This is a genomic window from Pseudomonas sp. SJZ077 (assembly GCF_007993905.1).
Lineage (GTDB): Bacteria > Pseudomonadota > Gammaproteobacteria > Pseudomonadales > Pseudomonadaceae > Aquipseudomonas > Aquipseudomonas mandelii.
Genome location: NZ_VIUJ01000033.1, coordinates 1 through 46,427, shown reverse-complemented (window position 1 = coordinate 46,427; position 46,427 = coordinate 1). Strand labels below are relative to the sequence as shown.

44 protein-coding genes and 2 pseudogenes are annotated in these 46,427 nt (G+C 60.9%); 15 read left to right on the top strand and 31 right to left on the bottom strand.

From position 1 onward, the window contains the following. Positions 1 to 335 precede the first annotated feature (335 nt). Positions 336 to 675: pseudogene (locus FBY01_RS30495) on the top strand (DUF6124 family protein); the annotation flags it as partial. Between the two features lie 98 nt (positions 676 to 773). Here the strand turns inward: FBY01_RS30495 and FBY01_RS30490 are convergent. Genes FBY01_RS30490 through cpaB form a run of 8 tightly spaced genes read right to left on the bottom strand, consistent with a single transcriptional unit; the run spans position 774 to position 8,249 of the window. Continuing rightward, complete coding sequence (locus FBY01_RS30490) at positions 774 to 1,043, bottom strand: DUF3613 domain-containing protein (RefSeq protein ID WP_145310935.1); 270 nt, start codon at positions 1,041 to 1,043, stop codon at positions 774 to 776. Between the two features lie 10 nt (positions 1,044 to 1,053). Continuing rightward, entirely contained in the window at positions 1,054 to 1,767 is a 714-nt protein-coding gene (locus FBY01_RS30485; protein ID WP_083375129.1) for a tetratricopeptide repeat protein, read from the bottom strand. Between the two features lie 10 nt (positions 1,768 to 1,777). After that, on the bottom strand, positions 1,778 to 2,668 hold the full coding sequence (locus FBY01_RS30480) for a type II secretion system F family protein (protein ID WP_102595838.1): 891 nt from the start codon (positions 2,666 to 2,668) through the stop codon (positions 1,778 to 1,780). Further along, complete coding sequence (locus tag FBY01_RS30475; RefSeq protein ID WP_102595839.1) at positions 2,665 to 3,549, bottom strand: type II secretion system F family protein; 885 nt, start codon at positions 3,547 to 3,549, stop codon at positions 2,665 to 2,667. The genes FBY01_RS30480 and FBY01_RS30475 overlap by 4 nt, the downstream gene beginning before the upstream one ends. 10 nt (positions 3,550 to 3,559) lie before the next feature. Next, a complete protein-coding gene (locus tag FBY01_RS30470) occupies positions 3,560 to 4,840 on the bottom strand; it encodes a CpaF family protein (RefSeq protein ID WP_145310933.1) in 1,281 nt (426 codons plus the stop codon). Beyond that, positions 4,837 to 6,027, bottom strand: a complete 1,191-nt coding sequence (locus FBY01_RS30465; RefSeq protein ID WP_145310932.1) for a pilus assembly protein — start codon at positions 6,025 to 6,027, stop codon at positions 4,837 to 4,839. The genes FBY01_RS30470 and FBY01_RS30465 overlap by 4 nt, the downstream gene beginning before the upstream one ends. Then, positions 6,024 to 7,286, bottom strand: a complete 1,263-nt coding sequence (locus tag FBY01_RS30460; protein WP_010463830.1) for a type II and III secretion system protein family protein — start codon at positions 7,284 to 7,286, stop codon at positions 6,024 to 6,026. Before FBY01_RS30460 ends, FBY01_RS30465 begins: the two co-directional genes overlap by 4 nt. 21 nt (positions 7,287 to 7,307) lie before the next feature. Continuing rightward, positions 7,308 to 8,249 (bottom strand): Flp pilus assembly protein CpaB, encoded by a 942-nt coding sequence (gene cpaB / locus FBY01_RS30455; RefSeq protein WP_145310930.1) that lies wholly within the window; start codon positions 8,247 to 8,249, stop codon positions 7,308 to 7,310. A gap of 326 nt (positions 8,250 to 8,575) precedes the next feature. On the opposite strand from cpaB, the gene FBY01_RS30450 reads away from it, so the two are divergent. Next, the gene (locus FBY01_RS30450) at positions 8,576 to 8,788 is read left to right on the top strand and encodes a Flp family type IVb pilin (RefSeq protein WP_010463828.1); all 213 of its coding nucleotides are present in this window, start codon (positions 8,576 to 8,578) and stop codon (positions 8,786 to 8,788) included. 68 nt (positions 8,789 to 8,856) lie between these two features. Beyond that, positions 8,857 to 9,267 (top strand): response regulator, encoded by a 411-nt coding sequence (locus FBY01_RS30445; RefSeq protein ID WP_010463827.1) that lies wholly within the window; start codon positions 8,857 to 8,859, stop codon positions 9,265 to 9,267. A gap of 107 nt (positions 9,268 to 9,374) precedes the next feature. On the opposite strand, the gene FBY01_RS30440 is transcribed toward FBY01_RS30445, so the two are convergent. Then, complete coding sequence (locus FBY01_RS30440; RefSeq protein WP_077750225.1) at positions 9,375 to 10,229, bottom strand: MaoC family dehydratase; 855 nt, start codon at positions 10,227 to 10,229, stop codon at positions 9,375 to 9,377. A gap of 2 nt (positions 10,230 to 10,231) precedes the next feature. Continuing rightward, on the bottom strand, positions 10,232 to 11,584 hold the full coding sequence (locus FBY01_RS30435) for a 3-oxoacyl-ACP reductase (RefSeq protein ID WP_145310928.1): 1,353 nt from the start codon (positions 11,582 to 11,584) through the stop codon (positions 10,232 to 10,234). Between the two features lie 222 nt (positions 11,585 to 11,806). Between FBY01_RS30435 and FBY01_RS30430 the strand changes: the two genes are divergently transcribed. After that, positions 11,807 to 13,084 carry an acetyl-CoA C-acetyltransferase gene (locus FBY01_RS30430; RefSeq protein ID WP_145310926.1) on the top strand — a complete coding sequence of 426 codons (1,278 nt, stop codon included), beginning with the start codon at positions 11,807 to 11,809 and terminating at the stop codon, positions 13,082 to 13,084. On the opposite strand, the gene FBY01_RS30425 is transcribed toward FBY01_RS30430, so the two are convergent. Beyond that, complete coding sequence (locus FBY01_RS30425) at positions 13,071 to 14,099, bottom strand: bile acid:sodium symporter family protein (RefSeq protein WP_145310923.1); 1,029 nt, start codon at positions 14,097 to 14,099, stop codon at positions 13,071 to 13,073. The genes FBY01_RS30430 and FBY01_RS30425 overlap by 14 nt on opposite strands. Before the next feature lie 84 nt (positions 14,100 to 14,183). Between FBY01_RS30425 and FBY01_RS30420 the strand changes: the two genes are divergently transcribed. After that, complete coding sequence (locus tag FBY01_RS30420) at positions 14,184 to 14,975, top strand: helix-turn-helix transcriptional regulator (protein ID WP_145310921.1); 792 nt, start codon at positions 14,184 to 14,186, stop codon at positions 14,973 to 14,975. Positions 14,976 to 15,140: 165 nt separating this feature from the next. Here FBY01_RS30420 and FBY01_RS32410 read toward each other — a convergent pair whose 3' ends face one another. After that, positions 15,141 to 15,869 (bottom strand): methyl-accepting chemotaxis protein, encoded by a 729-nt coding sequence (locus FBY01_RS32410; protein ID WP_370654461.1) that lies wholly within the window; start codon positions 15,867 to 15,869, stop codon positions 15,141 to 15,143. 129 nt (positions 15,870 to 15,998) lie between these two features. Further along, positions 15,999 to 17,087, bottom strand: a pseudogene (locus FBY01_RS32405) (cache domain-containing protein); the annotation flags it as partial. A 447-nt stretch (positions 17,088 to 17,534) separates the two neighbouring features. Between FBY01_RS32405 and FBY01_RS30410 the strand changes: the two are divergent. After that, positions 17,535 to 18,428 (top strand): PA4780 family RIO1-like protein kinase, encoded by an 894-nt coding sequence (locus FBY01_RS30410; RefSeq protein ID WP_010463815.1) that lies wholly within the window; start codon positions 17,535 to 17,537, stop codon positions 18,426 to 18,428. A gap of 137 nt (positions 18,429 to 18,565) precedes the next feature. Further along, positions 18,566 to 19,783: an MFS transporter gene (locus FBY01_RS30405; protein WP_145310919.1), complete on the top strand. Its 1,218-nt coding sequence runs from the start codon at positions 18,566 to 18,568 to the stop codon at positions 19,781 to 19,783. Here the strand turns inward: FBY01_RS30405 and cueR are convergent. The 3 genes from cueR to FBY01_RS30390 all read right to left on the bottom strand — a co-directional run bounded on the left by cueR (position 19,737) and on the right by FBY01_RS30390 (position 23,138). Beyond that, positions 19,737 to 20,150 carry a Cu(I)-responsive transcriptional regulator gene (gene cueR / locus FBY01_RS30400; RefSeq protein WP_010463810.1) on the bottom strand — a complete coding sequence of 138 codons (414 nt, stop codon included), beginning with the start codon at positions 20,148 to 20,150 and terminating at the stop codon, positions 19,737 to 19,739. The genes FBY01_RS30405 and cueR overlap by 47 nt on opposite strands. Then, positions 20,147 to 22,540 carry a heavy metal translocating P-type ATPase gene (locus tag FBY01_RS30395; protein WP_145310917.1) on the bottom strand — a complete coding sequence of 798 codons (2,394 nt, stop codon included), beginning with the start codon at positions 22,538 to 22,540 and terminating at the stop codon, positions 20,147 to 20,149. Before FBY01_RS30395 ends, cueR begins: the two co-directional genes overlap by 4 nt. 214 nt (positions 22,541 to 22,754) lie before the next feature. Beyond that, positions 22,755 to 23,138: a hypothetical protein gene (locus FBY01_RS30390; protein WP_145310915.1), complete on the bottom strand. Its 384-nt coding sequence runs from the start codon at positions 23,136 to 23,138 to the stop codon at positions 22,755 to 22,757. 147 nt (positions 23,139 to 23,285) lie between these two features. Here FBY01_RS30390 and FBY01_RS30385 point away from each other — a divergent pair, with 147 nt between their 5' ends. Next, positions 23,286 to 23,483, top strand: coding sequence for a cation transporter (locus tag FBY01_RS30385; RefSeq protein ID WP_010463804.1), 198 nt, complete (start codon positions 23,286 to 23,288; stop codon positions 23,481 to 23,483). 219 nt (positions 23,484 to 23,702) lie between these two features. After that, on the top strand, positions 23,703 to 24,899 hold the full coding sequence (locus tag FBY01_RS30375) for a multidrug effflux MFS transporter (protein WP_077750216.1): 1,197 nt from the start codon (positions 23,703 to 23,705) through the stop codon (positions 24,897 to 24,899). An 8-nt stretch (positions 24,900 to 24,907) separates the two neighbouring features. Here FBY01_RS30375 and FBY01_RS31640 read toward each other — a convergent pair whose 3' ends face one another. The 3 genes from FBY01_RS31640 to FBY01_RS30365 form a co-directional block, all read right to left on the bottom strand. Continuing rightward, positions 24,908 to 25,081 (bottom strand): hypothetical protein, encoded by a 174-nt coding sequence (locus FBY01_RS31640; protein WP_167362270.1) that lies wholly within the window; start codon positions 25,079 to 25,081, stop codon positions 24,908 to 24,910. Between the two features lie 150 nt (positions 25,082 to 25,231). Next, complete coding sequence (locus FBY01_RS30370) at positions 25,232 to 26,245, bottom strand: zinc-binding alcohol dehydrogenase family protein (protein ID WP_077750217.1); 1,014 nt, start codon at positions 26,243 to 26,245, stop codon at positions 25,232 to 25,234. A gap of 32 nt (positions 26,246 to 26,277) precedes the next feature. After that, complete coding sequence (locus FBY01_RS30365) at positions 26,278 to 26,571, bottom strand: putative quinol monooxygenase (protein ID WP_010463795.1); 294 nt, start codon at positions 26,569 to 26,571, stop codon at positions 26,278 to 26,280. Between the two features lie 117 nt (positions 26,572 to 26,688). On the opposite strand from FBY01_RS30365, the gene FBY01_RS30360 reads away from it, so the two are divergent. Then, a complete protein-coding gene (locus FBY01_RS30360) occupies positions 26,689 to 27,618 on the top strand; it encodes a LysR family transcriptional regulator (protein ID WP_010463794.1) in 930 nt (309 codons plus the stop codon). A 297-nt stretch (positions 27,619 to 27,915) separates the two neighbouring features. After that, positions 27,916 to 28,650, top strand: a complete 735-nt coding sequence (locus FBY01_RS30355) for a helix-turn-helix transcriptional regulator (protein WP_145310913.1) — start codon at positions 27,916 to 27,918, stop codon at positions 28,648 to 28,650. 97 nt (positions 28,651 to 28,747) lie between these two features. Here FBY01_RS30355 and FBY01_RS30350 read toward each other — a convergent pair whose 3' ends face one another. The 3 genes from FBY01_RS30350 to FBY01_RS30335 form a co-directional block, all read right to left on the bottom strand. After that, positions 28,748 to 29,701: an adenosine deaminase gene (locus tag FBY01_RS30350; RefSeq protein WP_010463790.1), complete on the bottom strand. Its 954-nt coding sequence runs from the start codon at positions 29,699 to 29,701 to the stop codon at positions 28,748 to 28,750. 82 nt (positions 29,702 to 29,783) lie between these two features. After that, positions 29,784 to 30,749 (bottom strand): isopenicillin N synthase family oxygenase, encoded by a 966-nt coding sequence (locus tag FBY01_RS30345; RefSeq protein WP_145310911.1) that lies wholly within the window; start codon positions 30,747 to 30,749, stop codon positions 29,784 to 29,786. Between the two features lie 143 nt (positions 30,750 to 30,892). Next, positions 30,893 to 31,975, bottom strand: a complete 1,083-nt coding sequence (locus tag FBY01_RS30335) for a BMP family ABC transporter substrate-binding protein (protein ID WP_010463786.1) — start codon at positions 31,973 to 31,975, stop codon at positions 30,893 to 30,895. A 298-nt stretch (positions 31,976 to 32,273) separates the two neighbouring features. Here FBY01_RS30335 and FBY01_RS30330 point away from each other — a divergent pair, with 298 nt between their 5' ends. After that, positions 32,274 to 33,362 carry a calcium:proton antiporter gene (locus FBY01_RS30330; protein WP_010463784.1) on the top strand — a complete coding sequence of 363 codons (1,089 nt, stop codon included), beginning with the start codon at positions 32,274 to 32,276 and terminating at the stop codon, positions 33,360 to 33,362. Between the two features lie 124 nt (positions 33,363 to 33,486). Here FBY01_RS30330 and FBY01_RS30325 read toward each other — a convergent pair whose 3' ends face one another. The 3 genes from FBY01_RS30325 to FBY01_RS30315 form a co-directional block, all read right to left on the bottom strand. Beyond that, positions 33,487 to 34,845: an 8-oxoguanine deaminase gene (locus tag FBY01_RS30325; protein ID WP_145310909.1), complete on the bottom strand. Its 1,359-nt coding sequence runs from the start codon at positions 34,843 to 34,845 to the stop codon at positions 33,487 to 33,489. Between the two features lie 187 nt (positions 34,846 to 35,032). Further along, entirely contained in the window at positions 35,033 to 35,719 is a 687-nt protein-coding gene (locus tag FBY01_RS30320) for an SDR family oxidoreductase (protein WP_010463780.1), read from the bottom strand. Positions 35,720 to 35,744: 25 nt separating this feature from the next. Continuing rightward, complete coding sequence (locus FBY01_RS30315) at positions 35,745 to 36,095, bottom strand: MerR family transcriptional regulator (protein ID WP_077750226.1); 351 nt, start codon at positions 36,093 to 36,095, stop codon at positions 35,745 to 35,747. 83 nt (positions 36,096 to 36,178) lie between these two features. Between FBY01_RS30315 and FBY01_RS30310 the strand changes: the two genes are divergently transcribed. After that, positions 36,179 to 36,652: a hypothetical protein gene (locus tag FBY01_RS30310; protein ID WP_145310907.1), complete on the top strand. Its 474-nt coding sequence runs from the start codon at positions 36,179 to 36,181 to the stop codon at positions 36,650 to 36,652. A gap of 39 nt (positions 36,653 to 36,691) precedes the next feature. Here the strand turns inward: FBY01_RS30310 and FBY01_RS30305 are convergent, their stop codons facing one another. From FBY01_RS30305 to FBY01_RS30280, 6 genes are all read right to left on the bottom strand, one after another. Next, positions 36,692 to 37,618, bottom strand: a complete 927-nt coding sequence (locus FBY01_RS30305; protein ID WP_077750221.1) for an ABC transporter permease — start codon at positions 37,616 to 37,618, stop codon at positions 36,692 to 36,694. After that, positions 37,618 to 38,724 (bottom strand): ABC transporter permease, encoded by a 1,107-nt coding sequence (locus FBY01_RS30300; protein WP_145310905.1) that lies wholly within the window; start codon positions 38,722 to 38,724, stop codon positions 37,618 to 37,620. The genes FBY01_RS30305 and FBY01_RS30300 overlap by 1 nt, the downstream gene beginning before the upstream one ends. Positions 38,725 to 38,735: 11 nt before the next feature. Then, positions 38,736 to 40,301 carry an ABC transporter ATP-binding protein gene (locus tag FBY01_RS30295; RefSeq protein ID WP_145310903.1) on the bottom strand — a complete coding sequence of 522 codons (1,566 nt, stop codon included), beginning with the start codon at positions 40,299 to 40,301 and terminating at the stop codon, positions 38,736 to 38,738. Positions 40,302 to 40,833: 532 nt separating this feature from the next. Beyond that, complete coding sequence (locus FBY01_RS30290) at positions 40,834 to 41,415, bottom strand: YigZ family protein (protein WP_145310901.1); 582 nt, start codon at positions 41,413 to 41,415, stop codon at positions 40,834 to 40,836. 7 nt (positions 41,416 to 41,422) lie between these two features. Further along, positions 41,423 to 42,073, bottom strand: a complete 651-nt coding sequence (locus FBY01_RS30285) for a TetR/AcrR family transcriptional regulator (RefSeq protein ID WP_010463768.1) — start codon at positions 42,071 to 42,073, stop codon at positions 41,423 to 41,425. Positions 42,074 to 42,280: 207 nt separating this feature from the next. Then, positions 42,281 to 43,201 (bottom strand): LysR family transcriptional regulator, encoded by a 921-nt coding sequence (locus FBY01_RS30280; RefSeq protein WP_010463766.1) that lies wholly within the window; start codon positions 43,199 to 43,201, stop codon positions 42,281 to 42,283. Positions 43,202 to 43,340: 139 nt separating this feature from the next. Here FBY01_RS30280 and FBY01_RS30275 point away from each other — a divergent pair, with 139 nt between their 5' ends. Both FBY01_RS30275 and FBY01_RS30270 read left to right on the top strand, forming a co-directional pair. Then, the gene (locus tag FBY01_RS30275) at positions 43,341 to 44,690 is read left to right on the top strand and encodes an aspartate aminotransferase family protein (protein WP_010463764.1); all 1,350 of its coding nucleotides are present in this window, start codon (positions 43,341 to 43,343) and stop codon (positions 44,688 to 44,690) included. 65 nt (positions 44,691 to 44,755) lie between these two features. After that, complete coding sequence (locus FBY01_RS30270; RefSeq protein ID WP_010463762.1) at positions 44,756 to 46,249, top strand: CoA-acylating methylmalonate-semialdehyde dehydrogenase; 1,494 nt, start codon at positions 44,756 to 44,758, stop codon at positions 46,247 to 46,249. Positions 46,250 to 46,427 lie beyond the last annotated feature (178 nt).

Sequence of the window (46,427 nt, the reverse complement as noted above, 5' to 3'; positions counted from 1 at the left end):
GAGCGAGGCTTGCCCGCGAAGGCGGCCTGACAGCCGACCAATCTCTTGCAGGTACACACATTCCACTGTAGGAGTGAGCCTGCTCGCGATGGCGGCCTGACAGCCGACCATTTTTTTTGCGGATGTACACCAAACCCAGTGGGAGCTGGCCTGCCAGCGATGGCGGAGTGTCAGACGACGTGAATGCAGATGCCGGACCGCAATCGCGAGCAGGCTCGCTCCCACAGGGGGAATGTGTGTGGATTTGAGGGCTGTGTTTAATAGTGTTTAGCGTTACTTCCTGAAAGCTACAGTTTCTTGCTCCTTTGCCTACGACTACGCCAGAATCCGCCGACTTGTGCGCTTTGACCCTGGTCTTTAACGTTTCCCCCTACGATCCGCTCAATCCCAAAAAGCTCAACGAAGCCGCCGGCCGCGCGCTGGATCACTACCTCAATCCGTCTGCCCTCCGTCATCCGCAAGGTCAGCACTATGTTCATCGTCGCCCCCGATATCGATAACGAAAGCCTGTTGGCCCACGCTTGCGAGTCCTTGGCGTCGGCGAGTGTGCTGGCCAGTGAGTTTGCGGGGCATCTGGAGGGGCCGCAGCGGCATACGGCGTTGGCGATCCAGCAGGTCATCATGCTGGCTGAGTTGGCGGTGAATCGAGCGCTGGATAATGTGGATGTGCCGCAAGCGATGTACCGGTTAGACCGCGTCATCGTTCTTCGCGGGCGCGTCGGATCGCTGCACCGCTCACGAAGGCGATGAATCCGATGCAAGAAAGCCTGACGCTACCCCCCCGCCCCACCGTTCACTGCCCCCCCTTCCTCCTGATCGAAAAACATCGGAATCTCATGCTGATAGCTCTTCAGCCAGCGCTGCATGCTCAGCTCTCGTTCGGTCGCGGTTGAGGTCTGTGGGGTGTGTGAGGCAGCCTGGTGGCTGATCTGCAATTTCAACCAGCCTTCGGTTTCCTGTTGTTGTGGTGAGGCGGGGCCGTCGAGGGCGTTGGCGGTGAGTGGCAGGGCCAGCAGGGCGAGGTAAAGGAGGATCGGTTTCATCTGTCTGCTCCTATTGAAGGCCCGGCGTCGCGACGGCGGCGACCTGGTTTGCGGGTGTCGGAATCACCTTGGTCGGGGCCTTGAGTTTTTGTGCGCGTTCCTGGGCTTCGGTGACCTGGGCGGGGCTCAGGCCGACGCGGCTGACGAGTTCGGCGGCGCGGCTCCAGTCGTCCTGGTAGATCAGCAGCGTCACCATATTCAACGCCGCCAGTCGATCGCTTTGCTTGAGCTCCATGGCCGTCAGGAATTCGAAGCGTGCATCGTCGACGCGCCGTTGGTTGAGGTAGACCACGCCGAGGTCGTTGCGGATTTTTTCATCGGTTGGCGCCAGTCGGGCGGCGCGTTGCAGGTGGGCCTGGGCCTGGCCGTTGTCGCCCCTGGCTGCCGCGAGCTGGCCGAGGCCGTGTTCGGCAGCGGCGGCGAGGCAGGTGCCGAGCAGGCTGCGGTAAAGTGGCTCGGCTTCGCTGCGACCCAGCAGCCGGTTTACCTTGGCCCGGCGCAAGCGCACGTCGGCGACGTTGTCGGGCAGGCTTTGCAGGTTGGCGAGGCTCGCGTGCAGTTTGCCGTCGTTGGCCATGTCATCGGCCAGGTTCAATTTCAGCTGTTCATCGGAGCCCAACTTGCTGCAACTGGCGCTTTGGGTCAGGGCGTTCCATGGCGCCTGGCCGTCGGTGGCGCAACCGCTCAACAGGAGCAAACTCAAACCGGCAATCATTGCTTTCATCGCGATCCCTCTATGAACCAATGGCCCGGGCCAGGGCGGTGAAGCCCGGGCCGGCCAGGACGATCAATAACGCCGGGAAGAGAAACAGCATCATCACGACGGACATTTTGGCGGACATCTTGGAGATGTATTCCTGCAAGCGCGTGAGGCGCCGGTCATCGAACAGTTGCTTGAGCGCCAGCAGCGATTTCATCGCACCACCACCCTGGTGGATCAGCTGTTGAAGGATCACGCAGGTGTCCGTGAATTCGTCGACCGCCAACAAGCGGCTGGCCTTGCTCAGCTCTTCGCCCAACTCCAGGCCGGAATCGACACGGGCCAGAACCAGGCGCAGTTCGTGGGTCAATGCGGGCATCAGTTGCTTGCCTTCCTGGCTCAGCACGCGCAGCGATTGCTCGACGGCCATGCCCGATTCAAACAGGATGCGCAGCAGCGGAATGAAGGTCGATATCTCCAGGGCCAACTGTTTTTGCCGGCGTTGAGACGCGGCGGCGAGCAGGCGTTTGGGCAGCAGGTAACCGATGGCTGTGGCGAAGAGCGGGGCGATCCAGTGGTTTTGCACGCTGGGGTAAAACACGCTTTGAATCAGCAATGCCAAGGCCAGCGCCAGCACCGGCACTCCCACCTGGAACGCGGCGAACTGTGAGCGGCGGCGGGCGCTGCGCCAACCCAAGCGGTTGAGCAGGGTTTGGGTTTCGTTGTCCAGATTGACCGAACGCTGACCGATGCGGCTGTTGCCCAGCGCTTGTAGCCAATGACCCATGCGGTCGTGGTCAACGGCTTTGCCGTCCAGCCGTTGAGCCACCTGACGCGCACGCCGGCGCTGGTCCAGCAGGCTGCCGAGCAGCAACAGCGCAGCCGCCATAAACAGCAGGGCACTGATCAGCAGCGGTATTTTCATACGCTGCGCAACATGCGCCAAAGCGCCAGGCTGCCCACCGCCTGCAAGCCAAACGCACTCGCGAGCATCATTTGCCCTGAGCTGTCGTGCCACATTGCAAGCAGGTAAGCGGGGTTGGCGGCCAGGAAATAGGTGGCCAGGCCCAGCGGCAAACTGCCTAGCACCCAGGCCGTCACGCGGGTTTCACCGGTCATGGCGCTGAGCTGGCGGGCGGCCTGTTCGCGTTCACGGATCATCTTGATCAGGTTCTCCAACAATTCGCTGGCATTGCCGCCGTAGCGGTGATTGACCTTCAGGCCGAGGGCAAACAGGCGCAGTTCATCCTTCTCATACAACTCGGCGAAGTCCGACGCGGCATCCGGCAGGCTGACGCCCAACTGCACGTTGCGTTGTACCCGGCCCATGGCCTCTTTGAGGGGATTGTCGGCGGCATGGATAGCGCCCAGCACCGCGTCGGCCAGAGTGCGCCCGGACTTCAGGCTGCGCACGGTGTGATCGAGCAACGTCGGCAGTTGTTCGATCATGCGCTTGAGCCGGCGCTGATAACGCCAGCTTATGAACAGCCGGAACGCGAGTGGCGGTACCAGCAAACACACCACGAGCCCGATCCAGCCACCGGCAGCGAAGCCGATCAACGTACCGAACGCCCACAACAGCATCCAGCGTCCCAGTTGTTCGTTCGGGCGCCCAAGGCCCGCGCGCAGGAACGCCCGTTCCAGGCCTGCCCAAGAGGTTTTTTCCACCACCAACTGCGGTTGCCCCTGGGCCAGGCGATTGAGCACGCGCTCGGTGCCAGTCTGGCGCAAGCCTTTGAGCAGCAGGTGAATCGACACGCCGAGCATGATCAGGCAAACGAGGATGAGCAACGCCGGTTTGAGCATGCCGTGAGCCTCAGTACGGTGATGGCGGGAGCGCCGACTCGCGGCGCAGTTTATCGCCGGCCGGGTTGACGGCCTCGCGCAGAAACCCGAATCCGCTGCGCCGGTCGAGGCGGAACAGCGTATTGGTGACGTAGACATCGTCACGGACGCCCACTACCTCCACCACTTCACTGACGCAGCGTCGACCATCGGGCATGCGCGTCAACTGGATGATCACGTCCAGTGCCGCGCAGATCATTTGCCGCAAGGTCTTTTCGGCAATGACGCGACCGGTCAGGCCGACCAGGGTTTCCAGGCGCAGCAGCGCATCCTGGGCGTTGTTGGCGTGCACGGTGCTCATCGAACCGTCGTGGCCGGTGTTCATGGCGGTGAGCACGTCGAGCACTTCGACACCGCGAATTTCGCCGAGGATGATCCGGTCCGGGCGCATCCGCAGGGCGTTGCGGATCAAGTCGCTGGACTTCACTTCACCGTGGCCCTCGGCATTGGGAGGACGGGTTTCCAGGCGCACGACATGCGGGTGGCCGAGTTGCAATTCGGCGACGTCTTCGATGGTGACCAGCCGCTCGTGTGGGTTGATCAACTGGCTGAGAATATTCAACAGCGTGGTTTTACCGGTGCCGGTGCCGCCGCTGATCAAGACGTTGCAGCGCTTGCCCACGGCTTCCTGGAGGAAATCGAAGATCGGCTGATCGATGGTTTGCATCGCCACCAGGTCGTTGCTCTTGAGCATGTCCTTGCGAAATTTACGAATCGACAGGCAGGGGCCGTCGAGGGCGATCGGTGGAATGATCGCGTTGACCCGGCTGCCATCCGGCAGGCGAGCATCGACCATCGGCGAAGACTCATCGAGCCGCCGACCCAGTGGTGCGAGAATCCGTTGCATGACGCGTTCGACGTGGTGCGCATCAATGAAGCGCAAGTCACTTTGATGCAGCACACCGTCGCGTTCGATGAATACCCGGTGCGGGCCGTTGACCAGGATCTCGGTCACCGCCGGATCGCGCAGCAGCACTTCAAGCGGACCGAAACCGGTGAGTTCGTCGACCAGTTCTTCGGCCAGTCGCTCCATTTCATAGCGGGAAATCGCCAGGTGCAGTCGCGCGATGTACTCAGCCACTTTGTCGGTGACGAATTGCGACAGTACCTGGCGCGAACCCTCCAGCAGGTTTTTTCCGGACTCTTCGATGGCGTCGATGATGAAACGGTGCAACACCAGTTTCAGGCCTTCATGGTCGGCGTTGGCGCTCGAAGCGCGTTGCGGCGCACCGAACAGTTTTTCACTGCTCATTGCGCACCTCGAAGCCGGTTGAGCCAACCGGTCCTGGGTTTGGCCAAGGCTTCGGAGCGCTTGGCCAGACATTCACCGAGGGCCCGCAGGCCTTGGCTCAGGCCTTCGCGAGGGGCCAGTTCGAACAGGCTGACGCCCTGATTCTTGGCGTTGAGCCGCACTTCCGGGCTGTAGGCGAGGGTGGCGATGATCTCCATACCGAAACTTTTACCCAGGGTTTCCGAGTCCGGCGCGACGTGGCGCAAGTAGCGGTCGATGAGCAATCTGGCGTGGTCAAGCTTCATGCCTTTCTCCCGCCACAGATTCAGCACCGCGAGGTTGCGACGACAGTCGAGCACGTTCTGATCGGTGTACCAGAGCAGCTTGTCGCAATGGCTGATAAATGTGCGCAGTGCTTCGCTGTCCGGCTGGCCGGTGAGGTTCACCACAATGTGCTGGAAGTGTTGGCGCAGGGCGCTGAGCAGCATGTACAGCTCGGCGGCGCTGGTGTGTTCCAGCGGTTCGTCGTGACTGGCGTACGCCAGAATCCGCAGTCCGTCACCGTCGCTGGTGAACGCACTGTCGATCAGCGTTGCGTCCAGCCGCCGCAAATGGCGCAGGGCATCGCCGAAGTGAAACGAGCTCTCCAGGCCGAGCAGGGCCAGGCTGTCGCCGCGTGGCAGGCCGAGGTCGAGCAGCAAGGTTTGCTGTCCGCTTTTTTGCACCACCTGCGCCATATGGTTGGCGAGCAGCGCGCCGTCGGCACTGCTTTGCACGCCATATAGCACGGTCAGGCCACCCAGGTGGGTATTTGGAGCCACCGGTGGCAGGCGTTTACTGAGACGCCGCACCAGCCCCGCGACTTCGCTGGAGCGCGAGCCATACGCGACGAAATCCCGGGCGCCGGCCCGCATCGCGTTGAGCACGAGCTGGTTGTCCATGCCGTCGCCCAGCGCGACGATGGCCAGCATCGGTTTGGCTTCAAGTGCACCCTCGATCAGGGTGCTCTGCGCCACCACGTGTTCGCGATCCAGCCCCACGAACACCAGGCTGGCGAAGGTCACGTCGACCAGCGTCAGCAGTTCGTCGAGGCTGCCGCCACCGGCACTGACGACCTGGCCCAACGGGGCGAGGGCGCCTTGCAGCCATTCAAGGTCGGTGGGGTTGCGGGTGATTGCCAGGAAGGTCTGGCTCAGGTTCTGGCTCATTGCGATAACCCGCTGCGTTTATCGAAGTTGCCGTTTTCGAGGAAGTACATGCGATAGAAACCGGGGTCGTAGTTGCGCAGTTGTTCACCGGGCAGCGACGGTAATTTCGCGTTGGCCGCCAACGGCTGCACCAAGTGCGGCGTGACGATCATCAGCAGTTCGCGCTCCTCGCGCTTGATCGATGAACTGCGGAAAAACGCACCGAGTATCGGGATGTCGCCCAGACCGGGAAATTTGTCGACCTGCGAGGCGTTTTGCGTGCTGATCAAACCGCTGATGACGAAACTTTCGCCATCGGCCAGGGAGATGCTGGTGTCAGTGCGGCGGATGGTGAGCGCCGGGACTGTGGTGCCGCCGATGGTGACGCCGTTGTTGTAATCCAGCTCACTGACTTCCGGCGCCACTTTCAGGGCGATGCGTTGGTTGCTGACGACGGTCGGCGTGAGAGTCAGGCGAATGCCGAATTCCTTGTATTCGATCGAGTAGCTGTTGCTGTTGGCGCTGGGCACCGGAATCGGAATTTCACCGCCGGCCAGAAAGCTCGCGCTCTGCCCGCTGATCGCCACCAGGCTCGGCCGCGCCAGGGTGTAGGCGAAGCCGCTGCCTTCCATGGCGTTGATGATGGCGAGGAAATTACCGCCGCCGGCGACGATGTTGTACATGTCGTTGGCCAGCGGAATGCTCGGCACGGCAATGCGTGGATCGATGTTGCGCAGCGGCAGCACACGCGGTGTGACTGCCGTATTGGGCACGGTGCCGGGTGAGCCGAACAGGAAGTTCGAGTTTTTACCGTAGATCGAGGTGCTGGCCTCTTTCAGTTTGGTCCGGCTGACCTCGACGAAGCGAATATCGGTCTGCACTTGCGACGCCAGCATCGGGTCTTCGGAGGGCATCGACGCCGCGCCGGTCATCGCTGCTGTGGCCCGGCCCTGAACGAACACCATGCTTTGGCGCGGTGTGCTGGCGCAGGCGGTCCAGACCATCAGGCTGGTGGCGCCCGGCGCCATGCCGGTGAGCAGAAACGCCTGATTGCCGTTGACGCGCACGTCGGCGATTTTCGGATCGCCCACGGCCAGTCGCGTGATCGCTACCGGCGATTGCAGTTCCTGCTGCAACCCTTCACCGACTTCCAGCACCGCCGGCAGGGGCCCTAATGCAGAGCAATTGCCCGCGGCGGCGAATGTCATGCCGAGCGGTTGAGCGCCCAGCAAGGAGACACAGAGCAGGCCTTGGAACATGGACATGGAACGTCTGCGCATTTAAAGGCGTCCTTGCTCGACTCAGGGGGTTTGTTGGGAGACTTGGTTGCCGCGAATGACTTCCACGCCTGATTTGCGCGGTGCCGTGCTGCCGAGGGTAAGTGCTTTGGGGGGGCCGACGAGGGCCAGTTGGCTGAACTGCACCAGGTCGCGATCAGCCCGGGCAAGGTGGGCGTTTGAATCGTTTTCGCCGGCCCAATATTGCGCCAGGCGTTTCTCTTCGGCACTGCGCACGGCCAGGCGCAGCACCCCGGCCTGGGTCGCCAGCATCAGCCGGCTCAGCAGCGACTCGGGCACGGCGAGCACCACCGAACGGGCGTTGGTGCGCTGTGGCTCCTGCTTGAGTTGTTCTTCGTTGCTGCGCACCGGCTTGGCCGGGCGCCCATCGTTGGTCAGTCCCAGTTGTTCGCCGACGCCGAGCACCCGCAACGCGGGGATGACGACCTGAGCCGACGGCTGAACGTTGTTGGCGTCTGCACGCAGAAACAGCATCACGTCGACATAATCGCCAGGGCTCAGTTGCCCGCCGGCATTGATCACTTCATCCACCGCGACGGCGAGCGCACGTTCATCGGGCCGGATCATTCGCGACAATGCACTGCCGGCTTCGAAGCTTTCAGCGTTGAGCCAGGTGCCTGCGGTCAGTGCGCGCCACGGCGTGCGACCAATGGCCTGATCGAGTCTGGTCAGACTGCCGGCCGGGGCGGTGCGCAGTTTTTCCAGGGTCACGTCGGCGGCGGTGATTTGAACGAAGGGCGCCACGTCGCGCAGCAGCACGACAACGGGTTGGCGGGTGGGATCGTCTACCGGCGCAGGTGCCGGAACAGGTGCGGTGGCGACAGCGTTCGGCGGTGTGACGGGGTCGGGGGCCGGTTGTCGACTCAGTGTCAGCCCCCAATAACCGGCAATGATGGCACCCACCAGAAAAAAACCGGCCAGACCCATGGTGACTCGGCTGTTCATCACGGCTCTCCCTTTCCTGCTGCTTGATGACTCGTAAGGTCCAACGAGATAACTTCGCAATCAGGCAGCTTTGATCTTCTAACTATTTCGCTATTTGACGTTAGCGCAGGTAGATCAAAATGCCATTACTCCTTGGAAAATATCTAACGAAAGTAAGAGGCTATCGTGCCAAACCTGGTTTTTTGGCGTCGATTGGTCGATTAATACTTAGGTATTAATACGTTCTTACAGTTGTTGGTAAGGGAAATGCCGACAATGCTGATGCTGGCACAGGGGAATCATGTTGCGGCCATGCAACACCCGGCACCCTCCAAGGAGAAAACGTCATGTCCCTCACTCAGTTTGTTCAGCGGCTGAAGTCTGAAGTCGTCTTCTACATCAACCTGGCGAAAGACACCGAAGGGGCTTCGGGTATTGAGTACGCCATTATCGCGGGGATGGCGGCGGTCGCACTGGCAGCTTTCATGGAGCCGATCTCGGGTTCGATTACTTCGATCTTCACCAGTATCGAGGCGCTACTGACGGCGGCGGCGCCTTGATCGATGCCGTTTGCCAACGGGCCTGAGTGGTTCTAACGTCAGCGCTTAGTCCAACGCAGGAAAACCCTATGAACGCTCTCGCATTCCCACGCCAACAACTCCTTCTGGTCGATGACGAGGAGGATGCGTTGCTGGAACTGGCGGAGCTGCTTGAGGGCGAGGGCTTCAATTGCTTTACCGCAACCTCGGTCAAACTCGCCCTTAATCATTTGACCCGCCATCCTGATATCGCCCTGGTGATCACCGATCTGCGCATGCCGGAGGAAAGCGGCATGTCGCTGATCAAACGGCTGCGCGAGCACACCTCTCGCCAGCATTTACCCGTGATCGTGACGTCCGGCCATGCAGACATGGAGGATGTCAGCGACATGCTGCGCTTGCAGGTGCTCGACCTGTTCCGCAAGCCGATCTATCACGTGCGGTTGCTGGAGACGCTCAATAACCTGTTTCCGCAGCCAAGCGCGCACTTCAATCACTGAACCAGCCCTTTTCGCGAGCAGGCTCACTGCCTCGGACGACTCGCAGACGCGGTCCCCTGCAGGCGCGAACCTGCTCGCGACGGCGATTTCACAGATGATCAACCGGTTCAGGCAATCGGCCGCCAATGTCCCACCATATGTTCAAGATCCCCCGCCCCCAGCAGCTGAAAGTCCCCACTGGACCCCGCCGCGCTGGCCAGCAACGTCACCTCACTCGGCAACCGCACCGGTTTCCTGAACTGCACCGCCATCTCGACATTCGCCGTAGGCAGATGCTCACTCAACGCTGCCAATGTCCGGGCCTTGTTCCACAACCCATGAGCAATGGCCGTCGGAAAACCAAACAGCTTGGCGCTCGCGGCACTCAGGTGAATCGGGTTGTAGTCCCCGGATACTTTTGCGTACTGCCGGCCGATGTCCGCCGGCGCATTCCAGCGAGCCACTTGCGTCATCTCCAGGGTTGATGCCAACACGTCCTCGACCGGTTCGCCTTCGAGCTTGACCCCGCGGCACAGCATCTGGCTTTCAGCCTCCCACAACGGCCCCAACTGATCGTCAAGCGACGTCACCAGATCGAACGTCGCACCCTTGGCATGGGGTTGCAGGTTCTGCACCTGCACGCTGACCCGAACGCGGTTGACCCCACCCATGGGGCGCAATACACGAATGCGATTGCTCAGGTGAATCAGCCCCAGCAGCGGGAACGGAAAGTCCTTGGCCGTGAGCAATTGCATCTGCAAGGCAAACGCCAGGATGTGTGGATAGGTCGGCGGCAGCAAACCGTTATCGGCAAAACCACAGACCTTGCGATACGCCGCCAGGCGTTTCGGATCGACCTCGAGCCAGCAGCGCAATCCCGTGTCGGGCAGCGTGGTGCCGGTGATTTTGCGCCGTGTTGCCGCCTTCACGTACAGCCCCGTCAGGCTCGGTTCGCGGTTGAGGGTGTGCCAATCGGTGATCATGTTCATGCCCCCAGGACGCTTTGGCCGCAGACTCGCAACGCTTGCCCGGTGAACGCGCCGGTCCCCGGCTGAGCGAGCCACGCGACGGCTTCGGCAACGTCTTGTGGCAGGCCGCCCTGGCCCAAAGAACTCATACGTCGCCCGGCTTCACGGATGCCGAACGGCAGGTGCGCGGTCATCTGGGTTTCGATGAACCCCGGCGCCACCGCATTGATGCTGATGCCGCGTTGACTCAGCAGCGGCGCCCAGGCCTGGGCCAGACCGATCAGCCCGGCCTTGCTCGCCGCGTAATTGGTCTGCCCGCGATTGCCGGCGATGCCGCTGATGGACGCCAACAGAATCACCCGCCCGTTGTCATGCAAGGCGCCGCTGTCGAGCAGGGCCTTGGTCAGCACTTGCGGCGCGTTGAGGTTGACGGCGAGCACCGCGTCCCAGAATTCGGGGGTCATGTTGGCCAGGGTTTTGTCGCGGGTGATGCCGGCATTGTGGACCACGATGTCGACGCCGTCGGGCAGCAATTCGATCAGCTGCGCGGCGGCGTCTTCGGCGCAGATGTCCAGGGTGATGCTGCGCCCGCCGAGGCGCGCAGCGAGTGCATCGAGGTCGGTTTTGGCCACAGGTACGTCAAGCAGGATGACCTCGGCACCGTCACGGGCCAGGGTTTCGGCGATGGAAGCGCCAATGCCGCGCGCGGCACCCGTGACCAGCGCCTTGCGCCCGGCCAGTGGGCGAGTCCAGTCCGACACCTGCGTATTGCAAGCCTTCAAACGAACCACCTGGCCTGACACAAACGCACTTTTGGGCGAGAGGAAAAACCGTAGCGGCCCTTCGAGTTGATCCTCGGCGCCGTCACCGACATAGATCAGCTGCAAGGTGCCGCCGCTGCGCAATTCCTTGGCCAGCGAGCGACTGAAACCTTCCAACGCACGCTGTGCGCTGGCGGCGAACGGGTCGGTCAACGTCTCTGGCGCACGCCCCAGAATCACCAGGTGCGCGCTGTGATCGAGGTTCTTGATCAGCGGCTGGAAGAACTCGCGCAGCTGTTTGAGCTGATCGGTCTGCATCAGGTCACTGGCGTCGAACACCACGGCTTTGAGCTTGGGGCCGTGGCCGGGAATCCACGCGGTGGCCAGCGAGGGGTCAGTGCCGTAGCTGTAGATCGCATCGGTCAGGCGATTGGCAAAAGCGCTGACTTTCTCTGTCAGCGGGCCGCCGCCAATCAACAGCGCCCCTTCGACAGGCCGCAGTCGGCCTGCTTGCCACCGCTCCAGGCGTACCGGAGACGGCAGTCCCATGGCCCCGACCAGACGATGGCCGATGGAGGAATTGGCGAAGTCGATATAACGGTCAGACATGGAACGCACTCCGGCAGCTGGGGTTCAAAGTGTGGACCACGAATGGCAATCAGTCGTTCGATCCACGATATAAGGCCTACGCTTGAACAGTGTAGGAGCGAAGCTTGCTCGCGAAGACGATGTTTCATTCAGAGGAGATATTGAATGTGCCGGCGCCTTCGCGAGCAAGCTTCGCTCCTGCAGGGCCGGTGTTTACATCTGATTTTTTGACAGGAGCTTTTCATGACCCAGCTGCGCCGCGTCGCGATTATTGGCGGTAACCGAATCCCCTTCGCCCGCTCCAACGGGCCTTACGCCTCCGCCAGTAACCAGGCGATGTTCACCGCAGCGCTCGAAGGCCTGATCGAACGCTACAACCTGCATGGCCTGCGGATCGGCGAAGTGGTCGCGGGGGCGGTCCTCAAGTTGTCCCGAGACATGAACCTGACGCGCGAGTGTGTGCTCGGTTCACGGTTGTCCCCCGGCACCCCGGCCTATGACATTCAGCAGGCGTGCGGCACGGGCCTTGAAGCGGCGTTGCTGGTGGCGAACAAGATTGCGCTGGGACAGATCGAGTGCGGCATTGCCGGTGGCGTCGATACCACCTCGGATGCGCCGATCGGCGTCAGTGAAGGTTTGCGCAGGGTGCTGTTGCAAGCCAATCGCGCCAAGACCACCGGCGACAAACTGAAAACCTTTCTGCAGCTGCGTCCCCGGGACTTGATACCGGAGTTCCCGCGCAACGGCGAACCGCGCACCGGTTTGTCCATGGGCCAGCACTGCGAGTTGATGGCCCAAACCTGGAACATCCCCCGCGAAGAACAGGATCAGCTGGCGCTGGAGAGCCATCGGAACCTGGCCGCGTCCTACGCCGAAGGCTGGCACAACGACCTGATGACACCGTTCCTCGGCCTGACCCGCGACAACAACCTGCGCCCGGACCTGACCCTGGAAAAACTCGCCTCGCTGAAACCGGCCTTCGAGAAAAGCGCCAAGGGCACGATGACGGCGGGCAACTCCACGCCGCTCACCGATGGCGCGTCGCTGGTACTGCTGGGCAGTGAAGAATGGGCGAAGGAACGTGGCTTGCCGATCCTCGCCTATTTGCGTGACGGCGAGGCCGCGGCAGTGGATTTCGTCAACGGCGCCGAAGGGCTGTTGATGGCGCCGGTGTACGCGGTGCCCCGTTTGCTGGCGCGCAATGGCCTGACCTTGCAGGACTTCGATTACTACGAAATCCACGAAGCCTTCGCCGCGCAGGTGCTCTGCACGTTGAAGGCCTGGGAAGATCCGGAGTATTGCAAAACCCGTCTCGGCCTCGATGCGCCGCTGGGCTCCATCGACCGCAGCCGCCTCAACGTCAAAGGCAGTTCACTGGCGGCCGGGCATCCGTTTGCCGCAACCGGCGGGCGCATCGTCGCCAACCTGGCGAAGTTGCTCGACGCGGCGGGCAAGGGCCGAGGCTTGATCTCGATCTGCGCCGCTGGCGGCCAAGGGGTGACGGCGATTATCGAGCGCTGATCAGTTCGGCGTTCTGCTGCGCAATGCGTTCACGGTTGCGGTTGGCGTAGCTCTCGGCCATCACCGAGCAGACGATCAACTGCAACGGGTGATAAATCATGATCGGCAACAGAATCAGGCCCAGGCCAGGGTTGGCGCCGAAGATCAGCGCCGCCATCGGCGCACCGGCCGCGAGGGATTTTTTGCTGGCGCAGAACACCGCAGCGATCTCATCCGCCGGGCTGAATTTCAGTGCGCGAGCGGTGCGCGTAGTCATCCACAGGATGACCGCCAGCAGGATCACGCTGCCGATCAGTGCGCTGAGAATTACGCCGTTGCCCTGTTGCTGCCACATCCCCGAGACCATCGAGTTGCAGAACGCCGAGTACACCAGCAACAGAATCACCAGCTTGTCGACGATGTTGGTGTAGCGCTTGTGGCGGGCGAAGAACTTGCCGAACATCGGCCGCAACAGTTGGCCGAGCACCAGCGGCACCAGCAACATGGCGCAGAGGTCGAGCAGCGTCGAGCCCAGATCGATGCCGCCAGCACCGCTGCCGACCACCAGACTCACCAGCAACGGCGTCAGGAAAATCCCCAGCACGCTGGACAGGCTCGCATTGAGTATCGCCGCCGGCACGTTGCCGCCCGCGCTGCCAGTCAGGGCCACAGACGACGAAATGGTCGACGGCAGGGCGCAGAGGTAGAAGAAGCCAAGCATCAACAGCGAAGGCACGTGCGACCCCAGCAGCTTGTCGCTCAGCAACCAGATCAGCGGGAATACCATGAAGGTGAAACCCTGGACCATCACGTGCAGCTTCCAGTTCTTCAGGCCATGGCTGATCTGCTCGCTGGAGAGATTGACCCCGTGCAGGAAGAACACGAGGAACACGCCGATGTTGATCACATATTCCGCGTGCATCCCGCCACCCGTGGCGCCGAAGACCGGGAAGAAATACGCCAGCAGCGTGGCGATCAGCATGCCGCACAAGAACCAGTCGGTGACCACGCGTTTGAGGTGTTTGAAGGCATGCATAACGGCCACCGAATACATTTGTAAGAATTGATGACTTAGCCTAACGTCGGCCCTATCTGCCGTCTTGCGACATAAGGCCAATCAATGCCGGCTAACGGACAACTTTCCCTCGAACGGGCCATTCCGACGCTGAAGACGTTGCCGCGTCCGCTGTTCGCACGGGCGGAAAGTCTGAATGCCGGGTCGTGGACGCCACCTCATCGCCACGATTGGGTGCAGTTTTCCTACGCCATCAGCGGCGTTCTCGGCGTGCACACGGCTGAGGGCAGTTTCTTTGCGCCGCCGCAGTGGGGGATCTGGATTCCGGCGGACCTCGAACACCAGGTGGTGACCTCGATGCGCGCCGAAATGCGTAGCCTTTACGTGCGCCGCGAGGACTGTGAATGGGCCGACGGGCGTTGTCGGGTGCTGGAAGTCACGCCGCTGGCTCGGGAGCTGATCAAGCGTTTTTGCTTGCTGCCGGTGGAGTATCCGCAGGGCGACAGCCAGGAAACGCGGCTGGTGAATGTGCTGCTGGATCAGTTGGCGAATCTGCCGGAGGTGGGGTTTTCCCTGCCGTTGCCGCGTCATGAACGGCTGCTCGGGTTGTGCAATGAGCTGATCGAACGTCCGGAGCTCAGTGTGACGTTGCAGGAATGGGCGCAACGCCTGGGCACCTCGGAAAAGACGCTGATGCGCTTGTTCCAGCGCGAGACCGGGCTGAGCTTTCGCGGGTGGCGGCAGCGAATGCGGTTGCTGTCGTCGCTGAGTTTGCTGGAGGAGGGCGACAGCGTGACCCATGCCGCGCTGTCTTGTGGGTATGACTCGACGTCGGCGTTTATTGCGGCGTTCAAGGGGTTGTTCGGCTTCACACCCGGTGAATTGTTCAAACAGTAATTGTGGCGAGGGAGCTTGCTCCCGCTGGAGCGCGAAGCGGTCCCAATTCAGTAAACACGCTGTATCAGGTATTCCGTGTTTACCGGTTTGCGACCGCTTCGCGGCCGAGCGGGAGCAAGCTCCCTCGCCACAGGTATCGGTTTTCGACCCGTTAGATCAGCGACCTCAGGTCCTGAAGCGACGAACCAACCCGTCCAGTTCATTCGACAACCCGGCCAGGCTCTGCGAGTCCAGGCGCGCCGAGTTCGCCAGTTCTGCCACCAACTGCGCGTCGCCATGGATCTGGCTGATGTGCCGGTTGATGTCTTCGGCCACCTGATGCTGTTCTTCCGCCGCCGTGGCGATCTGCGTGTTCATGTCGCGAATCACATCCACCGACTCACGAATCAGCCCGAAACTGCTGCGCGCTTCACCGATGCGGGTCACCGATTGTTGCGACACTTCCAGGCTCGCATGCATCTGTTGAGTCACTTGGCTGGTGCGCTTGGCCAGGTTGCCCAGCAAGCCATCGATTTCCGCCGTGGAATCCGCCGTGCGTTTGGCCAGTGCCCGGACTTCATCCGCCACCACTGCAAACCCGCGACCTTGCTCACCGGCCCGCGCAGCCTCGATGGCGGCGTTCAGGGCCAGCAGGTTGGTCTGTTCGGCAATCGAGCGAATGGTCCCCAGGATCGACTGGATGTCGTTGCTGTCGCGTTCGAGCTGTTGCATCGACTGCGCCGACTGTTCGATTTCCTGGCTCAGGCGATCAACGCTGGTCACGGCCGCATCAATCTGTTGCTGACCTTGACGCGCCTGGCGCTGGCCACTGTCGGCGGATTCTGCCGCCTGGCTGCATGAGCGCGCGACTTCGTTGGCGGTGGCGACCATTTCATGGAACGCCGTGGACACCATGTCCACCGCCTCACGCTGGCGCCCGGCGGCTTCAGCCATGTCGCTGGAAACCTGAGTCGAGCTCTTCGAGGTGGCGAGAATCTTGGTCGCGGCACCGCCGATGCTTTGGATCAGGTTACGAATCGCCGTCAGGAACTGATTGAACCAGTTGGCCAGTTGCGCGGTTTCGTCGCTGCCACGGATTTCCAGGTTTTTGGTCAGGTCGCCTTCACCTTGGGCGATGCCTTCCAGGCCGCTGGCCACGCTGCGGATCGGTCGCACGATGACACTGGCGAAACTGGCGCCAATGATGGCGAAGAACACTGCCAGAACGGCGGCGATGATTGCGATCAGCCAAGTCAGTTGAGTCGCGGAGCTCATCACATCGTTTTGCTTGATCAGGCCGATAAAGGTCCAGCCCAGTTGCTCCGACGGCCAGACGTTGGCCATGTAGCGTTCGCCGTTCAACTCGACTTCCACCAGGCCTTTGCCGGCCTTGGCCAGTTGCGCATAACCTTCGCCGAGGCTGCTCAGGGCTTTGAAGTTGTGCTCCGGTTGTTTCGGATCGACCAGCACGGTGCCGGTGTTTTCCAGCAGCATCAGGTAGCCGGTTTCACCCAGTTTGATCTGCTTGACGATCTCGGTGAGCTGCTTGAGCGTCACGTCGATACTGACCACGCCGCCGTTGGTGCCCAATTGGTTGTCGATGGTGCGCACGGTGCTGACGTAGGTCGCATCGTCCTGGGCCCAGTAATAGGCCTCGGTGCGAAATGGTTTGCCCGGCTTGGCCTGGGCCGCCTTGTACCAGGGGCGCTGGCGCGGGTCGTAATTGTTCAGCTTGGCATCGTCCGGCCAGGACACGTAACCGCCCGCTGCAGTGCCGAGGATGGCATAGGCGTAGGACGGATGGCTGTTGCCCAGGTCCTGCAGGAGGCTGAAGACCTTTTTGTCCATCTCGCCCTGGGGAATGCTCTCGGCGTTGGCGCTCATGTAGGTCTTGAGGCTGTCGTCGGAATTCTTGATCAGCGGTTGTCTGGCCAGGTAGTCGACGTTCTGGCTGATGCCGTCGAAGAACAATTGCATGGCGTTGCTGACCTGACGAATTTCACGACCACTGCCGTCGACGAAATTCTCCTTGGCGTCACTGCGCAAATTCAGCACCACGAGGGTGGCGACCAGCACCACGGGCAGGCAGGCGATGATTGCAAACGCCCAGGTCAACTTCTGTTTGATGTTCATCCGCGCTCCAGATTTTTCTTGTAGGCCCACGCAGTGCAGATGACTCGCGGATTATTGGCAGCCGTAAACGTATTTGATCAACCCGGATCCCTGAGCGCGCCATCGTTTTTGTAGTCGGAACGATTGTCGGACAAATCACTCTGTCACTGAGGACTTCGGCTGAATTAATGGGAAATTGAGGCTTGGTGAGAAATATCCTACGAAGGGTGTGAATTAAGGTGTCAGCTTCTGTCGCAAATGCCCTCGCACCCCTTCGCCACACAGTGGTGCAGGCTCAGCTATGATCTCGGGCGGCCGATGACGACCGAAAGGAGTTGGCCGATTAATTCGGCACATTGTGTGCATCATGACGTTCATAGGTCGGCAACCCCTCCCCCGAACGAGTGGATTGCCGTATAACGAATGACTTTCGCGTGTTTGGTAATAAAGGACCCACAATAAAAGCTGATGAAGACTCCAAAACGCATTGAACCCCTGATCGAGGACGGTCTGGTCGACGAGGTGCTGCGCCCACTCATGAGTGGTAAAGAAGCAGCTGTTTATGTGGTGCGCTGCGGTAACGAGCTACGTTGCGCGAAGGTCTACAAGGAGGCGAATAAACGCAGTTTCCGTCAGGCGGCCGAATATCAGGAAGGCCGCAAGGTGCGCAACAGCCGCCAGGCTCGAGCGATGGCCAAAGGCTCGAAATTCGGCAAGAAAGAAACCGAAGACGCCTGGCAGAACGCCGAAGTGGCGGCGCTGTTCCGTCTGGCCGGTGCCGGTGTTCGGGTGCCCAAGCCGTATGACTTCCTCGAAGGCGTACTGCTCATGGAGCTGGTGGCCGACGAGTACGGCGATGCCGCGCCGCGTCTGAACGACGTGGTGCTGGAGCCGGACCAGGCGCGTGAATATCACGCGTTCCTGATTTCGCAGATCGTGCTGATGCTGTGTACCGGTCTGGTGCACGGTGACCTGTCCGAGTTCAACGTGCTGTTGACCCCGACGGGCCCGGTGATCATCGACTTGCCGCAAGCGGTAGACGCGGCGGGCAACAACCACGCATTCAGCATGCTGGAGCGGGACGTGGGCAACATGGCGTCTTACTTCGGCCGGTTTGCGCCAGAGTTGAAAAAGACCAAATACGCCAAGGAAATGTGGGCGCTGTACGAAGCCGGCACCTTGCACCCGGCCAGCGTGTTGACGGGCGAGTTCGACGAACCGGAAGAATTGGCCGACGTCGGCGGTGTCATACGCGAAATCGAGGCGGCACGCCTGGATGAAGAACGTAAACAGGCGGTGCGCGCGGCAGATGACGCGCCACCGGGCAAAACCGAAGAACCGCCTCCGCCGTGGATGCAGTGATCGGTTAACGAAAACCCGGCTTCGGCCGGGTTTTTTGTAAATGCTGATCCCTAAACACTGGAGATCATTTGTGGGAGTGAGCCTGCTCGCGCCTACAGTGGATTGTTCCCTGCGACTCCCACACTCAAGGACTGAATGTGAACCCCTCCACCCGCAATGCCCAGCTGATCATCGCGGCCCGTCTGGTCTCGGACTTCGGCGCCTTTCTCAACATGGTCGCCCTGGCCACTTACGTCTACCTGCTCAGCAACAGCGCCATGAGCGTTGGCATTTTCCTCGCCAGCCGGGTGGGCGGAGGGGTTTTCGCCAGCTTGATCGGCACCTCGTTCTATCGCCGCTGGGCCGGGCGCATGCCGCTGATTGCCTTTGATTTGCTGCGCGCAGGGTTGTTGGGCCTGTTGCTGGTGCTGCCGGTCGCCCAGCAAGCACTGCTTTTACCGTTGATCGCGTTCGGCCTGGGGTTCGACAACTCAATGTTCGCCATCGGCCTCAACAGCCAGTTGCCGCACCTGATCGAAGGCGAGCACTTGCTCAAGACCAACGCCTGGATCACCTCGGCCTCGTCGGCGGCCATGGTCGGTGGGAGCCTGGTGGCAGGACTGTTGGTGGCGGCCTTCGGCTTTGAAACGGTGTTCGCATTGAACGTGGTCACTTATCTGCTGGCCGCGTTGTTCATCCTGCCGTTGCGGTTTTCCCGACCAGCACCCGATCCCGAACCAATCCAGCCTCGTAGTGAGTGGCACGCTTTGCGCCAAGGCTTGCGCAGTACGCCCGTGGTGGCCGCGATGCTCGCCGTCACCATGGCCGACACCTTGGGCAGCGCGGCGCACAACGTCGGCTTTCCGATCATTTCCCGGCTACTGACGCCCGAGTCGGCCAGTACCACGCTGGGCCTGATGCTGGCCGTCTGGGCGTGCGGGAAGCTGATCGGCGCGCGAATCGCCAGTCGCCTGAAAGGGTCGGACAATGCACACCTGGAGAGGCGATTTTTCTTCGGGGTATTGCTGATGTCCTGCGGTTTTATCCTGATGTTCCAGCAGCAGACCCTCTACGGTTTGCTGTTGTTCTCGTTACCGGCCGGATTGGGTGACGGCTTCTCCGAGGTCGGCCTGATGTCGCGTCTGCAACGTGAACCGGACAGCCTGCGCCTGCCGATCTTCAGCTTGCTGACACTGCTGCAAATGACCGGTTTCGGGGTCGGCATGTTGATCGCCGCGCCGTTCTATTCGTGGTGGACGCCGGGGGCCGTAGTGCTGCTGTTCCACGGCGTTCCCCTGACCACGTTGCTGGTGGTGAAGGTGCTCGCGATCAGGGGCGAACGGGTGACGCGCAGCAGCCCGACTCCAGGTTCTTGAGGATCGGACAATCGGGGCGATGGTCGCCCTGACAGTGTTCGACCAGGTCCTGCAGGGTGTCGCGCAACTGACCCAGCTCGCGGATCTTCTGGTTCAGCTCGTCGATGTGCTGGCGGGCCAGGGCTTTCACGTCGGCGCTGGCCCGTTGGCGGTCCTGCCAGAGGGTCAGCAACTTTCCCACTTCTTCCAGCGAAAACCCCAAGTCCCGGGAGCGTTTGATGAACGCCAGCGTGTGCAGGTCATCGTCGCCATAAATGCGGTAGCCGCTGTCGGTGCGGTGGGCGGCCTTCAGCAAGCCGATGGACTCGTAATAACGAATCATCTTCGCGCTCAGGCCGCTGTGCCGCGCTGCTTGGCCGATGTTCATCGATTGTCCTCCAGGTCCTTGGGTTTCCAGGTTTTCAACAGTAACGCATTGCTCACCACGCTGACGCTGGACAGCGCCATCGCCGCGCCGGCCAGCACCGGGTTGAGGAAGCCGAACGCTGCCAGCGGAATGCCGATCAGGTTATAGACGAACGCCCAGAACAGGTTTTGCCGGATCTTTGCGTAGGTCTTGCGGCTGATTTCCAGCGCGGCGGGCACCAGTCGGGGATCGCCGCGCATCAGGGTGATGCCGGCCGCGTGCATGGCAACGTCGGTGCCACCGCCCATGGCGATGCCGATGTCGGCGGCCGCCAGGGCCGGGGCGTCGTTGATGCCGTCGCCGACCATCGCCACCACGCCGGTCTTTTTCAGTTCGGCGACGGTGGCGGCTTTGTCTGCCGGCAAGACTTCGGCGTGGACATTGGTAATGCCCAGCGCTTCGGCAACCACTTTGGCACTGCCGCGGTTGTCGCCGGTCAGCAAGTGGCTGCTGATGTGGCGTGCGCTGAGCTGTTGCACCGCGTGCAGCGCGCCGGGTTTGAGGGTGTCACCGAACGCGATCAGGCCCAGTACCTTTGGCTCGGGGCTTTGTTCAATCAACCAGGAGAGGGTGCGGCCTTCGGTTTCCCACGCGGTTGCGGAGTCGGCCAGATCCCCTGCGCTCAAACCGCTTTCTTCCAGCAGCCTGCGATTACCCAAGGCCAAACGACGGCTGTCGAGCGTGCCGGCGATGCCGCGACCGGTCAGCGATTGACTGTCGCTGACGTCAGCCACGGTCAAAACCCGTTCGGCGCAGGCGTCCAGAACCGCCTTGGCCAGCGGGTGTTCACTGCCGCGTTGCAGGGCGCCGGCCATTTGGAGCAGGGCGGCTTCGTCACCGTTAGTGGCACTCAGATGAGCGATTCGCGGCGAACCCGAGGTCAGCGTGCCGGTCTTGTCGAACACTACGGCGCTGACTTCATGAGCGCGTTCGAGCGCTTCGGCGTCCTTGATCAGAATCCCATAGCGGGCCGCGACGCCGGTGCCGGCCATGATCGCGGTCGGCGTGGCCAGCCCGAGTGCGCAAGGGCAGGCGATGACCAGCACGGCGACGGCGTTGATCAACGCGGTTTCAATCGGCGCGCCGTACAACCACCAGCCAATCAGCGTCGCCAACGCGATCAACAGAACGGTAGGCACAAATACCTGACTGACTTTATCCACCAGCTTCTGAATCGGCGCTTTGGCGGCCTGGGCGTCTTCGACCAGACGGATGATCCGCGCCAGCACGGTTTCCGCCCCCAACGCTTGAGTGCGAACCAGCAACCGGCCTTCGCCATTGATGGCACCGCCCGTGACCTTGTCACCGGGTTGCTTGGGCACCGGCAGGCTTTCGCCGCTGATCAGCGCTTCGTCGGCGTGGCTCTGGCCTTCGACCACTTCACCGTCCACCGGGAAGCGTTCGCCGGGTTTGACCATGACCAGGTCGTTGAGGCGCAAGGCGCTGATGGCAACGTCCTGCTCGCGGCCGTCGATCACCTGAATGGCGCGTTCCGGGCGCAAGGCTTCGAGGGCGCGGATGGCGCTGGCGGTCTGGCGCTTGGCACGGCTTTCCAGGTATTTGCCCAGCAACACCAAGGCAATCACCACCGCCGAGGCTTCGAAATATAGATGAGGCATGCGCCCGGCCGCCGTGGCCCATTCATAAAGACTCAAGCCATAGCCGGCGCTGGTTCCGAGGGCGACCAGCAAATCCATGTTGCCAGCCCCGGCGCGCACGGCTTTCCAGGCGGCCACATAAAAACGTGCGCCGAAAATGAACTGCACCGGCGTGGCCAGCGCGAATTGCACCCAGGCCGGGAGCATCCAGTGCACGCCAAACGGTTGCAGGAGCATTGGCAACACCAGCGGCAGGGCGAGGGCGATCGCCATGATCAACGCCCAGCGCTCACGGTGCAGGCGCTGCTGTTGCTGATCGGTTTGCGGGTGTTCGACTTCCCAGACGCTGGCGCTGTAACCGGCTTTGGTGACCGCGGCGATCAAGGTTTGCGGATCGATGTGTCCGAGCAGTTCCAGATGCGCCCGTTCGTTCGCCAGGTTGACGCTGACGCTTTTCACCCCGGGCACTTTGGCCAGCGCCCGTTCGACGCGGCCGACGCAGGAAGCGCAGGTCATGCCGTCGATGCTCAATTCCAGACTTTGCTGCGGCACGCTGTAGCCGGCCTGCTGCACCGCGTCGATCAAGGCCGGCAGGCTGTCGCTGGGCGCCTGGACCCGCGCCTGCTCGGTGGCGAGGTTGACGCTGACGGCAGAAGCGCCGATGACTTTGCTCAAGGCACGCTCGACACGCCCCGCGCAACTGGCGCAGGTCATGCCGGCAATCGGCAGATCGAACGTAGTGGATTCGGACATCGGTCGCACTCCCTGTAGAAGATGTCTACAGGATCAACCTTGCCATGCTGGCAAGGTCAAGCGCCATGTCTCAGATCAATAGACCGGCACCTGATCGTTCCCACGCTCTGCGTGGAAATGCAGCCGGGACGCTCCGCGTCCCATTTAAAAGCCCAACGCAGAGCGTCCGTTGAGGTGTTCCCCCCGCAGAGCGTGGGAACGATCGGTGTGGCGATTAGTAGTCGAGAACGGTGGGCTTCAGGTACATCCCTTCCTGCGTCATCGCAATCCGGAACTTCAACACGTCCCCGGCCTTGAGCGTGATGTTCTGCGAACCCGGTGCGAGCATGCCCGGGTTGCAACCCGGTGCCTGGCCCGGCAACAGTTTGAGGCGCAGGGACACAGTGCCCGGCGGCAGGTTGAACGAGGTGCTTTGTTCCTGGAACAGCCGCGCCGACAGTTGGTCCTGGATGTAGACGCCGATCTCGCAGGAGGTCGCGACTTCGAGGCGCTCGCGAGAAATGATCAGTACGCCATAGTCCTCCCCGGCGGCTTGAACCGAAGGTGTCGCGGCAAATAGGCTGAGGAAGCCAAACAGGCTGAGAGCTGACCAGCGCATGGCTGAATCTCCTGAAGTCGAGTCATTGATGCACGCAGCTTGGCCGAGCGCGACACCGATTGCCAGCCCGGCAGATTTCGGCAGAACTTGACCTTGCCATGGTGGCAAGCCCGAGACTGCCCGCAACCTCATAAAAGGAGCCACACCATGCAAGTGTTCAACGTTCAAGGCATGTCCTGCGGTCACTGCGTCAAAGCCATTACCCAGGCGCTGCAAGCCAAGGATCCGGCGGCCAGCGTGCGGGTCGATCTGGCAGCCGGGGAAGTCGGTGTGGAAAGCGCGCTGACGACCGAGCAAGTGATCGCTGCGATCACGGAAGAAGGCTACGACGCCAAACTCGCTTAAGCCCAGGCACAATCCCCTGTAGGAGCGAGCCTGCTCGCGATAGCGGTGTGTCATTCAGCGTTGATGTTGACTGGCACTGCGCTATCGCGAGCAGGCTCGCTCCTGCAGGTTTTATATTTATCCAATGATATTTAATAGTTAGCGAGCTATCGGAATGTTCAAGACGTCCATGCGCGGCTAGACTGTCGGGCTGCCGACCCATGCCCAACTGGATGCCTGATGAACTTCCGTACCATTTTGATTCTTGGCGCCCTGAGCGCTTTCGGTCCGCTGGCAATCGATTTCTATCTGCCGGCGTTCCCGGCGATGGCACTCGCGTTCGGTACCGATGAGAAACACGTCCAGCTGACCCTGGCCGCGTACTTCCTGGGCCTGTCCCTGGGTCAACTGGCATACGGACCGGTGGCGGATCGCTTCGGGCGAAGGATTCCGTTGCTGACAGGCGTCGGGTTGTTCACCGCGGCGTCCCTGGCCTGTGCGTTTGCGCCAAATCTGGAATGGTTGATCGGCGCGCGATTCATCCAGGCCCTCGGTGGTTGCGCCGGGATGGTGATCGCCCGTGCGGTGGTCAGTGACAAATGCGATGCGGTGGGCTCGGCGAAAGTCTTTTCGCAATTGATGCTGGTGATGGGCCTGGCACCGATTCTCGCGCCCATGCTCGGTGGACTGCTGGTCAACACCACCGGCTGGCAGTCGATCTTCCTGGTGCTGACCGGATTCAGTGCGCTGGCAGGGCTGGCCGTGGCAATCGGGTTGCCGGAAAGCCTGCCGGCCCACGTACCGCGTCAACCGCTGTCGGGGGCGTTGCGTCAGTACGGTCGGCTGTTGTCGGATCCGGTCTACCTTGGCCACGCCTTGACTGGCGGTATCGCCATTGCCGGGATGTTTGCCTACATCGCCGGTTCGCCGTTCGTCTTCATCAAACTCTACGGGGTCCCGGCCGAGCATTTCGGCTGGCTGTTCGGGACCAACGCGGCGGGTTTCATTCTGGTGGCGCAGGTCAACGCACGACTGCTGGCCAAGCGTGGCCCGGCATTTCTGCTGGTGCGTACCGTGTGGATTTACCTGGGGGCGGGCCTGACGCTGCTCGCCGTCAGTGCGCTGCACACCGAACAGTTATGGCCGCTGCTGATTCCGCTGTTTATCTGCATCGCCAGCCTCGGTTGCATCCTCCCCAATGCCTCGGCCTGCGCCATGAACGGGCAGGGCGCTCGCGCCGGCAGTGCGTCGGCGATGCTCGGGTGCCTGCAATTCAGCGTCGCCGCCGGAGCGGCTGCATTGGTCGGTGTTTTACACGATGGCAGCGCCGTGCCGATGGCCATGGTCATCAGCCTGTGCGGGATTCTGGTGGTGAGCGCGGCGATGCTCACCCGGCGTTTGCAAAATGCCCGGGCATTGGCGCAAACCCAGGTCTGAGGGCGGACTCAGCCAGCGGCGCGCTGTTGTTGGTGGTCGGGAATTTGATGGGGCGCGAGCAATCGCGCTTCAAGGGTCTTGGTGAAGGCTAGCGCTTCAGCTTCGCTGCGGAACGTAACAGCGTGTTGGTCCAGACGAACCTGCCACTGGGATTTAGCCACTTCTTTAATCAGGATCTTCATTGCTGAACTCTCCTCTCTTAAAAGATGTTGCGTAAAAGATTGCATCGCAGAGGTTTCGATTGTAGACCCGAATACGATCGTAATTGTGACATGGGTCAATTCTCGGACTGACGGTGTCGTCCATCCGGACGACACTTGTCTCAATCTGTTTCAGAACCCTTCGAGCACAATCTTGCCCTTGGCCTTGCCGCTTTCCAGCAGCTCATGGGCGCGTCGCAGGTTGGCCGCGTTGATAGTCCCGAAGTGCTCGCCGACCGTGGTTTTCAGCGTCCCGGTGTCGATCAGCCCGGCCACGCGGTTGAGCAAGTTGTGTTGCTCGATCATGTCCGCCGTTTCGAACAGCGAGCGGGTGTACATGAATTCCCAGTGCAGCGACAGGCTCTTGCGCTTGAGTTTGGTCACGTCCAGCGCTTTCGGATCATCGATCAGCGCCAGTTTGCCTTGTGGCGCCAATGCCTCGACCAGTTGATCCAGGTGATGATCGGTCTGGGTCAGGCTGGCGACGTGGGTCACATTGTCCACGCCTGCGCGTTTGAGTTCTTCACTCAACGGCTGGCTGTGATCAATCACCAGATCGGCGCCCAGTTCGCGTACCCAGCTCTGGGTTTGCGCACGGGAAGCGGTGCCGATGACCTTCAGCCCGGTGAGCTGGCTGGCCAGTTGCGTGAGGATCGAACCCACACCGCCCGCCGCGCCGACGATCAGCAGGCTCTGGCCTTCATCGGTTTTACCTTCGCGCACTTGCAGGCGTTCGAAGAGCAATTCCCAGGCGGTGATGGCGGTCAGCGGCAGTGCGGCGGCTTCGGCGAAACCGAGGGTTTTCGGCATATGGCCGACGATGCGTTCGTCCACCACGTGCAATTCGCTATTGCCCCCCGCACGGGCGATAGAGCCCGCGTAAAACACCTTGTCGCCAGCCTTGAACAGCGTGACTTCGCTGCCGACAGCCTTGACCACACCGGCCACGTCCCAACCCAGCACTTTCGCCGCGCCGCCTTCAGGCTGGACGTTCTGGCGGACCTTGGTGTCGACCGGGTTCACCGAGATGGCTTTGACTTCCACCAACAGGTCGCGCGGACCGGCAACCGGTTCTGGCAGTTCGATGTCTTGCAGGGCATTGGCGTCGCTGATCGGTAACGAGGTGTAGTAGGCGATGGCTTTCATGTGGGGCTCCTGAACATTAATAGATGAAGGGATCAAGCCACGGTGCGCAGGCGCTTGAGGTCGAAGTGCTCGAGAAAGTCGCCGGCCTTGGCGCGGAAGTTCTGTACATGGGCGCTGGCGTCATGGGCTTGCAGGGCTTCGTCGCTGCTCCAATGTTCAATCATGTAAAACGCCAATGGATTGGCCAGGTCCTGATGCAAATCGTATTGACCGCAACCGGCCTCGGCGCGGGTCGGCTCCACCAGCGCACGCAGGTGTTGTTCGAGGGCGTCTTGCTGGCCGGGTTTGGCAATGAGGGTGGCAATGGCGGTGAAAGGCTGGGACATGGTCGCTCCGCAAACAGGTTGATTTCGATGGGACAGATGATTGGCTATTTCTCTGCAAGATAAAACCCGCTAAAAGAGCAGTCTCTTTCAATATTTTTTTGATAATCGGGGCTGAGAATGCTGCGTTTCGATGACTTGCAGTTATTTGTCCGAGCTGCGGACCTGGGGAGTCTGTCGGCGGCGGCTCGGGTGATGGACATGTCGGCGGCGGTGGCCAGTGCGGCGTTGAAGCGCATCGAACAGCAACTCGGCGCGCGCTTGCTGGCGCGCTCCACCCGCAGTTTGCGTCTGACCGCCGAAGGTGAGGGCTTTCTGGAATATGCCCGGGCCGCCCTGAGCAATCTCGACGAGGGTCGTCGCTTACTGGCCAGCGGTCAGGATCAGGTCAGCGGGATTCTGCAGTTGTCGGCACCGTCGGACTTTGGCCGCAACCTGTTGCTGCCGTGGCTCGACGAGTTCCAGCGCGAGCACCCTAAACTGACCGTGCGCCTGTTGCTGGGGGACCGCATCGCCGACCTGTTCCGCCAACCCGTGGACATTGCCCTGCGTTACGGCGAGCCGGAAGACTCAAGCCTGGTGGCACTGCCCATCGCGGCGCAGAACCGCCGAGTGCTCTGCGCCGCGCCGAGTTATCTGGCCAGGCACGGCGAGCCGCGGCATCTGGAACAACTGGCGCAGCACAATTGTTTGTTGTTCATGCTCGGTAGCCGGGTCCATGACCACTGGAGTTTCCACGACGGCAAACGCGAAGTCGGGCTGACCGTCAGCGGCGATCGCTTCAGTGACGACGCCGATGTCGTGCGGCTGTGGGCAGTGGCGGGGGCCGGGATTGCTTACAAGTCCTGGCTCGATGTCGCGGCCGATGTGCTCGCCGGCCGGTTGAAAGTGCTGATGCCGGAGTTGCTCTGTGAGCGCGCACCGCTGAATTTGCTGTGCGCCCATCGCGCACAATTGAGTAAGCCGGTGAACCTTCTACGGGAAATGCTTGCCAGCCGATGCGCTCTTTTAGGCAGTCAATTTCCGACAATATCGGGCATCGATCATTAGTCGCAGGCAAATAGCGAAATTTCTGTCAGGAACTATCACCACCCGCGCTTTCCCAAGGGCAGGAACCGGCGGTTAACCCGCTTATACTAGCGCCCGCCTCATGTACGCACCGTCGACCTCGCAATGGCGATGGCCTCACGGTCAAGCATCCGACCTTCGGCGCACCTGCGAAGCAATGGCGTGGGGGAGAAGGGGCTTTGCCCGGCTTATGGCGGTTTCCGCGTCTTGGCCGACGACACATTACTGGTCAAGATGTCTCTGAGCAGCAGACGAAACGATTCAACAGGGAGTGAATACATGGAACATGCACCTTGCATCAGCCAGATCGCCACGTTGCTGGCTGACCCCAAGCGCAGCGCAATGATGTGGGCCTTGATGGATGGCTCGGCGCGGCAGACCGAAGAGCTGGCGCTATTGGCCGGCCTGTCACCGTCTTCGGCCAGTGCACACCTGGGGCGTTTGTCCGCCGGAGGTCTGTTGAAAGTCGAAATCCGTGGGCGCAAACGCTTTTTCCGCCTGGCCGCGCCTGAAGTGGGCGCGGCAATCGAAGCATTGGCCAGCGCGACGCTGGCCAGCACGCCGCAGCCCGTCCCGGACGTCTTCAAACGCACCAGCCCCATTGCCAAACCTCAGGCGGCGCCATCGTCGTTGTTGCGGGCCCGACTGTGCGACGACCATTTGGGAGGCACCCTGGCCGCCGATCTTTACCAGCGGTTGCTGGATGCCGGCTGGATCGAGCAGTTCGAACAGCGCGTCATGATCACCCACAAGGGTTCCACACAACTGGCCTCGCGCGGGGTGTTCGTCCAGGCCCTGGCTCATCGCAACAGTCGAGTGGCCTGTGCGTGTCCCGACTGGAGCGAAAGACGCCCGCACATGGGCGGTTCGCTGGGCGCTGCGTTGTTGCAGCTGTTCATGCAGTCCGGCTGGCTGAGCCTGCCCAATGATTCGCGCGCCTTGCAGATCACGGCCGCGGGGCAGCGGGAGATTCATCGATTCGCCAAGGAAACCGAGCTGGAGATGGCGCTTTAGAGCTGTTTGATTGACTGAATCGCTAGCTGGCTGAACACAGAGCCTGTGGGAGTGAGCCTGCAACATAGACTCTCCCACAGGGATTCTGTGCTAAGGCTTATGGTTTTACCAACCGCGCATCCAGGCTGTTTTGCGCCAAACGCTTGGCCTGATCCTGGGTCATGCCCAGGTCGGTGTACAGCGCATGGAAGTTCTCGGTCACATACCCGCCAAAGTACGCCGGGTCATCCGAGTTCACGGTCACTTTCACGCCACGCTCAAGCATGTCGAGGATGTTGTGCTGGGACATGTGATCGAACACCCGGAGCTTGGTGTTGGACAGCGGGCACACGGTCAGCGGGATCTGCTCGTCGATGATCCGCTGCATCAAACGCTCGTCTTCGATGGCGCGCACGCCATGGTCGATGCGCTGGATTTTCAGCAGGTCGATGGCTTCCCAGATGTACTCAGGCGGGCCTTCTTCACCGGCGTGGGCGACGGTCAGGAAGCCTTCGTGGCGGGCACGATCAAACACACGCTGGAACTTGCTCGGCGGGTGGCCCATCTCCGAGCTGTCCAGGCCGACGGCCACAAACGCTTCGCGAAACGGCAGCGCCTGGTCGAGGGTTTTCTGCGCTTCGTCTTCACTCAGGTGGCGCAGGAAGCTCAGGATCAAACCGCTGGTGATGCCCAGTTGCTGCTCGCCATCCTTGAGCGCCGCCGCGATGCCGTTGAGCACCACTTCAAACGGGATGCCACGGTCGGTGTGGGTTTGCGGGTCGAAGAACGGTTCGGTGTGAATCACGTTCTGCGCCTTGCAACGCAACAGGTAGGCCCAGGTCAGGTCGTAGAAATCCTGCGAGGTGCGCAACACGTCGGCGCCCTGATAATACAGGTCGAGAAACTCTTGCAGGTTGTTGAAGGCATACGCCTTGCGCAGGGTTTCTACATCGCTCCAGGGCAGGGCGATCTTGTTGCGTTCGGCCAGGGCGAACAGCAACTCGGGCTCCAGCGAACCCTCGAGGTGCAGGTGCAGTTCTGCCTTGGGCAGGGCGTTCAGCCAGTCGTACATAGTCTTTTCTCATCAGGTGCAGATGGCGAGCATTCTACAGATGCCCGTAGAAACAATTAGCAAAACCTGACCAGCCAGTTCATCACACCACCGCCTGTTCCCGTCGATAGGCGTAGGTCTCGGCGAAGCGCGAGAGCAGGAATTCAGCGCAGGTAGTGGCCGGGTACTTCGCCGGGTGCGATTCGTCCTGGCAACCTGGCAGGCATTCAATGGGCGTATCGGGGTGTGGTTCGGCGAAGAACGGCATCGAGTAACGATCGACGCCCAGCGGGCTGATCACCCGGTGCGGCGTCGACAGGTAACGGTCGTTGCTCCAGCGGGCCATCATGTCGCCGAGGTTGACCACGAACGTGCCTTCGATCGGCGGCGCGTCGATCCATTCGCCTTTGACGTTGCGCACTTGCAGGCCACCGGCGGCGTCCTGGTACAGCAGGGTAATGCAGCCGTAATCGGTGTGGGCGCCGGCGCCTTGCTGCTCCTCGGAGCTGGCGGTATGGCGCGGCGGATAATGGATCATCCGCAGCACGCTGACCGGTTCATTGAAGCGCGTGTCGAAGAAGTCGCGCTCGATGTTCAGCGCCAGGGTCATGGCACGCAGCAGGGTTTGGGCGAGGGCCTGCATGTCGATGTAATGCTGCTCCATCAACGCTTCCCAGCCGGGCATCAAGGGATGGCGGTTGGGACCGCGCAGCGGTTTTTCCGCCAGTACTTGCGGGTGGTCGGCCGGCAGGTGCAGGCCCATGTCGAAGGTTTCTTTCAGGTCGCTGGGTTTGCTCGGGTCGAGTTGCTCGGTGGCGATGGCACCGTAGCCGCGATGGTGGCGAGTCTGGGTGATGTCGATCTTGAGCTTTTCGGCGGTGGGCAAGGCGAAGAAGCGTTGGGCATGGTCGAGCACAGCGTGGATGCGTGACGCGGAGATCGGATGCCCCTTGATGTAGAAAAAGCCCCAGTCGCGGCAGGCGCGGTCGATCTTTTCGGCAACGGACTTCCAAGCGTGTTGGTCTTCGCTATAGAGCGGGGCGATGTCGATGATCGGAAGTTGGTTCATGCGCAATTCTCAAGGACGCTGAAAATTCATTGTAGGAGTGAGCCTGCTCGCGATCGCGGCGTGTCAGTCGACATTGATAGTGTCTGACACTCCGCCATCGCGAGCAGGCTCACTGCTACAGGGTTTTGTGTTGGGTTGGGGAGCTACTTCGGAATATCGGCCTTCATCCCTTCAACGTAGTAATTCATCGACGCCAGTTCCGCATTGCTTGCCGTCGCGCCCGTCGGGATTTTTTCGGTGCCGGCCTGATCCTTGATCGGCCCGGTGAACGGGTGGAAGGCGCCGCTCTTGATGTCCGCAATGATCTGCTCGGCCTCGGTTTTCACCGCCGCTGGCACCAGGTCGCTGATCGGCAGTTCAACCGTGCCTTCTTTCAAACCGCCCCAGTAATCCTGCGATTTCCAGGTGTGGTCGAGCACGCTTTGGGTCGCTTGAATGTAATGCGGGCCCCAGTCGTTGACGATCGACGTCAGCACCGCTTTCGGCCCGAAGTGCGCCATGTCCGAAGCGTAGCCCACGGCATACACGCCGCGGCGTTCGGCTGCCTGAATCGGTGCCGGGCTGTCGGTGTGCTGGAACACCACGTCGACGCCCTGGTCGATCAGCGCGTTGGCGGCGTCGGCTTCCTTTCCCGGATCGAACCACGAGTTGACCCATACCACCTTGATCTCGGTGCCTGGGTTGTATTTGTTCAGGGCCAGTTGAATAGCGTTGATGTCGCGGATCACCTCAGGGATAGGGAAGGACGCGACGTAGCCGATCTTCTTGGTCTTGGTCATCTTCGCCGCGAGGAAACCGCCGACGTAGCGACCTTCATACGTGCGCGCCAGGTAGGTGCCCAGGTTCTTGTCCTGCTTGTAGCCGGTGGCGTGTTCGAAGGTCACCTTGGGAAACTGCTTGGCGACTTTCAGGGTCGGGTTCATGTAGCCGAACGACGTGGTGAAGATCAGGTCGTAGTTGTCCTTGGCCATGTTGCGGATCACTCGCTCGGCATCGGCACCTTCGGCGACGTTCTCCACATAGTTGGTGGTGATCTGATTGCCGAACTTCTCGGCCAGCGCCTTGCGCCCCTGTTCATGCTGATACGTCCAGCCGTGGTCACCGATCGGGCCGATATAGACGAAGCCGACTTTCAGCGGGTCGGCGGCGCTGGCGGTCAGGCTCGCGCTCAGACCAATAGCCGCGGCAACGGCGCAAAGCAGCTTCTTCAACGGACGTTTGTGCATGAATTCGAACTCCATGTTGTTGTGAGGTGGGCAGAGGCAATGCAAATTGCTGACCAACAGGACAACAAAAACACTGAAACCGTGTAATGGCCTTCGCGGGCAAGCCTCGCTCCTACAAGAGCGACGCCGACCTGTAGGAGCGAGGCGTGCCCGCGAAGAGCTCCGCAAGGCCAATAAAAGTGCACGTGTCAAACCTGCTGCCATCCACTGGTGCGCTAAGGTGTAACGAAACGTTAGCGCCGCCCCGCAGTCAGTAGCTCATCACCCTGATCGCTTCACTCGGCACAAAAGGCCCGCAATGCTCACACTCCTCAAGCAAGAAAAGTTTCTGTTGCTGGCCGTGATTGCCGCGCTCGTCGCTTATCCACTGGAACACTGGATGCTGCACAGCGGCCAGCCCATCGCGCTGACCGCTGGCCTGGTGCTGATTGCCTTCATCGTCGTCGCCTCCATGCGTGTCGCCCATCACGCCGAACTGCTCGCGGAAAAAGTCGGCGACCCTTACGGCACCATGATCCTGACCCTGGCCGCCGTGCTGGTGGAAGTGGTGATCCTGGCGATCATGATGAGTAACGAAGCCTCGCCAACCCTGGTGCGCGACACGATTTACTCGGCGGTGATGCTCGACATCAATGGCATCCTCGGCCTGGCCGCGTTGATGGGTGGGATCAAGCACGGTGAACAGTCGTACAACGACGACTCGGCCCGCAGTTACAGCGTGATGATCCTCACCGCAATGGGCGTTTCCATGGTGGTGCCGGAGTTCATTCCCGAAGCTAACTGGAAGCTGTATTCGGCGTTCACGATTGGCGCGATGGTCGTGCTCTACACCCTGTTCCTGCGTATGCAGGTCGGGCCGCACAGTTACTTCTTCAGCTACAGCTACCCGGAAAAACGCCGCAGGAAAGTCCCGGAGGAGGAACCTGAACCGGTCAATCTGGCGCTGAGTATCGGTACGTTGGTGTTCGGCGTTGTGGTGATCGGCGCCTTGGCCGAAGTGATGTCCAAGACCCTCGACCTGGGCCTGGAAGGCACGGGGGCTCCGCCGGTGATTACGGCGATTCTGGTGGCGGCCATTTCCGCGGCGCCGGAGATCCTGACGGCATTGCGCGCGGCCTTGGCCAACCGGATGCAATCGGTAGTCAACATCGCCATGGGCGCGTCATTGTCGACGGTGATCCTGACGGTGCCGGTGATGGAAGCGATGGCGCTCTACACTGGCCAGCCGTTTCAGATGGCGATGACCCCGGTGCAGACGGTGATGATCTTCCTCACCCTGATCGTCAGCGCAATCAACCTCAACGACGGCGAAACCAATGCCATCGAAGGCATGACCCATTTTGTGTTGTTTGCGACGTTCATCATGTTGTCGCTGCTGGGCCTCTGAACACACCACAAATCCCCTGTAGGAGTGAGCCTGCTCGCGATAGCGGTGTGTCAGTCGACATTGAGGTTGTCTGACACACCGCTATCGCGAGCAGGCTCACTCCTACAGTTTGATTTGTGTTGTATCAGACGCCGGCGATTAGCTGCCGGGCCGCCTGGCTGTGATCGGCGATCAGGCCTTTGAGATCCAGCCCTTCAACCTGCCCGTCAATCACCCGCCATTTGCCACCAATCATCACCCGATCCGCGCGATCAGCACCGCACAGCAGCAACGCCGACACCGGATCATGACTGCCGGAGAAACGCAGTTCATCGAGCTTGAACAACGCCAGATCCGCCTGCTTGCCCACCGCCAGTTCGCCGATATCGGAACGCCCCAACAAACTCGCCGAACCCTTGGTTGCCCAACCCAGAACCAGTTCCGGGGTGATCTTCTGCGCGCCATAACGTAGCCGCTGAATGTAAAGCGCCTGACGGGTTTCGAGCATCATGTTCGACGCATCGTTGGACGCCGATCCATCCACGCCCAGGCCGAGCAACGCACCGGCAGCGGTCAGGTCCAGGGTCGGGCAAATGCCGGAGGCCAGGCGCATGTTCGAACTCGGGCAATGGCAAATCCCGGTGCCAGCGGCACCGAGGCGGGCGATTTCGTCCGGGTTGAAGTGGATGCCGTGCGCGAGCCAGGTGCGCGGGCCGAGCCAGCCGACGCTGTCCAGATAATCCACGGTGCGCAGGCCGAAGCGTTGCAGGCAGAAGTCTTCTTCGTCGAGGGTTTCGGCCAAGTGCGTGTGCAGACGCACGTCGAGTTTGTTTGCCAGTTCGGCGCTGGCGGACATGATTTCCGGTGTCACCGAAAACGGCGAACACGGCGCCAGGGCGATCTGGATTTGCGCACCATCACCACGCTCGTGGTACTCGGCGATCAAGCGCTGGCTGTCCGCGAGGATCACTTCGCCTTCCTGCACGGTCTGCTGCGGTGGCAGGCCGCCGTCCTTTTCACCCAGGCTCATGGACCCGCGCGTCAGCATGGCGCGCATGCCCAGTTCGCGAACGCTTTCGACTTGCACGTCGATCGCGTTTTCCAGGCCTTCCGGGAACAGGTAGTGGTGATCGGCGGCGGTGGTGCAGCCGGACAGCAGCAACTCAGCCAGCGCGACTTTCGTGGCGAGGGCGAGTTTCTCAGGGGTGAGGCGGGCCCAGACCGGGTAGAGGGTTTTCAGCCACGGGAACAACGGCTGATTGACCACCGGCGCCCAGGCGCGGGTCAGGGTTTGATAGAAGTGGTGATGGGTGTTGATCAGTCCCGGCAGGATCACATGCTTGCGGGCATCGAAGACGTGTCCGCAGGGCGCGGACGGTTGCTGGCCAGCGGCGAGCACTTCGACGATCACGCCGTCTTGCACCACCAGGCCGCCACGGGCATCGAGGTCATTGGCAGTGAAAATGGCGAGGGGATTTTTTAGCCAGGTACGGGTCGCAGGCATGTTGGCCGGCTCCTCTGAAAGTGGGGTTCAGGTTAGCCAGCTCAGTGATTACCCTGTCTGCTGATCCAGGGTCGCCGCGGGGACGAGGTGCGGAGTTTCAAACAAAACCGCCTGGCCGGCAAGTCCTGCCCGACCAGACGACGCAAACCTTATGTGGAATGAAATCCTGTAGGCGCGAGGGTGGTGTTTACCAGGGAATGGTTTCGCCTCTGTAGTTCACGAAGTGATGTCCACCCTTGCCGGTGTACGCATTCACCTGATCGACCAACCCGCGCGTACTGGTTTCCACGTCGATATCGGCGCCTTCACCGCCCATGTCGGTCTTCACCCAACCCGGATGCAACGACAGCACGGTGAGTTTCTGCTCGCCCAGTTGCGTAACGAAGCTGTTGGTCATGGAATTCAGCGCCGCTTTACTGGCCTTGTACAACGCCAGCTCCGGCGCGTCCGGCATGGTCACGCTGCCCAGCACCGAGCTCATGAACGCCAGCACGCCGGTCTCCGGGCGAATCTGCCCGGCAAAACGTTGTGCCAGGTTGATCGGCGCCACGGCGTTGGTGAAGAACAATTGACCGACCTCGGCCAACGTCGCGCCGCCCGGCGTCTGAACGTCCGGCCCCTTGACCCCGGCATTCACGAATAGCAAATCGAACACTTCACCCTTGAGCTGTTGGCTCAGGGCGATGACCGCCTGCTGATCGTCCATGTCGAGCTTCTCGATCCGCACCTTGCCCAACGCCTGCAGCGCCTCGGCGTTCTGCGGGTTGCGCACGGTGGCGGTGACTTGCCAGCCGTCGGCCAGCAGGGTTTTCACCAGGCCGAGGCCCAGGCCCCGGGAGGCACCGATGATGAGTGCGGTTTTTGCCTTGGACATGAGTGGCTTCCTTGATAAGTGAGGATCATGGGCTCAGTGGACAACGCTGACCGAGCCGTTGTTGCAACTCGTGGCGCAATGCACCGAGTTCGTCCATACGGGTTTCAATCAGCTTGAGTTTGTCTTGCAGCAACTGCGTGACGGCGCTGTCAGGATCCGGCGATTGCCATATCGTGGCGACGCTGTTGCCGATCTCGCCGAGGGTAAAGCCCAACCGTTGAGCCGTCTTGATGTACAACACCAGTTGCACCATGTCTGGCGGGTAGTCGCGATAGCCGTTGGCACTGCGTTGTGCGGCGATCAGTCCGCGCTGCTCGTAGAAGCGCAGCGTGTCGCGGCTGACGGCGCTGGCCTGGGCTAATTCACCGATGCGCATCATGACGTCTCAAGAGGGGCTTGACCCTGGAGCATACTCCAGGCTTTAGCCTTGTTGCTCCCTGAATTTATGGAGCAAGGCCGATGTGGACTTCAACGCAATATCGCCGGGTGGTGCGGGGCAGCGCCTGGTATGACTTGATCGTGACAGCGGCGTTTATCACGCCGTGGAGTTTTGCCGCGTTGCACGGGGTGTTGTCGAGTGTGAGTCAGGCGTTCGATTTGCCGGGCGAGTTGCCGCCGTTCGAGCCGATGCACATGTTGATGGCGAATCTGCTGGGGTCGATTGTGTGCGTGTGGGCGGTGCTGCGGATTCGTGATCCGCAGCAGGTGTTTGGTCGGTATGACGCGGTGGGGCGGTTTCTGTTTTCGGCTTGGCAGCTTTATGCCTTGGTCCATGGCGCCAGTTCGCTGTTGGTGATTTTTCTGGTCTTTGAATTGGCGTGGGGCGTGGCTCAAGTGTTGCCGGTTCGGCAGCCTTCGCGGGCAAGTCGGATCGCCGCGCCGCTCGCTCCTACAGGTCCAGTGCCGATTTCAGCGATTGCGCAAAACCTGTAGGAGCGAGGCTTGCCCGCGAAGAGGCCGGCCGGGTCAACCTTAATGCCCCGCCTGCCACGGCTGCCCCAACGACACCGGCGCATACAACCGTGTGCGCACCGCGTCCCGCGACAACAGCACCAACACCACAATGGTCGCGACATACGGCAACATCGCCAACAGGCTCGACGGAATCGCCAGCCCCAACCCCTGCGCCACCAGATGCAGGATGCTCGCGAGCCCGAACAGGTACGCCCCCAGCAGCAATCGCCACACTCGCCAACTGGCAAACACCACCAGCGCCAAGGCAATCCAGCCACGGCCGGCACTCATGTTTTCCGCCCACATCGGCGTATAGGCCAGGGACAAATAAGCCCCCGCCAAACCGGCCATCGCGCCGCCAAACAGCACCGCCAGTGCACGCACACCCAACACCGGCAAGCCCATGGCACTGGCCGCCTCCGGGCTTTCCCCGACCGCTTGTATGATCAGCCCGACGCGACTTTTCAGGATTACCCACGCTACCAGCGCAAACAACGCGAACGACAGATACACCAGCAAATCCTGCGCGAACAGCATTCGCCCGATCAAAGGGATTTCACTCAGGTAAGGAATCGCCACCGGCTCAAAACCGGCCAGCGGTTTACCGACCCACGCCGCGCCGACAAACGTCGACAGGCCCACGCCGAAAATCGTCAGCGCCAATCCGGTGGCCACCTGATTGGCATTGAACACCAGCGCCACCAGCGCAAACAGCGACGACAACAGCATCCCGGCGAGCATCGCCAGCAACACGCCAAGCCACAGGTTGCCGCTGTTCAGGGCGACGATAAAACCGATCACTGCGCCAAACAGCATCATGCCTTCCTGACCCAGATTCAGGACGCCGCTTTTCTCACAGATCAATTCGCCCAGGGCCACCAACAGCAACGGCGTGCCGCAACGGACCATGGCGTAGAAAATATTGCTCAGCAGATCGATATCCATCACAGCGCTCCGGCGTGTGCAGCGGTGGCTTGTGTGCGGCGAGTCCAGCGCAGGTTCAAACGCGGTCGGTAAAGAATCAGCACGTCACTGGCCAACAGGAAAAACAGCATCATTCCCTGGAACAACTGGGTGATGGCTTGCGGCAGGTTCATGCTCATCTGCGCGCTCTCGCCGCCGATGTACAGCAACGCCATCAGCAGGCTGGAAAACAGAATGCCGATGGGGTTGAGCCGCCCTAGAAACGCCACCGTGATAGCGGCATAGCCATAACCCGGCGAGACCTGCGGCACCAGTTGGCCGATCGGCCCGGTGACTTCGCTCACTCCGGCCAGCCCTGCCAATCCGCCGCTGATCAACAGCGCCAGCCAGATCAGCTGCTTCTCGCGAAACCCGACGAAACCCGCCGCGCGCTTGTCCAGCCCGAGCACTTTTATCTGGAAACCGACAAAGCTTTTCTGCAGCAAAACCCAGACCGCCACCAACGCGAGCAGGGCGAAATACACCCCGGCGTGAACCCGGCCGTCTTCCATCAACAGCGGCAAACGGCTGGCATCGCCGAACATCGCCGACTCCGGAAAGTTGAAACCGGCCGGGTCCTTCAACGGCCCATGCACGCAGAACAGCAGCAGGTTCAGCGCGATGTAATTAAGCATGATGCTGGTGAGGATTTCGTTGGCATTGAAACGCGTGCGCAACCACGCTGTCAGCCCGCCCCACGCAGCTCCGGCCAACGTGCCGACCAGCAGGATCAGCACCAGCGCCCAGCGACTTTGCATATTGATGATATTCACCGCCAGCGCACTGCCGGCCAGGGCGCCGAGCAGCAATTGGCCTTCGGCGCCGATGTTCCAGATCCGCGCCTGATACGCCACGGCCAGCCCCAGCGCGCAGAGCAAAATAGGCAACGCTTTGACCAACAGTTCGGAGACACCATACAAGTCGCAGACCGGCGCAATCAGCAGGGTGTGCAGCGTGAGCAGCGGGTCATGACCCAACGCAATAAACAACAGCGAGCCGCAGCCCAAAGTCAGGGCCGCGGCCAGCAACGGCGAGCACCACAGCATCAGGCGCGATTGCTGGCCACGGGGTTCGAGAGAAAGCAGCATGTGAAACTCCGTTAAACCGTTGCGGATGCGAGTGTTTGAGGGGCGTCGAACTGGCCGGCCATCCAGCCGCCGACATCGATCAGGCGCGTGTCGACCGTGGCCCTGAGCGGCGACAGGCGTCCGCTGCACAAGGCACCGAGCCGGTCGCTGATCTGGAACAATTCGTCGAGGTCTTCGCTGATCACCAGGATCGCCGCACCGGCATCGCGCAAGGCAATCAACGCTCGGTGAATGGTGGCGGCGGCGCCGACGTCCACGCCCCAGGTCGGGTGCGCGGCCACCAGCAATTTCGGTTGCTGAAGGATCTCGCGGCCGAGGATGAATTTCTGCAAATTGCCACCGGACAAGCTGCGGGCCAGCGCTTGGGTATCGGGTGTTTTCACGCCAAAACGGCGGATGATTTCTGCCGCCAAGGCTTCGACCTTGGCCCTCTGAATCAGGCCGTTGCTGACCAGCCCTTGTTGAAACGCGGTGAGCAGGGCGTTGTTGGCGAGGCTCAGTTCGGGCACCGCGCCGTGGCCCAAACGCTCGGCGGGAACGAACGCGAGGCCGAGGTGGCGTCGCGCATCGGGCCGCAAATCGGCGACCGGCTGCCCGCCGAAACGGATCGTCCCGTTATCGTTTCGGCTCAACCGTTCTTCACCACTGAGCAGGGCCAGCAATTCATCCTGACCATTGCCTGCAACACCGGCGATTCCGACGATCTCGCCGCTGCGCACTTCGAGACCAATGTCCGTCAGGGAGCAGCCGAACGGGTCCGGGTTGTGCCACGACAATCCGCTCACATTCAAAAACGAGTCACCGCCGATCACCTTCGGATAATCGGTAATCAGCTCGGCGGCTTCCCCCACCATCAACCTCGCCAATTGCTGATCCGAACACTCGGACGGCACGCAATGCCCGGCCACCCGACCGCCGCGCAGCACCGTAGCGCTGTGACATAACGCGCGCACTTCACCGAGCTTGTGGCTGATGAACAGAATGCTGCAACCCTCGGCCGCGAGCCGGCGCAGGGTGATGAAGAGGTCGTCAGCCTCCTGCGGCGTAAGCACGGAAGTCGGCTCATCGAGAATCAGCAGGCGGATGTCCTGCATCAGGCAACGAACGATTTCCACCCGTTGCCGCTCGCCGATCGACAGGCTATGGACAAGGCGCTCCGGTTCCAGCGCCATGCCGTAGCGTCGGGAGACTTCACGAATTTTTGGCTCAAGCTGCTTCGGCGTGCCGGACGCCGCACCCATTGCCAGGGCAATGTTCTGCGCCACGCTGAGGGTTTCGAACAGCGAGAAGTGCTGGAAGACCATGCCGATCCCCAGTGCGCGAGCCTGCGCTGGATTGCGCATGTTCACGCGGCCGCCCTGCCAGATCATTTCCCCGGAATCGGCGTGTGTGACGCCATAGATGATCTTCATCAACGTACTTTTGCCCGCACCGTTTTCGCCGAGCAGGGCGTGGATTTCACCGGGAGCAATGCTCAGGTCGATGGCGTCGTTGGCCAGGCAGCCGGGGTAACGTTTGCTGATTTTGCGCAGTTGCAGTCGAGGCGTTTGATCGGGGATCGGCACGGGGTTGGGCATGACAGGCTCGGGTCGATAGGAGTTATGCCTGTGGATAAAGCAATTTCCTGGCCATTGAGTCAGGAAAACCGAAAATCCTTGCTGGCAAAGGCATTGAGGGCGCGGCCTCGCCATCTTTTGATCGTCGATCAAGCACTACTTAGGGGCAAAGTGCTTGATCAGGCTCTGATTTTGCCCGTCGGGTATTGATCAAAAAACGAGCAACACACCGCAACCTATGCCGGATATAGGGCAGAGCCAGTCATGAACGGGTTATCCACAGGTTGTTCCACAGTATTTGTGCGCAAGCCGAAAGCACGGGCATAAGCACTGTGCGGCTATCTTCTAAAGGTGATAACCGACGCTAACTGTTTGTTTTTTCGTGAAATTAGTGGTTTGTATGGAAAGTTGGATGAAAAATGAGCAAAGCCCGCAAAGCCGCATGACAGAAGGGTTACAGCAGGATGTGCTCAGGTTATCCACAGCCGGGTGCACAGCAGATGTGGGCATCTGAACAGGCTCGATAAAAGGGCGGTGAACGGTGTTGGTGCGATCAGTGCTGCAACACAATGCGCCCGCGACTCAGGTCGGCGAGCTGAGTTTGCAGGGTTGTGATGTGCTCTTTGCCGATCGCCAATTGCAATTCCACGCCGTTGGCGGTGAAGGTTTCTTCCACCACCAAACCACCCGATTCAGCGACGCGCAGTTTCACCAGCGCCAACTCACCAAACGCACAGGTACAGCTCACCGGCACCCGACTGATCAGCTCGACTTTCGCCGCGCCTTGCAGGCACTTGTTGGCGCCACCGCCATAGGCCCGGGCGAGGCCGCCGGTGCCCAATTGAATGCCGCCGTACCAACGAATCACCAGCACTGCGACCTGATCGCAATCCTGCGCTTCGATGGCCGCCAGAATCGGTCGTCCTGCGGTGCCGCCCGGTTCGCCATCGTCATTGCTGCGGTATTGGTCGCCCAGCTTCCAGGCCCAGCAGTTGTGCGAGGCATTCAAGTCGCTGTGCTGATCGATGAACGCCTGGGCGTCGGCAGGGCTTGCGATCGACGTGGCGAACGTGATGAAACGGCTTTTGCGAATCTCTTCGCGGTATTCGCAAAAACCGCTGAGGGTAAAAGGCATAAGTGTCTTAGATAGCTGGCGTGAGGCCGCAGCCCTTGAGGATGATGCGGATCAGGTTGTTGCCGGCGTCTTCCATGTCTTGCTTGGTCAGCTTGGTGCGGCCGCTGACACGGCAGATCTGGGTGGCGAAGTCGGCGTAATGCTGGGTACTGCCCCACAGCAGGAAGATCAGGTTTACCGGGTCGACCGGGTCCATCTTGCCGGCGTCGATCCACGCCTGGAACACCGCCGCGCGGCCCTGGAACCAGGCGCGATAGTCCTGATTGAAATACTCGGTCAGGCATTCGCCGCCACTGATCACTTCCATGGCGAAGATCCGCGAGGCTTGCGGCTGGCGCCGGGAGAATTCCATTTTGGCGCGGATATAACGCGTCAGCGCTTCGGCCGGATCATCCTCGGCAGTCAAGGTATTAAAGGTGCTGTCCCATAACTCAAGGATGTTGCTCAACACCGCCACGTACAAACCGAGTTTGTTGGTGAAGTAATAATGCAGGTTCGCCTTGGGCAGCCCGGCATTCAAGGCGATGGTGTTCATGCTGGTGCCTTTGAAACCGTGACGGGCAAATTCGTCTTCGGCGGCTTTGATGATGGTCTCTTCGTTCTTCTGACGAATGCGGCTGGCGGGTTTGCCGCCGTGAGCGGGGACTTCAAAGGTCATAGGCACTTCCGGACAAGTGGATGGGTGTAGCCACTGCGTTGATAGCGCACCCACAAGCTCCAGACAAGTCCTGACGCAATAAAACCTGAACACCACAATTCCTGTAGGCGCAGTGCCTGCTCGCAAAAGCGGCGTGTCAGTCGACATTAATACAGCTGACACACCGTCTTCGCGAGCAAGCTTCGCTCCTGCCGGCTTTCGCCACTTTCAACGTGTCGCGGCCAGGCTTTCGAGGAAGCTTTCCAGCACTAAATGTGGGCGCCGGCCCTTGCGCGTGACCGATGCGAGGCTCAGGTCATAAAAACGCACGTTGGGTTTCAGCGCCCGCAATCGACCTTGCTGCACCCAGAGGCTGGCGTAATGGTCCGGCAGGTAGCCGATGAAGCGCCCGGTCAGGATCAGGAAGGCCATGCCCTCACGGTCCGAGGCACTGGCGGTGCAATTGAGCGCCTGGTAATGGGCCTGGATTTCCGCGGGCAAACGGAAGGTCGGCGCGATGGCGTCCTGGCTATTGAGGCGCTCGTCATCCAGTTGTTTATCGTCGACATAAAACAACGGATGACCGACCGCGCAATACAGCAGCGAGCGTTCGCTATAAAGCGGCTGATATTCCAGCCCCGACAGTGCGCTGGCCTGCGGCACCACGCCGACATGCAATCGACCGTCGAGCACCCCTTGTTCAACTTCATTTGGCGCGATCATGCGGATCTGAATCTGCACGTCCGGCCCGCGTTCCTTCAGTTGTGCCAGCGCATGGGTGATGCGCATGTGGGGCAGGGTGACCAGGTTGTCGGTCAGGCCGATGGTCAATTCGCCGCGCAAGTGTTGGTGCAGGCCGTTGACCTCAGTGCGAAAACTTTCCAGCGCACTTAATAGCTGCAAGGCCGATTGATAGACCTCCCGACCTTCCTCGGTCAGGGAAAATCCGGCGCGACCGCGTTGGCATAAACGCAGGCCGAGGCGCTGTTCCAGATCGCTCATCTGCTGGCTGATGGCCGAGCGGCCGATCCCCAATACCGACTCTGCCGCAGAAAAGCCTCCGCACTCCACCACACTGCGAAAGATCCGAAGCAGGCGGATATCAAAGTCACTGACTTGCGCCAGCGGATCGGGGCGACGGCTGCTCATGCTTGAATTACTCAAAGTTTAGTGGATGGCTGACTGAACGTTAGAAGAGTTGGATTTCACCGACTTTATCCTCGTGGCAATTTAGCTGCAAGAACGCTTTTGATCTCTATGCCGCTTATTGCCCTGCGAGGTTTTGCCCATGAACTTGCCCGAAAACGCCCGATCTCCTTTGGCCAGCCAGCTCAAGCTCGATGCCCACTGGATGCCCTACACCGCCAACCGTAATTTCCAGCGCGATCCACGACTGATCGTTGCTGCTGAGGGCAGTTGGTTGACGGACGACAAGGGGCGCAAGGTCTACGATTCGCTGTCGGGTCTGTGGACCTGCGGCGCCGGGCACACTCGCAAGGAAATCCAGGAAGCGGTTGCCAAGCAGTTGGGCACCCTCGATTACTCGCCAGGCTTCCAGTACGGCCATCCGTTGTCGTTTCAACTGGCCGAGAAAATCACCGATCTGACGCCGGGCAATCTGAATCACGTGTTCTTCACTGACTCGGGCTCCGAGTGCGCTGACACGGCGGTGAAGATGGTGCGTGCTTACTGGCGTCTGAAAGGCCAGGCCACCAAGACCAAAATGATCGGTCGTGCCCGTGGCTATCACGGTGTGAACATCGCCGGCACCAGCCTCGGTGGCGTGAACGGCAACCGCAAAATGTTCGGTCAGGCGATGATGGACGTCGATCACCTGCCGCACACCTTGCTGGCGAGCAATGCCTATTCCCGTGGTATGCCGACGGAGGGCGGTATCGCCTTGGCCGATGAACTGCTCAAGCTGATCGAGTTGCATGACGCTTCGAACATCGCCGCCGTATTCGTCGAGCCAATGGCCGGTTCCGCTGGCGTGCTGGTTCCGCCGCAGGGTTATCTGAAGCGTCTGCGCGAGATCTGCGATCAACACAACATCCTGCTGGTGTTCGACGAAGTGATCACCGGTTTCGGCCGTACCGGTTCGATGTTCGGCGCCGACAGCTTCGGTGTGACCCCGGACCTGATGTGCATCGCCAAGCAAGTCACCAACGGCGCGATTCCGATGGGTGCGGTGATTGCCAGCTCCGAGATCTACCAGACCTTCATGAACCAGGCGACGCCAGAGTACGCGGTGGAATTCCCGCACGGATACACCTACTCCGCGCACCCGGTGGCTTGCGCCGCTGGCCTGGCTGCACTCGACCTGCTGCAAAAGGAAAACCTGGTGCAGAACGTGGCTGAAGTCGCGCCACATTTCGAAAATGCGCTGCACGGCCTGAAGGGCTCGAAAAACATTATCGATATTCGTAACTACGGTCTGGCAGGCGCGATCCAAATCGCACCGCGTGATGGCGACGCCATCGTGCGTCCGTTCGAAGCCGGCATGGCTCTGTGGAAAGCCGGGTTCTACGTGCGCTTCGGCGGCGACACCCTGCAGTTCGGCCCAACCTTCAACAGCAAGCCGCAAGACCTTGATCGTCTGTTCGACGCGGTCGGCGAAGTGCTGAACAAAATCGACTGATTTTCCCTTCTATATAGAGGCGCCCCTTGAAGGGCGTCTCGTGGACAAATTTTCAGGAGCCCCGCATGAGCCTTATCCCGCATTTGATCAATGGCGAACTGGTGACCGAAGACGGTCGCACGGCCGACGTGTTCAACCCGTCCACCGGCCAGGCCATCCACAAGCTGCCTTTGGCCAGCCGCGAAACCATTCAGAAAGCCATCGACTCGGCCAAGGCTGCGTTCCCGGCCTGGCGTAACACGCCGCCGGCCAAACGTGCTCAGGTGATGTTCCGCTTCAAGCAACTGCTGGAACAGAACGAAGCGCGTATCGCCCAGTTGATCAGTGAAGAGCATGGCAAGACCCTGGAAGATGCTGCCGGTGAACTGAAGCGCGGAATCGAGAACGTTGAGTTCGCCTGCGCAGCGCCGGAAATCCTCAAGGGCGAGTACAGCCGTAACGTTGGTCCGAACATCGATGCCTGGTCGGACTTCCAGCCGTTGGGCGTGGTGGCGGGTATTACTCCGTTCAACTTCCCGGCCATGGTTCCGCTGTGGATGTATCCACTGGCGATCGTCTGCGGTAACTGCTTCATCCTCAAACCGTCCGAGCGTGATCCAAGTTCGACGCTGTTGATCGCTCAACTATTGATCGAAGCCGGCCTGCCTAAAGGTGTGCTGAGTGTGGTGCATGGCGACAAGGCGGCGGTGGACGCGCTGATCGAAGCGCCGGAAGTCAAAGCGCTGAGCTTCGTTGGCTCGACGCCGATTGCCGAATACATCTACGCCGAAGGCACCAAGCGCGGCAAACGCGTCCAGGCACTGGGCGGCGCGAAGAACCATGCGGTGCTGATGCCGGATGCGGATCTGGACAACGCGGTCAGCGCACTGATGGGTGCGGCTTACGGTTCTTGCGGCGAGCGTTGCATGGCGATCTCGGTGGCCGTGTGTGTGGGCGACCAGGTGGCGGATGCGTTGGTGGCCAAGTTGGTACCGCAAATCAAGGCGCTGAAAATCGGTGCGGGTACTTCCTGTGGGCTGGACATGGGGCCACTGGTTTCCGGTCAGGCTCGCGATAAAGTCAGTGGCTATATAGAAGACGGCGTTTCTTCGGGCGCGTCCCTGGTGGTTGATGGTCGTGGATTGAGCGTGGCCGGTCATGAGGAAGGTTTCTTCCTGGGTGGCTGCCTGTTCGACAACGTCACGCCAGAGATGCGCATCTATAAAGAAGAGATCTTCGGGCCAGTGTTGTGTGTGGTTCGGGTCAACAGCCTGGAAGAGGCGATGCAACTGATCAACGATCACGAATATGGCAACGGCACCTGCATCTTCACCCGTGATGGGGAAGCGGCGCGGTTGTTCTGTGATGAGATCGAAGTCGGCATGGTCGGCGTCAACGTGCCGTTGCCGGTGCCGGTGGCTTATCACAGCTTCGGTGGCTGGAAGCGTTCGCTGTTTGGCGATCTGCATGCGTATGGCCCGGATGGCGTGCGCTTCTATACCCGTCGCAAGGCCATTACCCAGCGCTGGCCGCAGCGTGCGAGCCATGAAGCGTCGCAATTCGCATTCCCTAGCTTGTAAGTAGAAGGGCAGAAAGCCGAGCCCCTTGGGGCTCGGCCTTCGTGTTTTCGGGCTTTTTTAATCTATATGACAGAAATGTGAAGATAGGTGTTGACGGCAGATTCTGGAAGTCTATAATTCGCCCCACTTCCGGCGCAGTCGAAACGGAAAACTCCTTGGTAAACAAAGAGTTACGCAG

Bases quoted from the DNA above. Each gene is read 5' to 3' on its own strand.
- FBY01_RS30490 (WP_145310935.1), bottom strand. From the start codon at position 1,043: ATGAAACCGATCCTCCTTTACCTCGCCCTGCTGGCCCTGCCACTCACC.
- FBY01_RS30485 (WP_083375129.1), bottom strand. From the start codon at position 1,767: ATGAAAGCAATGATTGCCGGTTTGAGTTTGCTCCTGTTGAGCGGTTGC.
- FBY01_RS30480 (WP_102595838.1), bottom strand. From the start codon at position 2,668: ATGAAAATACCGCTGCTGATCAGTGCCCTGCTGTTTATGGCGGCTGCG.
- FBY01_RS30475 (WP_102595839.1), bottom strand. From the start codon at position 3,549: ATGCTCAAACCGGCGTTGCTCATCCTCGTTTGCCTGATCATGCTCGGC.
- FBY01_RS30470 (WP_145310933.1), bottom strand. From the start codon at position 4,840: ATGAGCAGTGAAAAACTGTTCGGTGCGCCGCAACGCGCTTCGAGCGCC.
- FBY01_RS30465 (WP_145310932.1), bottom strand. From the start codon at position 6,027: ATGAGCCAGAACCTGAGCCAGACCTTCCTGGCAATCACCCGCAACCCC.
- FBY01_RS30460 (WP_010463830.1), bottom strand. From the start codon at position 7,286: ATGCGCAGACGTTCCATGTCCATGTTCCAAGGCCTGCTCTGTGTCTCC.
- cpaB (WP_145310930.1), bottom strand. From the start codon at position 8,249: ATGAACAGCCGAGTCACCATGGGTCTGGCCGGTTTTTTTCTGGTGGGT.
- FBY01_RS30450 (WP_010463828.1), top strand. From the start codon at position 8,576: ATGTCCCTCACTCAGTTTGTTCAGCGGCTGAAGTCTGAAGTCGTCTTC.
- FBY01_RS30445 (WP_010463827.1), top strand. From the start codon at position 8,857: ATGAACGCTCTCGCATTCCCACGCCAACAACTCCTTCTGGTCGATGAC.
- FBY01_RS30440 (WP_077750225.1), bottom strand. From the start codon at position 10,229: ATGATCACCGATTGGCACACCCTCAACCGCGAACCGAGCCTGACGGGG.
- FBY01_RS30435 (WP_145310928.1), bottom strand. From the start codon at position 11,584: ATGTCTGACCGTTATATCGACTTCGCCAATTCCTCCATCGGCCATCGT.
- FBY01_RS30430 (WP_145310926.1), top strand. From the start codon at position 11,807: ATGACCCAGCTGCGCCGCGTCGCGATTATTGGCGGTAACCGAATCCCC.
- FBY01_RS30425 (WP_145310923.1), bottom strand. From the start codon at position 14,099: ATGCATGCCTTCAAACACCTCAAACGCGTGGTCACCGACTGGTTCTTG.
- FBY01_RS30420 (WP_145310921.1), top strand. From the start codon at position 14,184: ATGCCGGCTAACGGACAACTTTCCCTCGAACGGGCCATTCCGACGCTG.
- FBY01_RS32410 (WP_370654461.1), bottom strand. From the start codon at position 15,869: ATGGTGTCCACGGCGTTCCATGAAATGGTCGCCACCGCCAACGAAGTC.
- FBY01_RS30410 (WP_010463815.1), top strand. From the start codon at position 17,535: ATGAAGACTCCAAAACGCATTGAACCCCTGATCGAGGACGGTCTGGTC.
- cueR (WP_010463810.1), bottom strand. From the start codon at position 20,150: ATGAACATCGGCCAAGCAGCGCGGCACAGCGGCCTGAGCGCGAAGATG.
- FBY01_RS30395 (WP_145310917.1), bottom strand. From the start codon at position 22,540: ATGTCCGAATCCACTACGTTCGATCTGCCGATTGCCGGCATGACCTGC.
- FBY01_RS30390 (WP_145310915.1), bottom strand. From the start codon at position 23,138: ATGCGCTGGTCAGCTCTCAGCCTGTTTGGCTTCCTCAGCCTATTTGCC.
- FBY01_RS30385 (WP_010463804.1), top strand. From the start codon at position 23,286: ATGCAAGTGTTCAACGTTCAAGGCATGTCCTGCGGTCACTGCGTCAAA.
- FBY01_RS30375 (WP_077750216.1), top strand. From the start codon at position 23,703: ATGAACTTCCGTACCATTTTGATTCTTGGCGCCCTGAGCGCTTTCGGT.
- FBY01_RS31640 (WP_167362270.1), bottom strand. From the start codon at position 25,081: ATGAAGATCCTGATTAAAGAAGTGGCTAAATCCCAGTGGCAGGTTCGT.
- FBY01_RS30370 (WP_077750217.1), bottom strand. From the start codon at position 26,245: ATGAAAGCCATCGCCTACTACACCTCGTTACCGATCAGCGACGCCAAT.
- FBY01_RS30365 (WP_010463795.1), bottom strand. From the start codon at position 26,571: ATGTCCCAGCCTTTCACCGCCATTGCCACCCTCATTGCCAAACCCGGC.
- FBY01_RS30360 (WP_010463794.1), top strand. From the start codon at position 26,689: ATGCTGCGTTTCGATGACTTGCAGTTATTTGTCCGAGCTGCGGACCTG.
- FBY01_RS30355 (WP_145310913.1), top strand. From the start codon at position 27,916: ATGGAACATGCACCTTGCATCAGCCAGATCGCCACGTTGCTGGCTGAC.
- FBY01_RS30350 (WP_010463790.1), bottom strand. From the start codon at position 29,701: ATGTACGACTGGCTGAACGCCCTGCCCAAGGCAGAACTGCACCTGCAC.
- FBY01_RS30345 (WP_145310911.1), bottom strand. From the start codon at position 30,749: ATGAACCAACTTCCGATCATCGACATCGCCCCGCTCTATAGCGAAGAC.
- FBY01_RS30335 (WP_010463786.1), bottom strand. From the start codon at position 31,975: ATGCACAAACGTCCGTTGAAGAAGCTGCTTTGCGCCGTTGCCGCGGCT.
- FBY01_RS30330 (WP_010463784.1), top strand. From the start codon at position 32,274: ATGCTCACACTCCTCAAGCAAGAAAAGTTTCTGTTGCTGGCCGTGATT.
- FBY01_RS30325 (WP_145310909.1), bottom strand. From the start codon at position 34,845: ATGCCTGCGACCCGTACCTGGCTAAAAAATCCCCTCGCCATTTTCACT.
- FBY01_RS30320 (WP_010463780.1), bottom strand. From the start codon at position 35,719: ATGTCCAAGGCAAAAACCGCACTCATCATCGGTGCCTCCCGGGGCCTG.
- FBY01_RS30315 (WP_077750226.1), bottom strand. From the start codon at position 36,095: ATGCGCATCGGTGAATTAGCCCAGGCCAGCGCCGTCAGCCGCGACACG.
- FBY01_RS30310 (WP_145310907.1), top strand. From the start codon at position 36,179: ATGTGGACTTCAACGCAATATCGCCGGGTGGTGCGGGGCAGCGCCTGG.
- FBY01_RS30305 (WP_077750221.1), bottom strand. From the start codon at position 37,618: ATGGATATCGATCTGCTGAGCAATATTTTCTACGCCATGGTCCGTTGC.
- FBY01_RS30300 (WP_145310905.1), bottom strand. From the start codon at position 38,724: ATGCTGCTTTCTCTCGAACCCCGTGGCCAGCAATCGCGCCTGATGCTG.
- FBY01_RS30295 (WP_145310903.1), bottom strand. From the start codon at position 40,301: ATGCCCAACCCCGTGCCGATCCCCGATCAAACGCCTCGACTGCAACTG.
- FBY01_RS30290 (WP_145310901.1), bottom strand. From the start codon at position 41,415: ATGCCTTTTACCCTCAGCGGTTTTTGCGAATACCGCGAAGAGATTCGC.
- FBY01_RS30285 (WP_010463768.1), bottom strand. From the start codon at position 42,073: ATGACCTTTGAAGTCCCCGCTCACGGCGGCAAACCCGCCAGCCGCATT.
- FBY01_RS30280 (WP_010463766.1), bottom strand. From the start codon at position 43,201: ATGAGCAGCCGTCGCCCCGATCCGCTGGCGCAAGTCAGTGACTTTGAT.
- FBY01_RS30275 (WP_010463764.1), top strand. From the start codon at position 43,341: ATGAACTTGCCCGAAAACGCCCGATCTCCTTTGGCCAGCCAGCTCAAG.
- FBY01_RS30270 (WP_010463762.1), top strand. From the start codon at position 44,756: ATGAGCCTTATCCCGCATTTGATCAATGGCGAACTGGTGACCGAAGAC.